General features: G+C 57.8%; 44 protein-coding genes and 9 pseudogenes (1 of these 53 running past the window's edge). 22 read left to right on the top strand and 31 right to left on the bottom strand.

Features of this window, described 5'->3' with window-relative positions; translation table 11 throughout:
* Nucleotides 1–2837, bottom strand: the 5' portion of a protein-coding gene (locus AKU94_RS11575) for a vitamin B12-dependent ribonucleotide reductase (protein WP_050527421.1). It extends 841 nt beyond the left edge of the window; the window shows 2837 of its 3678 coding nt (coding positions 1–2837); the start codon lies at nucleotides 2835–2837; the stop codon falls past the left edge of the window.
* A gap of 576 nt (nucleotides 2838–3413) precedes the next feature.
* Between AKU94_RS11575 and AKU94_RS11570 the strand changes: the two genes are divergently transcribed.
* The 5 genes from AKU94_RS11570 (at nucleotide 3414) to rarD (ending at nucleotide 7830) form a co-directional block, all read left to right on the top strand.
* Nucleotides 3414–4094, top strand: coding sequence for a DUF533 domain-containing protein (locus AKU94_RS11570; RefSeq protein ID WP_050527420.1), 681 nt, complete (start codon nucleotides 3414–3416; stop codon nucleotides 4092–4094).
* A 75-nt stretch (nucleotides 4095–4169) separates the two neighbouring features.
* Entirely contained in the window at nucleotides 4170–4586 is a 417-nt protein-coding gene (locus tag AKU94_RS11565; RefSeq protein WP_050527419.1) for a Fur family transcriptional regulator, read from the top strand.
* Complete coding sequence (locus AKU94_RS11560; RefSeq protein ID WP_050527418.1) at nucleotides 4583–5500, top strand: DMT family transporter; 918 nt, start codon at nucleotides 4583–4585, stop codon at nucleotides 5498–5500. The genes AKU94_RS11565 and AKU94_RS11560 overlap by 4 nt, the downstream gene beginning before the upstream one ends.
* Before the next feature lie 34 nt (nucleotides 5501–5534).
* On the top strand, nucleotides 5535–6812 hold the full coding sequence (eno, locus tag AKU94_RS11555) for a phosphopyruvate hydratase (RefSeq protein WP_050527417.1): 1278 nt from the start codon (nucleotides 5535–5537) through the stop codon (nucleotides 6810–6812).
* Between the two features lie 109 nt (nucleotides 6813–6921).
* Nucleotides 6922–7830: an EamA family transporter RarD gene (gene rarD, locus AKU94_RS11550; protein ID WP_050527416.1), complete on the top strand. Its 909-nt coding sequence runs from the start codon at nucleotides 6922–6924 to the stop codon at nucleotides 7828–7830.
* Here the strand turns inward: rarD and AKU94_RS11545 are convergent.
* Complete coding sequence (locus AKU94_RS11545; RefSeq protein WP_050527415.1) at nucleotides 7827–8921, bottom strand: anhydro-N-acetylmuramic acid kinase; 1095 nt, start codon at nucleotides 8919–8921, stop codon at nucleotides 7827–7829. The genes rarD and AKU94_RS11545 overlap by 4 nt on opposite strands.
* A gap of 77 nt (nucleotides 8922–8998) precedes the next feature.
* On the opposite strand from AKU94_RS11545, the gene tyrS reads away from it, so the two are divergent.
* Nucleotides 8999–10249: a tyrosine--tRNA ligase gene (gene tyrS, locus AKU94_RS11540; RefSeq protein ID WP_050527414.1), complete on the top strand. Its 1251-nt coding sequence runs from the start codon at nucleotides 8999–9001 to the stop codon at nucleotides 10247–10249.
* 85 nt (nucleotides 10250–10334) lie between these two features.
* Here the strand turns inward: tyrS and AKU94_RS11535 are convergent, their stop codons facing one another.
* Together AKU94_RS11535 and AKU94_RS11530 are read right to left on the bottom strand one after the other, a co-directional pair.
* Nucleotides 10335–10946, bottom strand: coding sequence for a peptidylprolyl isomerase (locus AKU94_RS11535; RefSeq protein ID WP_050527413.1), 612 nt, complete (start codon nucleotides 10944–10946; stop codon nucleotides 10335–10337).
* Nucleotides 10939–11445, bottom strand: a complete 507-nt coding sequence (locus tag AKU94_RS11530; RefSeq protein WP_050527412.1) for a peptidylprolyl isomerase — start codon at nucleotides 11443–11445, stop codon at nucleotides 10939–10941. The genes AKU94_RS11535 and AKU94_RS11530 overlap by 8 nt, the downstream gene beginning before the upstream one ends.
* A gap of 124 nt (nucleotides 11446–11569) precedes the next feature.
* Between AKU94_RS11530 and AKU94_RS11525 the strand changes: the two genes are divergently transcribed.
* The 7 genes and pseudogenes from AKU94_RS11525 to AKU94_RS19265 all read left to right on the top strand — a co-directional run bounded on the left by AKU94_RS11525 (nucleotide 11570) and on the right by AKU94_RS19265 (nucleotide 19019).
* Entirely contained in the window at nucleotides 11570–12763 is a 1194-nt protein-coding gene (locus AKU94_RS11525; RefSeq protein ID WP_050527434.1) for a phosphoglycerate kinase, read from the top strand.
* A gap of 132 nt (nucleotides 12764–12895) precedes the next feature.
* On the top strand, nucleotides 12896–13789 hold the full coding sequence (locus AKU94_RS11520) for a fructose bisphosphate aldolase (protein ID WP_050527433.1): 894 nt from the start codon (nucleotides 12896–12898) through the stop codon (nucleotides 13787–13789).
* Between the two features lie 112 nt (nucleotides 13790–13901).
* A complete protein-coding gene (locus tag AKU94_RS11515; protein ID WP_050527411.1) occupies nucleotides 13902–14204 on the top strand; it encodes an FtsB family cell division protein in 303 nt (100 codons plus the stop codon).
* Nucleotides 14205–14335: 131 nt separating this feature from the next.
* Complete coding sequence (pdhA, locus tag AKU94_RS11510; protein ID WP_050527410.1) at nucleotides 14336–15325, top strand: pyruvate dehydrogenase (acetyl-transferring) E1 component subunit alpha; 990 nt, start codon at nucleotides 14336–14338, stop codon at nucleotides 15323–15325.
* Between the two features lie 15 nt (nucleotides 15326–15340).
* The gene (locus AKU94_RS11505) at nucleotides 15341–16711 is read left to right on the top strand and encodes a pyruvate dehydrogenase complex E1 component subunit beta (RefSeq protein ID WP_050527409.1); all 1371 of its coding nucleotides are present in this window, start codon (nucleotides 15341–15343) and stop codon (nucleotides 16709–16711) included.
* Nucleotides 16712–16723: 12 nt separating this feature from the next.
* Nucleotides 16724–17998 carry a pyruvate dehydrogenase complex dihydrolipoamide acetyltransferase gene (locus AKU94_RS11500; protein WP_050527408.1) on the top strand — a complete coding sequence of 425 codons (1275 nt, stop codon included), beginning with the start codon at nucleotides 16724–16726 and terminating at the stop codon, nucleotides 17996–17998.
* A 259-nt stretch (nucleotides 17999–18257) separates the two neighbouring features.
* Nucleotides 18258–19019 (top strand): annotated as a pseudogene (locus AKU94_RS19265) (IS5 family transposase).
* A gap of 354 nt (nucleotides 19020–19373) precedes the next feature.
* Here AKU94_RS19265 and cysE read toward each other — a convergent pair.
* The 21 genes and pseudogenes from cysE to AKU94_RS20915 form a co-directional block, all read right to left on the bottom strand.
* A complete protein-coding gene (cysE, locus tag AKU94_RS11490) occupies nucleotides 19374–20183 on the bottom strand; it encodes a serine O-acetyltransferase (protein WP_050527407.1) in 810 nt (269 codons plus the stop codon).
* A 186-nt stretch (nucleotides 20184–20369) separates the two neighbouring features.
* Nucleotides 20370–21302 (bottom strand): annotated as a pseudogene (locus AKU94_RS19260) (IS5 family transposase).
* A gap of 208 nt (nucleotides 21303–21510) precedes the next feature.
* Nucleotides 21511–25406: pseudogene (locus tag AKU94_RS11475) on the bottom strand (baseplate multidomain protein megatron).
* A gap of 13 nt (nucleotides 25407–25419) precedes the next feature.
* Nucleotides 25420–25854, bottom strand: a complete 435-nt coding sequence (locus AKU94_RS11470) for an NlpC/P60 family protein (protein WP_050527404.1) — start codon at nucleotides 25852–25854, stop codon at nucleotides 25420–25422.
* A pseudogene (locus AKU94_RS11465) lies at nucleotides 25851–26740 on the bottom strand (DUF2163 domain-containing protein). Before AKU94_RS11465 ends, AKU94_RS11470 begins: the two are co-directional and overlap by 4 nt.
* Nucleotides 26737–27369: a DUF2460 domain-containing protein gene (locus AKU94_RS11460; protein WP_050527403.1), complete on the bottom strand. Its 633-nt coding sequence runs from the start codon at nucleotides 27367–27369 to the stop codon at nucleotides 26737–26739. The pseudogene AKU94_RS11465 and the gene AKU94_RS11460 overlap by 4 nt, the downstream one beginning before the upstream one ends.
* A gap of 9 nt (nucleotides 27370–27378) precedes the next feature.
* Nucleotides 27379–28032, bottom strand: coding sequence for a phage tail tape measure protein (locus tag AKU94_RS11455; protein ID WP_050527402.1), 654 nt, complete (start codon nucleotides 28030–28032; stop codon nucleotides 27379–27381).
* Nucleotides 28025–28228 carry a rcc01693 family protein gene (locus tag AKU94_RS11450; protein WP_050527401.1) on the bottom strand — a complete coding sequence of 68 codons (204 nt, stop codon included), beginning with the start codon at nucleotides 28226–28228 and terminating at the stop codon, nucleotides 28025–28027. Before AKU94_RS11450 ends, AKU94_RS11455 begins: the two co-directional genes overlap by 8 nt.
* A complete protein-coding gene (locus tag AKU94_RS11445; RefSeq protein ID WP_050527400.1) occupies nucleotides 28225–28545 on the bottom strand; it encodes a gene transfer agent family protein in 321 nt (106 codons plus the stop codon). Before AKU94_RS11445 ends, AKU94_RS11450 begins: the two co-directional genes overlap by 4 nt.
* On the bottom strand, nucleotides 28545–28958 hold the full coding sequence (locus AKU94_RS11440) for a phage major tail protein, TP901-1 family (protein ID WP_050527399.1): 414 nt from the start codon (nucleotides 28956–28958) through the stop codon (nucleotides 28545–28547). Before AKU94_RS11440 ends, AKU94_RS11445 begins: the two co-directional genes overlap by 1 nt.
* 45 nt (nucleotides 28959–29003) lie before the next feature.
* Nucleotides 29004–29402, bottom strand: a complete 399-nt coding sequence (locus tag AKU94_RS11435) for a DUF3168 domain-containing protein (protein ID WP_050527398.1) — start codon at nucleotides 29400–29402, stop codon at nucleotides 29004–29006.
* The gene (locus tag AKU94_RS11430; RefSeq protein ID WP_050527397.1) at nucleotides 29399–29737 is read right to left on the bottom strand and encodes a head-tail adaptor protein; all 339 of its coding nucleotides are present in this window, start codon (nucleotides 29735–29737) and stop codon (nucleotides 29399–29401) included. Before AKU94_RS11430 ends, AKU94_RS11435 begins: the two co-directional genes overlap by 4 nt.
* A complete protein-coding gene (locus tag AKU94_RS11425) occupies nucleotides 29734–30336 on the bottom strand; it encodes a head-tail connector protein (RefSeq protein WP_050527396.1) in 603 nt (200 codons plus the stop codon). The genes AKU94_RS11430 and AKU94_RS11425 overlap by 4 nt, the downstream gene beginning before the upstream one ends.
* Before the next feature lie 155 nt (nucleotides 30337–30491).
* A complete protein-coding gene (locus tag AKU94_RS11420; RefSeq protein ID WP_050527432.1) occupies nucleotides 30492–31688 on the bottom strand; it encodes a phage major capsid protein in 1197 nt (398 codons plus the stop codon).
* A 39-nt stretch (nucleotides 31689–31727) separates the two neighbouring features.
* A complete protein-coding gene (locus tag AKU94_RS11415; protein ID WP_157056526.1) occupies nucleotides 31728–32288 on the bottom strand; it encodes an HK97 family phage prohead protease in 561 nt (186 codons plus the stop codon).
* Nucleotides 32289–32292: 4 nt separating this feature from the next.
* Entirely contained in the window at nucleotides 32293–32541 is a 249-nt protein-coding gene (locus AKU94_RS11410; protein ID WP_050527395.1) for a GTA head formation protein, RCAP_rcc01685 family, read from the bottom strand.
* Entirely contained in the window at nucleotides 32538–33713 is a 1176-nt protein-coding gene (locus tag AKU94_RS11405) for a phage portal protein (RefSeq protein WP_050527394.1), read from the bottom strand. Before AKU94_RS11405 ends, AKU94_RS11410 begins: the two co-directional genes overlap by 4 nt.
* Nucleotides 33714–33802: 89 nt before the next feature.
* The gene (locus AKU94_RS11400; protein ID WP_198144899.1) at nucleotides 33803–35158 is read right to left on the bottom strand and encodes a DNA-packaging protein; all 1356 of its coding nucleotides are present in this window, start codon (nucleotides 35156–35158) and stop codon (nucleotides 33803–33805) included.
* 456 nt (nucleotides 35159–35614) lie between these two features.
* A pseudogene (gene mltG, locus AKU94_RS11390) lies at nucleotides 35615–36792 on the bottom strand (endolytic transglycosylase MltG).
* Complete coding sequence (gene fabF / locus AKU94_RS11385) at nucleotides 36792–38054, bottom strand: beta-ketoacyl-ACP synthase II (RefSeq protein WP_050527392.1); 1263 nt, start codon at nucleotides 38052–38054, stop codon at nucleotides 36792–36794. The pseudogene mltG and the gene fabF overlap by 1 nt, the downstream one beginning before the upstream one ends.
* Before the next feature lie 303 nt (nucleotides 38055–38357).
* Entirely contained in the window at nucleotides 38358–38696 is a 339-nt protein-coding gene (locus tag AKU94_RS20915) for a transposase (protein WP_408633695.1), read from the bottom strand.
* A 75-nt stretch (nucleotides 38697–38771) separates the two neighbouring features.
* Here AKU94_RS20915 and AKU94_RS11380 point away from each other — a divergent pair, with 75 nt between their 5' ends.
* Entirely contained in the window at nucleotides 38772–39881 is a 1110-nt protein-coding gene (locus tag AKU94_RS11380) for a polyheme membrane-associated cytochrome C (protein WP_198144898.1), read from the top strand.
* Here the strand turns inward: AKU94_RS11380 and AKU94_RS11375 are convergent.
* Nucleotides 39878–40234, bottom strand: coding sequence for an FAD:protein FMN transferase (locus tag AKU94_RS11375; RefSeq protein ID WP_083445045.1), 357 nt, complete (start codon nucleotides 40232–40234; stop codon nucleotides 39878–39880). The genes AKU94_RS11380 and AKU94_RS11375 overlap by 4 nt on opposite strands.
* A gap of 354 nt (nucleotides 40235–40588) precedes the next feature.
* On the opposite strand from AKU94_RS11375, the gene AKU94_RS11370 reads away from it, so the two are divergent.
* The gene (locus AKU94_RS11370; protein ID WP_050527390.1) at nucleotides 40589–41119 is read left to right on the top strand and encodes an SDR family NAD(P)-dependent oxidoreductase; all 531 of its coding nucleotides are present in this window, start codon (nucleotides 40589–40591) and stop codon (nucleotides 41117–41119) included.
* 132 nt (nucleotides 41120–41251) lie between these two features.
* Here AKU94_RS11370 and AKU94_RS11365 read toward each other — a convergent pair whose 3' ends face one another.
* The 4 genes and pseudogenes from AKU94_RS11365 to AKU94_RS11355 form a co-directional block, all read right to left on the bottom strand.
* The gene (locus tag AKU94_RS11365; protein WP_050527428.1) at nucleotides 41252–41902 is read right to left on the bottom strand and encodes a DUF924 family protein; all 651 of its coding nucleotides are present in this window, start codon (nucleotides 41900–41902) and stop codon (nucleotides 41252–41254) included.
* A gap of 40 nt (nucleotides 41903–41942) precedes the next feature.
* Nucleotides 41943–43817: a heavy metal translocating P-type ATPase gene (locus tag AKU94_RS11360; protein WP_050527427.1), complete on the bottom strand. Its 1875-nt coding sequence runs from the start codon at nucleotides 43815–43817 to the stop codon at nucleotides 41943–41945.
* Nucleotides 43818–45285: 1468 nt separating this feature from the next.
* Nucleotides 45286–45582: pseudogene (locus AKU94_RS19255) on the bottom strand (ATP-binding protein); the annotation flags it as partial.
* A gap of 38 nt (nucleotides 45583–45620) precedes the next feature.
* Nucleotides 45621–50651 carry a RecQ family ATP-dependent DNA helicase gene (locus tag AKU94_RS11355; RefSeq protein WP_050527426.1) on the bottom strand — a complete coding sequence of 1677 codons (5031 nt, stop codon included), beginning with the start codon at nucleotides 50649–50651 and terminating at the stop codon, nucleotides 45621–45623.
* A 700-nt stretch (nucleotides 50652–51351) separates the two neighbouring features.
* Between AKU94_RS11355 and AKU94_RS11350 the strand changes: the two genes are divergently transcribed.
* The 5 genes from AKU94_RS11350 to AKU94_RS11335 all read left to right on the top strand — a co-directional run bounded on the left by AKU94_RS11350 (nucleotide 51352) and on the right by AKU94_RS11335 (nucleotide 55661).
* The gene (locus AKU94_RS11350) at nucleotides 51352–52413 is read left to right on the top strand and encodes a methionine ABC transporter ATP-binding protein (protein WP_050527425.1); all 1062 of its coding nucleotides are present in this window, start codon (nucleotides 51352–51354) and stop codon (nucleotides 52411–52413) included.
* A complete protein-coding gene (locus AKU94_RS11345; RefSeq protein ID WP_050527389.1) occupies nucleotides 52403–53077 on the top strand; it encodes a methionine ABC transporter permease in 675 nt (224 codons plus the stop codon). Before AKU94_RS11350 ends, AKU94_RS11345 begins: the two co-directional genes overlap by 11 nt.
* A 46-nt stretch (nucleotides 53078–53123) precedes the next feature.
* Nucleotides 53124–53900 carry a MetQ/NlpA family ABC transporter substrate-binding protein gene (locus AKU94_RS11340; RefSeq protein WP_050527424.1) on the top strand — a complete coding sequence of 259 codons (777 nt, stop codon included), beginning with the start codon at nucleotides 53124–53126 and terminating at the stop codon, nucleotides 53898–53900.
* An 882-nt stretch (nucleotides 53901–54782) separates the two neighbouring features.
* Entirely contained in the window at nucleotides 54783–54911 is a 129-nt protein-coding gene (locus AKU94_RS20665; protein WP_408633694.1) for a hypothetical protein, read from the top strand.
* Between the two features lie 240 nt (nucleotides 54912–55151).
* The gene (locus tag AKU94_RS11335) at nucleotides 55152–55661 is read left to right on the top strand and encodes an MgtC/SapB family protein (protein WP_050527388.1); all 510 of its coding nucleotides are present in this window, start codon (nucleotides 55152–55154) and stop codon (nucleotides 55659–55661) included.
* A gap of 125 nt (nucleotides 55662–55786) precedes the next feature.
* On the opposite strand, the pseudogene AKU94_RS20990 reads toward AKU94_RS11335, so the two are convergent.
* Nucleotides 55787–56078, bottom strand: a pseudogene (locus AKU94_RS20990) (IS6 family transposase); the annotation flags it as partial.
* Nucleotides 56079–56160: 82 nt separating this feature from the next.
* Here AKU94_RS20990 and AKU94_RS20910 point away from each other — a divergent pair.
* Nucleotides 56161–56256, top strand: a pseudogene (locus AKU94_RS20910) (IS66-like element accessory protein TnpA); the annotation flags it as partial.
* A gap of 2 nt (nucleotides 56257–56258) precedes the next feature.
* Nucleotides 56259–57554: pseudogene (istA, locus tag AKU94_RS11330) on the top strand (IS21 family transposase); the annotation flags it as partial.
* Nucleotides 57555–57671 lie beyond the last annotated feature (117 nt).

The following is a 57671-nucleotide window of genomic DNA, read 5'->3' as shown; positions in this document are numbered from 1 at the left end:
ACGATCGCTTTTTCCTGATCGGAACCGGAAGCGAGGATTTCTTCGGCCTCGTCATCATCCTCGACCAAAGCCGATGCCAAAGGCTGTGACAATTTCGATCCGTCACGGTAAAGCGCGTTGGCCTTGATGCCCAGCGAATGCGACAGCTCATAGGCGGCCAGTGTTTCACCGATGCTGGCAGTGTTGGGCATGTTGATCGTCTTGGAGATCGCCCCCGAGATAAACGACTGCGCCGCTGCCATCATATGGATATGGCTTGCAACCGACAAATAACGCTTGCCTTTACGGCCACAGGCATTGGCGCAATCAAATACCCCATAATGATCCGCCTTGAGGAAAGGCGCACCTTCCAGTGTCATAGTGCCGCAAATATGTTCATTCGCCTGCTCGATCTGGGCCTTGGTGAAGCCGAGATGGCGCAGAAGATCAAAGGTCGGATCGGCCAGCTTTTCGGCCGGAATGCCCAAGGTGCCCTTGCAGAATTCCTCGCCCAACGTCCATTGGTTGAACACAAAGCGGATATCAAAGGCCGAGGCAAGCGCGCCTTCGATCTTCTCAATCTCGCGCGGGCCAAAGCCGTGACCGACCAGCGAGGTATGATTGATGCCGGGGCAATTACCAAGCGAGCCATGGCCCACCGCATAGGCGATGATCTCGGCGATCTGGGCAGAACCATAGCCCAGCTTTTCCAAGGCGGCAGGCACGGATTGGTTGATGATCTTGAAATAACCGCCACCGGCCAGCTTTTTGAACTTTACCAGCGCGAAGTCAGGCTCAATCCCGGTGGTATCGCAATCCATCACCAGCCCGATCGTGCCCGTGGGGGCGACAACGGTGGTTTGGGCGTTGCGAAAACCATGCGCCTCACCCAAGGCAAGCGCCTCATCCCATGCGCCCATCGCCAGGGAGGCCAATGTATCATCGGGGCAATTGGCATGGTCAAGGGCGACCGGATCGACGTTCAGCCCGTCATAGGAACCCGTGGCATGGGCCGCCGTGCGGTGGTTGCGGATGACCCGCAGCATGTGGTCACGGTTGCGGGCAAAGCCCGGAAAGGCGCCCAACTCACCCGCCATCTCGGCCGAGGTTGCATAGGAAACGCCCGTCATCAGCGCCGAAAGCGCACCACATAGCGCGCGGCCCTCGTCGGAGTCGTACCCATAGCCCATATTCATCAACAGCCCACCGATATTGGCAAAGCCAAGCCCGAGCGTGCGAAAATCATAGGACCGCTGTGCGATTTCCTTGGACGGGAACTGCGCCATCATCACCGAGATTTCCAGCGTCACCGTCCACAGACGCGAGGCATGGATATAGGCGTTGCTGTCAAACCGGTCATCCTTGTAAAAGGTCAGCAGGTTCATCGAGGCAAGGTTACAGGCCGTATCGTCAAGGAACATATATTCCGAGCAGGGGTTAGAACCTCTGATCGCGCCGTCCTCGGGGCAAGTATGCCAGGCGTTGACCGTGTCGTGAAACTGGATCCCCGGATCGGCACAGGCCCATGCGGCATGGCCGACCTGATCCCACAAATCTCGCGCCTTGACCGTCTTGGAAACGCTGCCATCCGTGCGGTTGATCAGATTCCAATCGCCATCCTCCTTGATCGCCTGCAAGAACGCATCGGTCACGCGGATAGAGTTGTTGGAGTTCTGGCCAGAAACGCTTGAATAGGCCTCGGAATCCCAATCGGTATCATAGGTCGGGAATTCAATGCTGTCGTGGCCCTGCTTGGCGTAATCCAGAACCCGTTTGATATAGGTTTCCGGAATCGCCACTTTCTTGGCGTCTTTGATCGCGGCTTTCAGGCCGGGATTGTCCTTGGGTTCATAGGCCGCTTCAACCGCGCCGTCCCACGCTTTGATCGTGGCAAAAATTGCGTTCAGCTTTTGCTCGTGCATCTTGGAGCCGGCAACGATGCTTGCAACTTTTTGCTCTTCGATCACTTTCCAGTTGATAAAATCCTCGATGTCGGGGTGGTCGGCATCTACGATCACCATCTTGGCCGCGCGCCGCGTGGTGCCGCCCGATTTGATCGCCCCCGCGGCACGGTCCCCGATTTTCAAAAAGCCCATGAGCCCCGAGGATTTGCCTCCGCCCGAGAGCTTCTCCCCTGCCCCGCGCAGGCTGGAGAAGTTGGTGCCGGTGCCGGAGCCGTATTTGAACAGACGTGCCTCACGCACCCACAGATCCATGATGCCGCCATCGCCGACCAGATCATCGGCAACCGACTGGATAAAGCAGGCATGGGGCTGCGGATGCTCATAGGCGCTGCCGGATTTGGTCAGCTTGCCGGTGGCGTAATCCACATAGTAATGGCCCTGGCTTGGCCCGTCGATGCCATAAGCCCAATGCAGGCCTGTGTTGAACCATTGCGGGCTGTTTGGCGCGGCCATCTGGTTGGCCAGCATATAGCGCATCTCATCATAATAGGCGCGCGCATCGGCCTCAACGGTGAAATAACCACCCTTCCAGCCCCAATAGGTCCAAGCGCCTGCCAGACGGTCAAACACTTGTTTGGCCGAGGTTTCGCCCACAAAGCGTTGATCTTCTGGCAGTTTCGCCAGCGCATCCTCATCCGGGACGGAACGGTACAAAAATGCGGGCACGCCTTTTTCACGAACGGTTTTAAGCCGGGCCGGAACGCCCGCCTTGCGGAAATACTTCTGGGCAAGAACGTCAGAGGCAACCTGGCTCCAGCTTGCCGGAACCTCTACGGCGTCATTATGGAACACGATCGTGCCGTCCGGGTTTCTGATCTCGGACACCGTGGTGGTGAAATCCATTGCGCCGTAAGCGCCTGTGGCCTCTGTCGTGAACTTCCGCTCGATCTTCATTTTGCCCGTCTCCGACTTGTTACAGGCGTTCTCGCGCCCGGTTTTTATGTCCCATAATTCGTCTACACCCGCGCCGCCTCGCAAAACGGCCTACAAAAACCCGAAAGGGCGATGCTCGCTTATAGGTTGTAGTTCGAATTTTAGCGTTACCACATATAGTGCCTTAGCGTGGTGTCTCAGCAAAGTGTCGTATTTCCCAATAGGGATCAACGGATAAATCCCCTCTATCCACAGATATTTCCCAGCCTGTGAATAGAATTTTGCAAGCCCCAAGTTTTACAGGGTTTTTTGCCAAGCTTAGTTAATTTTTGGCGCGCACCCCGGCCCGTCAGACCGCCCATCCACCTTCATCATTTACCACAAATAGTTAATTTTTTCAAGAAAAACGTTAACAAACCACTAAATGTAGTCCCCGCGCACGAATCGCCCAAGGCAAAAAAAATCCGCAGCCGCCTGCCGACTGACGGCGCGGGTTACGGCCGCTCTTTGCCTGTACAATGCCATACGGGTTGCAATTCAACCAAAGCGCAGCACATGCTTCGACATGTACCCGTATTTAAACAGGAGCACCCCCATATGAGTTTGTTTTCAACACTTGCCAAAGTTGCCGTCGGTGTCGCGATCGCCAAAGGGGCAAGCCATGTGTCGCGCAACGGCATGCCCAAGCTGGGCAGCGGCGGAATCGGGGGCATGCTTGAGAGCCTCGGAGGCACCTCTCGTGCGAATGCGGATGCGCGCGCGCCCCACAGCACGGGCCTGAGTGGATTGCTGGCACAGGCGGGCCCTATGTTGGGTGGCCTTTTGGGCAGTCAGGCCGCACAAAGTACGGACGCCGATGCCGGGCTGAACCCCGCGTTCAATCCGGCAATCCTTGGACAGAACAACGCGACGCCAAGCCGTGATCAGGAACTTGCCGCCGCCCTGCTGTTGCGGGCGATGGTTCAGGCAACCATGGCCGATGGCACACTGGATGACGCCGAGAGAGAGCGGTTGATGGAGCACCTGGAAGACGCCAGTCAGGCCGAGCGCGCCTATGTCACCAGCCTGTTTGAGCAAGAGCCCGATGTTGGTGCCCTTGCCGCCGACGTGCCCCACGGGATGGAGGAACAGGTTTATCTGGTCTCTCTTATGGCCATTGATCTCGATAGTCAGGCCGAAGCGCAATATCTGCACGGGCTTGCGCAGGCGCTTGGGCTTGCCCAACCTGTAGTAAATGATATTCACAAGCAAGCGGGCGTTCCACCGCTCTATGCCTGAACGCCCTAAATAGAGGTGGAGCCTGCGGCCAAAACTGCCTAGATGGGCCACAAAAATGACGTGTAGGGCGCGAATATGGCCAAAGACATCATCGCTCGTTGTGAGGCCAAGGGCCTGCGCATGACCGAGCAACGCCGCATCGTGGCCCGCGTGATCGGCGAGGCCGTGGATCATCCTGATGTAGAGGAGCTTTATACGCGGGCCTCTGCCATTGATCCGCGCATCTCACTGGCCACGGTTTACCGCAGTGTCAAACTGTTTGAAGAGGCCGGCATTCTGGAGCGTCTGGAATTCGGTGATGGCCGCGCGCGTTATGAAGATGCCGAGCGCGACCACCATGACCATCTGATCGACATGCATTCAGGCGAAGTCATCGAATTCGTCGATCCCGAAATCGAAGCCCTGCAAGAGCGTATTGCCGCACGGCTTGGCTACCACCTCAAAGGGCACCGGCTGGAACTATACGGCGTGCCAGTAAAGCCGAAATCATGAGCGATTCAGACAACACCCGCGCCAGCCTTTTGATGCTTGGCTCCATGGCCGCTTTTGCCTTTGAGGATCTGTTCCTCAAACGCTCTGCGACCGCGCTCAATCCCGGACAGGTTCTGGTGATGATCGGGACAGTTGGGGCTGTCTTTTTCTGGCTGGCTGCCGCCTCCAAGGGGCAAAGGATCCTGACCCGGCGCGCCTTTGCACCTGCGGCCTTGCTGCGCTCGGTCTGCGAGGGGTTGGCAAGCCTGCTTTACGTCACGGCCCTGTCACTGATCCCGCTTTCGACCAATGCGGCCCTGCTGCAGGCCTCGCCGCTGGTGGTGACGATGGGGGCGGCGCTGTTCCTGCGTGAGCCGGTGGGCTGGCGGCGCTGGTCTGCGATTCTGGTCGGGTTTATCGGGGTGCTAATCGTCTTGCGCCCCGGCACCGAAGGGTTCCAGATCGCGGGGCTTTTGACCGTCGCCAGCGTGATCGCCCTTGCCGCACGTGACCTTTCCACCCGGATGATGCCCGCCGACATCGGCACATTCCAGCTGACAACCTGGGCCTATATCTCGATTGTTCCGGCGGGGATCTTGTTGATGGTGATAGCTGGCGCCGCGCCGGTGCTCACAATTCCGGCCACCCAGTGGCCTGATCTTATCGGCGCGCTGATCACCGGGCTTGTCGGCTATTGGGCGGTGACGGCGGCGATGCGCGTAGGAGAGGTGTCTTTCGTCGCCCCCTTCCGTTATTCGCGGCTGGTCTTTGCCGTCATACTCGCCACGCTGTTTCTGGGCGAGCGGCCTGATATCTGGATGATCGCAGGCTCCGCCCTTATCATCGGCTCGGGCCTTTACACCTTTGCCCGAGAGCGCAACCTGCGCCGCCGTGCCCGCCTTCAAACTCTTTCCAAAGTGCCCGTCACACGCTAAACAACATCACCCTATCATTAGCCCCGGAGGCCCCATGTCCACAATCGTAGATATCCATGCCCGCGAAATCCTCGACAGCCGGGGCAACCCCACTGTCGAGGTTGACGTCCATCTTGAAAGTGGCGTGATGGGCCGCGCAGCCGTGCCCTCGGGTGCTTCTACCGGCGCACATGAGGCGGTCGAGATGCGCGATGGCGATAAATCGCGCTATATGGGCAAGGGCGTTCTGAATGCCGTTGCCGCCGTCAACGGTGAAATCGCCGAAGAGCTGGTCGGTTTCGACGCGATGGAACAGGTCGGCATCGACCGCACCATGATCGAGATGGACGGCACGCCGAACAAATCCCGTCTTGGCGCAAATGCGATCCTTGGTGTGTCACTGGCGGTGGCCAAGGCTGCGGCCGAAATTTCGGGCCAGCCGCTGTTCCGTTATGTCGGCGGCACCTCTGCGCGTATGCTGCCCGTACCGATGATGAACATCATCAATGGCGGCGAACATGCGGATAATCCGATTGATATTCAGGAGTTCATGATCATGCCTGTCGCCGCGGAAAACATCCGCGACGCGGTGCGCATGGGCTCCGAAGTGTTCCACACCTTGAAAAAAGAGCTTTCCACTGCGGGTCTTTCCACCGGAATCGGCGATGAGGGCGGCTTCGCACCAAATCTTAGCTCTACCCGTGACGCCCTTGATTTCATTCTGAAATCCATCAAAAAGGCTGGCTACCGTCCGGGTGAGGATATCATGCTTGCGCTCGACTGCGCCTCTACCGAATATTTCAAGGGCGGCAAGTATGAGATGAAGGGCGAGGGCAAGACCCTTACCTCTGCCGAGAATGTCGATTACCTTGCGGCCCTTTGCGATGCCTATCCGATCATCTCGATCGAGGACGGCATGGCTGAGGATGACTGGGACGGCTGGAAGCTGTTGACCGAGCGTTTGGGCGATAAGGTCCAGTTGGTGGGCGACGATCTGTTCGTGACCAACCCACGGCGTCTGGCGCAGGGGATTGCGCAGGGCTGCGGGAACTCCATGCTGGTCAAAGTCAACCAGATCGGCACATTGACTGAAACACTCGAAGCGGTCGAGATGGCACATCGTGCGCGCTTTACCAATGTCATGTCGCACCGTTCGGGCGAGACCGAGGATGCAACCATTGCTGACCTCGCGGTTGCCACCAATTGCGGCCAGATCAAAACCGGGTCGCTGGCGCGCTCCGACCGGTTGGCGAAATACAACCAATTGATCCGTATCGAGGAAATGCTGGGCGAAACGGCTGAATTTGCAGGACGTTCGATCCTCAAGGCCTAAGACCCTGCCCCCGCCGGGTTCCATCGGCGGGGGCCACCTTTTGCGCCCCAAATGTAGCGGGTACAAAATTACGCTGGCACTAACGCTTAGGCGGCGCTAATGCGGTTGTATGACACAGCTGGCCACAAAAAATACTGATACTTTGCGCGGCTTTCTTTGCGCGCTGGCTGCCTATTTTATGTGGGGTTTTTTGCCGCTTTACATGAAGGCGCTTGCCCATGTGCCGCCACAAGAGGTTATCGCCCACCGCGTGTTGTGGTCGCTACCTATTGCCGCCGTGGTGTTGCTCTATCAAGGGCGCACGGCAGAGCTGCGGCTTGCCTTGCGTACCCCTTCGACCCTGATCATGGGGGCGGTGGCGGCCGCGTTGATCTCGCTCAACTGGGGATTTTACGTTTGGGCGATCGGCGCGGGCCATGCGCTGGATGCGGCCCTTGGCTATTACATCAACCCGCTGTTCAGCATCCTTCTTGGTGCGATTTTGTTGCAGGAACGCATTGCCCCGATGCAACGGGCGGCGGTGGTGCTGGCTGCTCTGGCGGTTGTGGTGCTGACTGTCGATCTGGGTCGGCTACCGGTTGTCGCGGTCGTCTTGATGTTAACATGGGGTTTTTACGCCTATCTGAAAAAGCAGCTTCCTATTGGCCCGAACCAGGGATTTACACTGGAGGTGCTGTTGCTGGCGCCTTTTGCGCTTGGCTATTTGATCTATCTACAAGTTCAGGGCAGCGGTCACTTCTTGATGGGCAATCAGTGGGATACTGGACTTTTGTTGGGCTGCGGTCTGGTCACAGCCGTGCCCTTAATGTTTTATGCCAATGGTGCCAAGGGCTTACGGCTGTCCACTATTGGCATTTTGCAGTATATCGCACCAACGATGATCATGCTGACGGCCGTGTTCATTTTTAAAGAGCCCTTTGGCGTCGCGCGTATGATCGCCTTTCCGATGATCTGGGCGGCGCTGGTGCTTTATACACTATCGATGTTCAGGGACCGCGCCCGTAAACCTGCGCTCTAAGGTCGGCTGATCTGCCCGCCCCCGATTGTTGCGCGCACGCCTGTCGTATCGGGACCGGAGGTGGGCAAGCCCATCGCTACCCGCACCGCCAGATAGGCAAAGGCTTGCGCCTCAAGCATATCGCCGTCCAAGCCGACGGCCTCTACCGGCAGAACCTCACAGTCCATCAGTTCGGCCAGCGATTCCATCATCACCGCATTGTGCCGCCCGCCCCCCGTTACCAGCAAGCGGGATACCGGTGTGGGGAAATGTTCGGCACCTTTGGCCACAGCAGTGGCGGCGACAGCGGTAAGTGTGGCCGCTGCGTCGGCGTCAGACAGCCCCATAACAGCCTCTGACAGAATATCGAAATCGTCTCGGTCCAAAGACTTGGGTGGCATTTTAAAAAAATACGGATGTGCAAGAAAGGACTCCAGAATCTCGACATCCGGCACACCTTTCGCCGCCAAGGCACCGCCCTTGTCATAGGCCATACCCAAGCGCGTCTGCATCAGGTCATTGATCGGCGCATTGGCAGGCCCCGTGTCAAAGGCAAGACAGGCCCCTGCCTCATTTGGTGCGCCGTGCCGCGGGTCCACCCATGTCAGATTGCCCACACCGCCAAGGTTCAAAAATGCCAAAGGCGCATCGGCCCCAATATATTTCGCACAGGCAAAATGGAAAAACGGGGCCAGTGGCGCGCCCTGCCCGCCCATCTCGACATCGGCGGTACGGAAATCCCAAACCACCGGCAGGCCCAGAACCTGCGCCAGAACCGCACCCGATCCGGTCTGATGCGTGCCGCGCCCGCCGGGATCATGCGCCAGGGTTTGCCCGTGGAAGCCTACGATCTCGGCGCCGTCAAACAGCCCCAGAACAGCGGCATGGGCGGCCTCAACCACCTCGGCCACGGCCTCTACGCCCGAATCATCCTGCCACAGCCCGAAGCCTGCGCGTATCGCCTCACGCTGTTCGGGGGTGTATTCGCGGTAGGCGGTATGGCCGAATTCCAGCACGTCATGCCCATCCGTCAGCACCATCGCCGCATCCACCCCGTCAAGCGAGGTGCCAGACATCGCCCCCAATGCCCAAACCGGCCCTGCCTTTATCATCCAAGCCCCCTTTGACGCCACGCCGCAGCCCCGCTATACGCGCATGATCTTAAATTCCTATAAAGCACGAGTGACCCATGACCTACCATGCAAAATCGGATTTCATGCGCGTGATGATGGAGCGCGGCTTTCTGGCCGATTGCACCGACTATCAAGCATTGGACGAAGCTTTGGTGAAGGGCGTCGTGCCAACCTATATCGGCTATGATGCCACGGCGAAATCGCTGCATGTCGGGCATCTGTTGAACATCATGATGCTGCGCTGGCTGCAAAAGACCGGCCACAAACCGATCACCCTTATGGGCGGTGGTACGACCAAAGTGGGCGACCCCAGTTTCCGCGCCGATGAGCGCCCGCTTTTGTCGCCCGAACAGATTGGTGAGAACATCGACGGCATGCAGCAGGTGTTTGCGAAATACCTGCGCTATGGCGACGGGCCGAGTGATGCGATCATGCTCAACAATGCCGAATGGCTGGATGATTTGAACTACCTCGATTTCCTGCGTGATATCGGGCGGCACTTCTCTATCAACCGGATGCTGTCGTTTGAGAGCGTGAAATCCAGGCTGGACCGCGAGCAAAGCCTGTCCTTCCTTGAGTTCAACTATATGATCCTGCAAGCCTATGATTTCCTTGAGCTTAACCGCCGTTATGGCTGCGTGTTGCAGATGGGCGGATCGGACCAATGGGGCAATATCATCAACGGGATCGACCTGACCCGGCGGGTGCTGGATACGCAGATTTTCGGGCTGACCTCACCTTTGCTGACCACCTCTGACGGGCGCAAAATGGGCAAAAGCCAGGGCGGGGCGATGTGGCTGAATGCCGATATGCTGAGCCCTTATGAGTTCTGGCAGTTCTGGCGCAATACCACCGATGCCGATGTCGGCCGGTTCCTGAAGCTTTATACCGAGCTGCCGGTTGAGGAATGTGACCGTCTTGCAGCACTTGAAGGCTCCGCGATCAACGCGGCCAAAGTGATTCTGGCCAATGAGGTGACGACCCTTTGTCACGGGGCCGAGGCGGCGGCCAATGCCGAGGCCACCGCGCGCGAGGTCTTTGAGAAAGGCGGCACCGGCGAAGATTTGCCCACTTTTGCAGTGAGCGCGCAGGAACTGGCCAATGGGTTTTCGGTGTCATCGCTCTTTGTGAAATCGGGTCTGTCGAAATCGGGCAAGGAGGCCAAACGTCTGATCGCCGAGGGCGGCGCGCGGCTGAATGATGAGGCGGTGACCGAGGCGGGTCAAATGATCACGGCCGCCGATCTGGCCGAGCCGATCAAGCTGACCGCGGGGCGTAAACGTCATGCGCTGATTGTGATGGAATAAAAAAATGGGCCGGGGGAGACCCCGACCCGTTACGCCCATCAAAGATGGTATGGCCCATTCCCGGATATCGGGAATGGGCCGTTTTTTATTTCTGAACGGTTACGGAAACCATCTTGTCGGGGTTTGAAACCTCGCCATTGCTTCCGGCGCCGCGCTTGATGTTATCAACCACATCCATGCCCTCGATCACACGGCCCACGACGGTATATTGCCCATTCAGGAAAGGCCCCGGCGCGAACATGATAAAGAACTGGCTGTTGGCGGAATCGGGGTTCTGGCTACGGGCCATACCGACGATGCCGCGCTCAAAACTCTCATCCGAGAATTCTGCCGGAATATCGGGCAGATCGGATCCGCCCATCCCCGCGCGTGCGGTGTCACCGCTTGCCTTGCCGTATTGAACGTCCCCCGTCTGGGCCATGAAGCCGTTGATTACACGGTGAAAGACAACATCGTCATAGGCGCCTTGTTCGGCCAGAGACGTGATCTGGGCCACATGTTTGGGTGCCAGATCGGGCAGCATGTCGATGACCACCGTGCCTTTTGCCTCGCCGTCGATCTCGATCACGAGGTTCGGGCCGGGGCCGTCGGCAGCCTGTGCCATTGCGGGCGTTGCGGTTTGGGAAAGCGTCCAGCCCCCCAAGACCGCCAGCCCGACAGCAAAGAAACTGCCCGCGATCAACGTGTCCTTACGCATCAGCGGCAACCTTGACCGAAATCATGCGGTCAGGGGATTCCGGTGGCTCGCCACGGACGATCGCATCCACATGCTCCATCCCGGAAATCACGCGGCCGTAAACCGTGTATTGCCCGTTGAGGAAATCATTGTCCTTGAAGTTGATGAAAAACTGGCTGTTGGCCGAGTTCGGGTTCGACGAACGTGCAGCACCCAAAGTGCCACGCGCATGGGGCAGCTTGGAGAACTCTGCCGGAAGGTCGGGCTTGTCGGAACCGCCCGTCCCTGCGCGGCGCAGGTTGAAGCCGTCTTCCATATCGCCATGTTCCACATCGCCGGTCTGGGCCATGAAGCCGTCGATCACGCGGTGAAAGCAAACGTTGTCATAAGCGCCTTCGCGGGCAAGCTCTTTCATGCGTTCGCTATGTTTCGGGGCGACGTCTGCGAGCAGCTCGATCACGACGGTCCCGTTCTTGAGTTCCATCAGGATCGTGTTTTCGGGGTCTTTGATATCGGCCATTTGGCGCTCCTGTTGCTTTTATGTGGCGCAACTTAATCATCCATGGCCGTGATGAAAAGGGCTAACCATTGACGCCGCTGCAGGGATAGGGTGGAAAGGGGCAACAGAACGCATGGAGGCCGAGATGGCTTGGAAATCACTGGATGATATGGACCTGAACGGCAAAGTTGCGCTGGTGCGGGTGGATTTGAACGTGCCCATGTCCGGGGGCGAGGTAACGGATGCCACCCGGATCGAGCGGATTATCCCGACGGTTAGGGATATTCTGGCCAAGGGCGGCAAGCCTGTGCTGCTGGCGCATTTCGGTCGACCCAAGGGCACGGTAGTACCCGAGATGAGCCTTGAACAGGTGGTCCCTGCCCTACAGGCCGCTTTGGGTGATGTTAAGGTGAGCTTTGCCAGTGACTGCATCGGCGGGCCTGCGAAAACGGCTGTGGCCGCGATGGGGGGCAATGAGGTTGTCTTGTTGGAAAACACCCGTTTCCATGCGGGCGAAGAGAAAAACGACGCGATGCTGGCCGCGGGCATGGCCGCCTTGGGCGACGTCTATGTCAATGACGCGTTTTCGGCCGCACACCGCGCCCATGCCAGCACCGAGGCCATCGCCCGGCTTTTGCCCAATTGCGCCGGCCGCTTGATGCAGGCAGAACTGACCGCGCTGGAGGCGGCTTTGGGTTCCCCTGCCCATCCGGTGGCGGCCGTTGTCGGCGGGGCCAAGGTTTCGACCAAACTGGATCTGTTGGGTAACCTTGTGACCAAGGTCGACCATCTGATCATCGGTGGCGGGATGGCCAATACCTTCCTTGTGGCGCAAGGGATCGAGGTCGGGAAATCGCTTGCCGAACGTGACATGACCGAAACCGCGGTTGAAATTCTGGACAAGGCCAAGCAGTCCGGCTGCACCATTCATCTGCCAAGCGATATTGTGGTCGCGCGTGAGTTCAAGGAAGGCGCCGCCTCTGAGGTTTTGCCTGCCAGCGCCTGCCCCGAGGATGCAATGATCCTTGATGCCGGTCCCGAAAGCGTCGCCCATATCGCCGAGGTTTTCACCAATTCGCGGACCCTGATCTGGAACGGCCCGCTTGGCGCCTTTGAAATCTCGCCCTTTGACGCGGCCACCAATGCCGCCGCGCAAAAGGCCGGGGACCTGACGCGCGATGGAAGCCTTGTCTCGGTTGCGGGGGGCGGTGATACGGTGGCCGCGCTGAACAAAGCGGGGGTCGCGGATCAATTCACCTATATCTCCAGCGCGGGGGGCGCGTTTCTGGAATGGATGGAGGGCAAAGATCTACCCGGCGTTGCCGTGCTTAAGGGTTGACGCAACCGTAAGGTGATTTCTCTGGCCTTTCGCGAGTCGTTAGCGCCAACAGAATTGAATGCATGCGCGCTTGGGGCTATGCCCCGTTTCAATCGGGCCTCGGCCCTTTCGTGTACAGATAAGGATTTGACGATGGCGAAGACCAAAATGGCCGAACAAATGACCAAAGGCGCAGGCTTTATCGCGGCGTTGGATCAAAGCGGCGGCTCAACCCCCAAGGCGCTGCGGCTTTATGGCGTCGAGGAAAGCGCCTATAGTTCCGATGCCGAAATGTTCGATATGGTCCATGCAATGCGGGCCCGGATCATGCAGTCGCCAGCCTTCAATGGTGACAAGGTTATCGGCGCGATTTTGTTTGAACAGACCATGGACCGCGATGTGGACGGCATGCCCACCGCGCAATATCTTTGGGAAAAAAGGGGCGTTGTACCCTTTTTGAAGATCGACAAAGGGCTTGAGGATGAGGTCGACGGCGTGCAGCTGTTGAAACCCATCCCCGGTCTGTCTGATCTTTTGGCGCGTGCGGCCAAGGCAGGCATTTTCGGCACCAAGGAACGCTCGGTCATCAATGCGGCTAATCCAAAAGGGATTGAGGCAGCCGTCGCCCAACAATTCGCCCTTGGCGCAGAGGTTGCCGCCGCAGGTCTGATGCCGATACTGGAGCCTGAGGTCACCATCACCATCACCGATAAGGTCGAAGCTGAGGATCTGTTGCGCGATGCGATCTTGCGCCATCTCGATGCCCTGCCTGCCGGTCAGCAGGTCATGCTCAAGCTGTCCTTGCCAACAAAGCCAAACCATTACAAAGCCTTGGTGGGCCACCCCGCAGTGATGAAGGTTGTGGCACTTTCGGGCGGCTATTCACGCGATGAGGCGAACCAGATGCTGTCCCAAAACACAGGCATCATCGCCAGCTTCAGCCGTGCCCTTTCGGAAGGGTTGAACGCAGGCCAGACGGATGCAGAATTCGACGCAACGCTTGCCAAGGCGATCGATGCAATCCATGCCGCCTCTGTCGCGGGCTGATATCTGGCCAATAAAATAATCAGGAGTTTCCCTTCGGGGGGATTCCTTTTGTGATTCGTCTGTGCCATTATCAATACCACCCCCGAACAACAGGGGGAGTTGAGGCAAAATCATGACCCCCCAGAAAACACGCCCCGCAATCACGTCCCTTCTTTTGATGATGGCTGCCGTCACGCTTGGTGGATATTTCACCTTTGCCGCCGTTCAGGGCGATTACGGCGTGTTTCGTCAGGTGCAGCTGCGCGCCGAGGAACGCAGCCTGATTGAGCAACGAGACAAGCTACGCGCCGAGTTGGAGCGGATGCAGAATCTTACGCTCCGGCTGTCGGACAGCTATCTTGATCTGGACCTTCTGGATGAGCAGGCCCGCGATGTGCTGGGCTATATGCGCGCCGATGAGATCGTTATCCGCTAACACTCTTTGAAACCTGCCTTTCCTGGCGGCCCCCCGGTCGCTGGATCGCTGCACGTTTTTCCTTGTTTTTCCGTATTGCCCTCGATAGTTTAATAGTGAACTACTTACATTGTTGGGGGGGAGTGCGACCTATGGCCGTACCGAAGAAAGCCGCGAAACCGAACACATCCAAAGAAGAGCTGATGGGCTTTTACAGGGAAATGTTGTTGATACGCCGGTTTGAAGAAAAAGCCGGGCAGCTTTACGGGATGGGGTTGATTGGCGGTTTTTGCCACCTCTACATCGGACAAGAGGCCGTTGTCGTGGGGATTGAGGCCGCAGCCAAAGAGGGCGACAAGCGCATCACCTCCTACCGCGACCACGGTCACATGCTTGCCTGCGGGATGGACCCCAAGGGTGTAATGGCTGAATTGACAGGGCGTGAGGGCGGCTATTCCAAGGGGAAAGGTGGCTCTATGCATATGTTCTCCAAGGAAAAACATTTTTACGGCGGTCACGGGATTGTTGGCGCACAGGTGCCGCTGGGGGCCGGATTGGCCTTTGCCGATAAATACATGGGCAATGACAATGTTTCCTTCACCTATTTCGGGGATGGTGCGGCGAACCAGGGTCAGGTCTATGAGACCTATAACATGGCAGAGCTGTGGAACCTTCCGGTGGTGTTTGTCATTGAAAACAACCAATACGCGATGGGCACCAGCATGAAACGGTCCACCAAGTCGCCCTCACTTTGGGAGCGTGGTGCTGCTTATGGCATCAAGGGAGAGGCTGTGGACGGTATGGATGTTCTGGCCGTCAAAGCTGCCGCTGAAAAAGCTGTGGCTGTGTGCCGCGCGGGCGACGGCCCTTATATTCTGGAAATGAATACCTATCGTTACCGCGGGCATTCCATGTCTGATCCGGCGAAATACCGCACCCGCGAAGAGGTGCAAAAGATGCGCGATGAAAAAGACGCCATCGAACATGTGCGCGACCTGTTGGTTCAGGGGGGGCACGCCACCGATGACGACCTCAAGGCCATCGACAAGGACATCAAGGCGATCGTCAATGAGAGTGCCGAATTCGCCAAAGAAAGCCCCGAGCCCGCGTTGGACGAGCTCTGGACAGATATTTACGCCTGAGGGGGATACACACATATGGCAACGCAAATCCTAATGCCGGCCCTTTCACCGACGATGGAAGAGGGTACTTTGGCCAAATGGTTGGTCAAAGAGGGCGACACCGTTAAATCCGGCGATATCATGGCCGAAATTGAAACCGACAAGGCGACGATGGAGTTCGAGGCGGTCGACGAGGGTATCGTCGGCAAGCTTCTGGTCGCCGAGGGCACCGCAGGCGTGAAGGTGAATACACCCATCGCCGTGCTGGTCGAAGAAGGCGAAAGCGCCGATGACGTTGAGGCCGCACCCGCCGCCGAATCCACGCCAGCCGCTGAAGAAAAAACACAAAGCGCCACCGTCGCCGAGCCATCAGCACCGGTAGAGGTGAAATCCAACGCCTCGCCCGATTGGCCCGAAGGCACGCCGATGAAAACCATGACCGTGCGCGAAGCCTTGCGTGAGGCCATGGCCGAAGAGATGCGCAGCAATGAGCGCGTCTATCTGATGGGCGAAGAGGTTGGTGAATACCAAGGCGCTTACAAGATCTCGCAAGGGTTGCTGGATGAATTTGGCCCCAAACGTGTGGTCGATACGCCGATCACCGAGCACGGCTTTACCGGTATCGCGGTCGGCTCTGCCTTTGCCGGTCTGAACCCGATTGTGGAATTCATGACCTTCAACTTTGCGATGCAGGCGATTGACCAGATCCTGAACTCTGCCGCCAAGACGCTTTATATGTCTGGCGGGCAGATGGGCTGCCCGATTGTGTTCCGGGGTGCCAATGGTGCCGCCGCCCGCGTCGGTGCACAACACAGCCAGTGCTATGCCGCTTGGTATGCCGCGGTTCCCGGGTTGAAAGTGGTCATGCCCTATTCGGCCGCTGACGCAAAAGGTTTGCTGAAACAGGCGATCCGCGATCCGAACCCGGTGATCTTCCTTGAAAACGAGATCATGTATGGCAAATCCTTTGAGGTCCCTGATCTGGAAGATTTCACAATTCCGTTCGGCAAGGCGCGTATCTGGCGCGAAGGCTCGGATGTGACCATCGTTTCCTTTGGCATCGGCATGACCTATGCATTGGAGGCGGCTGACAAGCTGGCCGAGGATGGGATCTCGGCCGAGGTGATCGACTTGCGCACCCTGCGCCCGATTGATTACGGCACGGTTCTGGCCTCGGTTCAGAAAACCAATCGCTGCGTCACGGTTGAGGAAGGCTGGCCCGTGGGCGCCATCGGCAACCATCTGTCCGCGACGATCATGGAAAAGGCTTTCGATTACCTCGATGCGCCGGTGATCAACTGCACGGGCAAGGATGTGCCGATGCCCTATGCGGCGAACCTTGAAAAACATGCGCTGATCACGACCGCGGAAGTGGTCGAGGCCGTCAAATCTGTCTGCTACCGGTAAGGAGAAACGCAAATGGCGACTGAAATCTTAATGCCCGCGCTTTCCCCCACGATGGAAGAAGGCACATTGGCAAAATGGTTGGTAAAAGAAGGCGATACCGTCAAATCCGGCGATATCATGGCCGAGATTGAAACCGACAAAGCGACGATGGAATTTGAAGCGGTCGATGAAGGTATCGTCGGAAAAATTCTGGTTGCCGAGGGCAGCGCCGGGGTGAAAGTGAACACCCCTATCGCGGTTCTGCTGGAAGAGGGCGAAGACGCCTCTGCCATCAAGACCGCACCCGCCGAGGCAGCGGCGCCAAAAGCCGAAGCGGCAGCCGCCTCTAAAGACACGGCGACGGCCGCCCCTGCGGCGTCCAAATCGACTGGTGCACGCATCTTTGCCTCACCTCTGGCACGGCGTATTGCGGTGGAAAAGGGTATCGACCTGACGCAAATCACCGGATCCGGCCCTCACGGCCGGATTGTAAAAGCGGATGTCGAGGGCGCGAAACCGGCTGCAGCGCCGGTCGCGGCACCCCCTGCCCCAGCGGCCTCTGCGGCACCGGCAAGTGGTGCCACAGCCGATACGGTAAAGAAGATGTTTGCCGATCGCGAATACGAGGAGGTGACGCTGGACGGTATGCGCCGGACCATCGCGGCCCGCCTGACCGAGGCCAAGCAAACCATTCCGCATTTCTATCTGCGCCGTGATGTGCAGTTGGATGCGCTGATGGCCTTCCGTGCCACTCTCAACAAACAATTGGAAGGGCGCGGGATCAAGCTGTCGGTCAATGATTTCATCATCAAAGCCTGCGCCAACGCGTTGCAAGCCGTGCCGGACTGCAATGCTGTTTGGGCCGGTGACCGGATCTTGAAACTGAAACCTTCGGACGTGGCGGTTGCTGTTGCCATCGAGGGAGGCTTGTTCACACCGGTCTTGCGCGACGCACATCAAAAGTCCCTCTCCACCCTCTCCGCCGAGATGAAGGATCTGGCCTCCCGCGCGAAAACCAAGAAGTTGGCACCGCATGAGTATCAAGGCGGCAGCTTTGCGATTTCAAACCTCGGAATGATGGGAGTCGACAATTTTGATGCGGTGATCAACCCGCCGCACGGATCAATTCTGGCCGTGGGCGCGGGCGTAAAAAAACCGGTGGTAAACGGCGATGGAGAAATTGCTGTGGCAACTGTTATGTCGATGACGCTTTCGGTCGATCACAGGGTGATTGATGGGGCTTTGGGGGCTCAATTCCTGCAAGCGGTGATAGACAACCTGGAAAACCCAATGTCGATGTTGGCTTGAACTGCTAGTGTAGATATTTCCGGAAGAAGATTAATGGACCATTCCGGGTTTTGGGACATGAAAGTGACGCCTGCCGAGGAGGCTCTCGGCAGGCGTCACTTATTCAGGTTTTCCTGATAAAAATCTGACAATCCAGAGGATGAAACGAGGGCGTGTTTACGTTTAAGGATTCCCAAATCGGTTGCTGAATGAGTCAAGGTTGCAAACATGGGAGGCAACCTTGATCCGCACGGCTTTAACCGACGCCAAATAGGAAAATATATTTCCGCTCTGTCTTGGCCGGAAATGTGATCCCGGTCGTACTGGGCCAGTCCTTCGTCTTTTTTGTTGAGGCGGTTCTTTGGATCGTACGAACGGGATGCCACTGGCGCGGTCTAGCGTCAGCGTTCGGGAGATAGAACACTGTTTTCAAGCGATTTCGCATATGGGTTATGGCAGTTTCATTCTGGCGTATTTTCAGAGTTTTAGACGAAAAATCCGACTTTGAATACGCGGTGGTCGACGGCACAATTGTCTAGGTTCACCGTCACGGGCAAGGCGTAAAAGGGGGGCTCAAAGCCAGGCCATTCGTTGCCCGACAGGCGATTTCATCGCTGAGAGGGGGGCGTTCTCGTGGGGCATAACCAGTATGATTATGGCGCTAACGGATGCCTTAGGCAATCTGATCGACTTTTGGTTGCTGCCCCCTTCTCGGGCAACGGGACAAGCGCATGATCTGCGCGGCACTGCTGCTTTGATCGAAGGGCTAACGTGTGGCCAGTTCTTTGCCGATCGGGCATTCAACGCAAACTGGCTACGTGATGCGCTGGCCCAAGCCGGAATCGAGGCGATCATTCCGCCAAAATCCAACCGACGGTTCCCGGCCAACTTCGACCGCGTTACCAACAAATGGCGGCACTTGATCGAGAATTTCTTTGGAAAGCTCAAGGAATAATGGGGAATCGCAACGCGCTGCTGCAAAACTGACGCCAGCTTCAACGCATTCATCTCAATCGCGGCCACCGTGATCCGATTGGAGTGAACGTCAATATGCCCTAGTGGACCGGCAACTAGCCTTTTTGCGACTTAGTGTTCCGGTCCTTTTCGAGCAATCTTTGCCGTGACGGTGGTGCCAGTTCGCCATGGGTCAGCATGTTACTACTATGCTGCTCTCATTTTGCGTCACTCGCGCCAACCGCAAGAGCAAATATGAAGCTACGAGTAAATCAAAGATCCCTTGCCCGCCTGATGCGCGATGAAAGGCATACAATTGCCGTCACATAAGGGCAAGAGTCTGCATTTCGCCAGTCCGCGCCCAAGCCAAGATCCAAATCACAACTTACGTACTCGAACAACGAGACAGGCCGCGTAGGAATTCAGCGTCCGGATACTTGGGTCAATCGCCGCTATCAAACACTTGGTTCATCATGATAGAGGGCTGATCGCATCCAGCTTCCCCCACCACTTGCGCAGGGACGCCTGCTACTGTCATGCAAGGGGGGATGTCTTTTAGGACAACCGAACCAGCGGCAATCCGCGAACAGTGTCCAATCTTGATATTCCCCAAGACCTTAGCTCCTGCCCCGATCAGCACGCCATCTCCGATCTTAGGATGGCGATCACCATCCACTTTCCCGGTCCCGCCCAAGGTAACCGAGTGCAGCATGGAGACATTATCGCCGATCACTGCAGTTTCACCGATAACGATGGAATGAGCATGATCGATCATGATCCCACAGCCAAGCTTAGCATTGGGGTGGATATCGACACCGAACACCTCAGACACGCGCATTTGAACAAATAACGCCAAATCATGCCGCCCCTGACCCCATAGCCAATGGCCGATACGATAAGCTTGCACCGCCTGAAACCCCTTGAGGAACAAAAGCGGCTGCAACAAACGGTTACATGCAGGATCACGCTCATACACTGCTGCGATATCAGCCCGCGCAATCTGGCCCAGTGTCGGATCCGCGGTGAAGGCTGCATCTGCAATTTCGCGCAATATCTGCTCGCTCATCTCTCCCGATGCCAATTTCAGGGCAAAGCGAAACGCCAATGCACGCTCTAACGAAGCATGATGCAACACGCTGGAGTGGATCAACCCGCCCATGAGCGGCTCGGTCGCAACAGCCTGTAGAGCCTCGTCACAAATGCGCTGCCACACGGGGTCAAGCGTTGTGATCTCTTGTTTTTGCTCGTGCATGACTGCCTCTTAGTTGTTCACTGGCCCTGACTATAGGGCGTATTCGGACCTGTGGTCCATCACTGGAGACATCACTTAAACATGATTCAACAAAGTTTCCAGTCAGTCAGCCGCCCTTTTACACCAGTGCGGAACTCTGTTGCACAATTCAGTTGCTTGACGGGATCCCCCTATCCCCAAGCGGGTTTAAGCCACGGCTTTCGCAACAGGGACACCAAGCGCAGTGTAGCCATTCAGGACCGCGATGCGCACCTGAGCTTCAGCACCCTGACTGTCAAAGTCCCGCGCCATCAGCCGCTGACCCAGAAGTTTCAAGCAGTGCGTTTTGATTTCGACGCTGCTCCGGCGGTGGTAACCGCTCCAGTTTCGCTAGGGTGCCCGGCCCAGATATTTCGATGCGCGGAGCGTGTCGTTCCTGGCAATGGCGCCAGCGCTACTTGACTTCCATGGCTGGGCATTTCTACGCGGCATGATAACCGTAGCCGCTTCACGATCGGCGATTGCATTATGGTATCTTCGCGTGTCAGATGATCCATCAGCAGTTGCGCTACCAATCTCCTGATCTTGGGGGATTTGATTGAGCAGTTCAGGCAGCATTGGCGCATCTCCTGTGTTGCTATCGGTGATCTCGACGGCTCTGATTTCCAATATCTTTTCGTCGATACCGTTGTTGATCTTGCGCCAAACGCGCCGTTTTGGTACCAGCGTGCTTGCGCGCGTTCCTCTCGCCTTCACCCTCGACCTTGATGCCGGTGCTGTCGATCAGGAAATGCAAAGGGCCGGTCAAACTGCGATATGGGATGTTGACTGCAAGCGTCCTCAGGCGGCAGGACAAAGTGCTGAAATCAGGCACCGCCCAGCCCAATCCCGTCAGTTGCAGCAGGCTTTCGGCAAAGCCCGTCGTCTGACGAAGCGCCATCCCGAACAGCATTTTCATGGTCAGACAGGTCTGAATCGCGGCGTCGCTGAATATCTGCGATTTGCCCCTCTTGCCGGAAGGCTTAGCATCCCAGCTCATCTCGGGATCGAACCAGATTGTAAGGCACCCGCGGTGCTTCAGCGCCTCATTATATTCAGCCTAGTTCGTCCTCTTGTAGGGGGTGATGTCGGTTTGCTCATGCCGCCAGCTACCACACTGAATTTGTGCAACAGAACCCCTGTACGGCCTAGGGTGCGCAGCATTGCCTGATCAATATTTGCAAGTCGAATGCCGTCTCAACCATAAAAATCCCGACACCCATAGAGGGCGACCAAAGCCGCCCTCTATGTTCATGCCCCCTAAGTTCATGACAGTGCGGGTTCTTGCACCACAAAAAGTCCGGCGCTGTCACGCCGACAGGGCTAGCGTTGCAAATGGACCGGGCCCGAACCGGTCCGATATTTGCGCCACCATCAACGTTCCGCCAGGTGCGGCGTCAGCCTCAAATTGCGCAAGGGAGTAAGTCCAGCTTGGCTGTATAACCACCTGCTCGCGAACAATAATACCACCAACCATAACGCGGATTAGGTATTGTTCCTGGGTTTCTCCTAATGGAACCTCAAAGGATTCCCAGCTATCGCCATCAATCCGGGTTCGCCGCACCCAAGTGATTTCACGGTCCCCCCCTGGCAACAGCTTTGCGCGCAAATGAACGGGTGAATATGGTCTCAACCCGACACCAGTGAATGCTTCGATGCGGTGAATAACATTCGGATCGTCGACCCCACGCGCCAGCGTCCCGATACGGTAATGCCGCGCCAAGCCCCGCTCGGACGGTAAAAGGTCAAGCTGCGTCAAAGCGTCATCAAGCAGGATGACCATACTTCCTACCGGCCAGACCCCGGGCATTATGCCATCAGTGCCAAGCTGCCCTCGCAGGCGCTGACTTATCTCATATATCCCAGGCTCGATCAGTGCGACGTCCTGGAACTGAATGTTTCCCAGTTGCCCGGACTTCCATCGCCGATCGCAAGGGCATTTCTTCCAGACAAAACTGCAAGACTGTCGGCTGAAGATAGCGCACCATTGCTCAGTTTAATGCGCAAGGGCGCACCACAGTCCCATAATCCCGAAGGGGCGGCGGCCAGCTCTGTTTGCGTAACGCCTAGGACTGCGGGCTGCGAAATAATCTGGTTAAGCCCATATCCCGCATCGGATGCCGCGCTCCATACCGCCACGGATTGCGGCCAAGGACGGGCTGCTACCGCGATATGGGGCGCGTATGGCACTTCTTCTCCTGTCATCAATGGCAGATCGAGAAATACAGGATAGACAGGGGTTGGCGGCACAAATGTATTGACCTGACGACGATCCTCAAATGTGTTTGAGGGCGTATAAACTGAGCGCTCTATACGAATTGCTTCAACCAAAGCAAATTCCGATAGGTCGACCCTGTCAATTCGATATGCTTGGCCATCGAGGTCGACAATATCACCAGCTCCCAGTTTGGCCAAAGAGCGCGGCAGCGCAAACCGCGCCGTGTCGCGTGCCACCCGCGCTTCTGAAAGCCAACGTTCGGCGATGCTTCGTCCCTCATTATCCGTTAACGCAAGGGACAATTCACTTTGCGATACGCCAAAGCTCTCTTCATCGGGAAAGATGGCCTCTACCTGGCGGTTCCCGAAATCAGCTTCCGCCTCAATGAAATTCAGCCGCACGCGCCCCGCGGTTTCTGCATCAGGGGTGCGCAGGGTTTCAATGATCCCGTCAAGCGAAGAGGTTTCAACCAGCTGTTCTGGATCAACAGAAACTGCAGGTTTGTTGCCCCGCATCTGAAATAACAGCACGCCGTCGCGCTCAATGGCTTCAAAGCCATACGCCAACATCAAAGGTTGCAAAGCGGCCCGGGCTGAGCCAACCCCATCGGGCGTATAGCCGCGCACAACGCCGAATAATTCCGAAACATCAAAATCATATATGCCAGAGCGTTCACATATTTCCGCCACAACGATGTCCAACGGCAGATTGGCGCTCCGTCCTGTCAGCCAATGACCACGCCCGTAGTTTTCACCATCTGACCAAAGCCCCCCATTATTTGGAAACTGCGGAAACGGCCGTGCATCCCATGCCCAGGCATGGGCGCGCGACATATCCACCATCGGCTCCTCATAGATGGCAGATATCGGATTGCTTGCCGGATCTGCCCACTCCAGCGCCATTGCCCGAAGATATTGCATCTGGATCGTATCGTCTCGCCGCCCGTTAGAATATTTGGGCAGGCTCGATTCCGATGATTTCGGGTCCAGAAACTTATTGGGCTGATTGGTTCCGTTGTCGATAGCCGCACACCCGTATTCGGTGAAACGGATCGGTTTTGATTGCGGAATCCATTCGGTAGAAACCAGTGAACGCTCGCCATCAATGCGATTATGATGTGGATTCAGCCACCAATTCTTGAGGTCTTTATACCGGTAGATCCAAGGTTCATCATAAGCCCCGTCCGTGATCGGCAAGCGCCGTTGCGCAAGCTCCCCCTCGATACTGTCATAATACCAATCATAACCCTCACCCCCCATCACATTGCTGCGCAAGTAATCCAGGTCATAGACCGCAGAGTATGCCGCGTCTGCCTGATCATCATCATCACGCCAATCCGATAGCGGCATGTAATTATCGATGCCGATGAAATCGATATTTTCATCTGCCCAGAGCGGGTCAAGATGAAAATACACATTCCCATCGGTCTGATAGCCAAAGTATTCCGACCAATCCGCCGCATAGGTAATCTTGGTGTCCGAACCCAATATGGCGCGCACATCTGCTGCCAATTGGCGCATGGCTTCGACAGCCGGAAAGCTATCCCCTTGCCCGCGAATTTGGGTCAATCCCCGCATTTCGGAGCCGATGCAAAAGGATTCAACCCCTCCCGCAGCCGCGCAAAGATGAGCGTAATGCAGGATAAACCGACGATAGTGCCACGCGCTCGGCCCACTATAGGATATGACATCACCATTGACCGTGAAATCGCTTGCCTGTGCCGCACCGAAAAAATCCGCGACTTCTGCTTCGGCTGCCAAAGTCCGATCTGGCCCCCCGCTGCGGCCCGGCGCCTTTGAAAGCGTAATGCGGCCGCGCCACGGCAGAACCGGTTGGGACATTGCATCAGAGTAAGGATCCGGCAGGGTATTTCCCGAGAGTTGATCCATCAGAACAAAAGGATAGAACATCACCTCCTGCCCGCCATCGCGCACAGCTTTAATCGCCTCGATGACAGATGCATCCGAAGGTGTGCCGCCATAGATGGAGCGGTCAGACTCTTTGACAATCTCTTGCGCCTGACTGCGTCCAATGCCACCAGCGCGCCACGCCATTTTTTCTGCGTCCTGCGTGTTCTGCTCTACCTTTGGCTGAATCAAGCACTCTCCACAGCGCAGATCCCCGCCAAACCACGATACAATCAAAGATACAGATCTGACATTTGGCAGTTCTCCCCGCATTTGCTGCAAGGAGGTCGCAAAATCCGCCTTACCGGAAGGCGAGTTCACATTGGCGCTACGGCTTAGGCCGGGGCCATCGTTGTAGTGCAGCGCAGTTGTAGCCAAAGCATATTCGCCCGTCCCGGGCATCATTGCCACGGCCTGAATTGCACGGGAAAGGTCAGTTGTCGTTTGCGCATATTGCCCTTGAGCCGGACGCACGACTTCAAAGGTGAACTGAGGCACACGGTTGCCAAAACGAGAAATATCAAGGTCTTCAACCACCACATAGGCAATCCCGCGATAGCCAGGTGCATTGCCCAAGCCCTCCACCGCCTCAATTTTCGGATCGGGCAACTGGTCCTCTGTCCCGCGATAAATACGCAGATTGAGACTGTCGGGGTCGATCTCTATCCCGTCAGCCCATATCCGGCCAACCGTAGAGATCTGGCCTTCGCAAAGGGCAACCGCAAAGCTGACAGTATAAGAATAACTGGTCACGGTTTGCTGCGGCGCACCCTTCCCGCCGCTACGATTGCTCGATGAGGTTTCTTGAAACTGCGTAGCCCAGATAACTTGCCCTGCGACGCGCATACGTCCGTAGACCTGCGGGACGGATGCACCTTCCGACGCTCCGGTCAAACGAAAGCGCTCGATCCGCCCTGTTTCCACAGCTTCTGAACCCGAGCCCATCAAACGCTGGTCAATCACCCGGCCCAAGGTTGCCCCAACCGCCCGGCCAATGACCGCACCAGACAGGCCCAAAACTGTGCCCCCAAAACCCGCCCCGGCGGCGGCCCCAACAGCTGACAGAAGAATCGTCGCCATTTACAGCACTCCTTTATGGAAATTCAAAACGCGCAGCGATGCGCCGGACCCACGGCTCTGACAGCGGGCTTTCGATAACGCCATGCCCCGTGTAGGCATGGATAAACTTCGTTTGAGGCGCCACAGCGCCGACAATGCCCAAGTGTTTGGCAACGCTTCCCTTTCGCATCCGAAACAGCAAAACATCACCCGGTGCAAGATCCCCCAAAGGCTTGCGCCGCAGCCAACGACAGGCCGCACGCATCAACACCTCTTCACGGCTCGGCTCGGACCAGTCCGGGGTATAGGCAGGCACCACCTCTGGCTCCGGCCCTTGCACCTCACGCCAGATCCCTCTCAACAGGCCGAGGCAATCAGTGCCTGCATCCTTACTACTGGCCTGATGAATATACGGCGTGCCAATCCAAGCCTGCGCTTCTGCGACAATACGCGATTGTAATGGAGTCATCGCACCAAACTCCCGCCGGTATTCGCTTGTGTCGAAACGGGATAGGAGGTCAGCCAATCCTCGCCGGGAATATCTGGGAACCCACGGAAATTCACAAAGTTGGCGAACTTCAATCGACAGGTTGCGCCGCGTTTGTCACAGCCCGCCTCAAGCCGGATCATATCTCCTTCAAGCAACGGCAGGGGTATCTGCTGCCATGTCTCGATCACCCGCTGACCATCTTCCAGACAATCATTCTTGATAATCGAGACCAATCCTTTTGCAGCACCCGACAAGACGGTCAGACGCCCTTTTTCAAACCAGCACTCGCTATGTTCTGACAAGCCAGAGAAGCGGAATATGCGGTTTTGCGTCACCCTCTCCAGCGGGATTTCTTCCGAGAACCCTGGCTGTGTCAGGTCAAAGCCGCATTTAACATCCCCCAAAACTGCAGAACAGCTACGCTGGAATGCGCGCCCCTGAGGCTGGTTAAGAGCTTCGGTCAAGCCACGCAACTCGGCATGAAACGCACCGCCGGCACGTGACAGCTCTCCGATTGTACCCCGAAAGGTCAGCGCACGGTGATCAGTATTTGCCCAATTCACCTGCCAGCCGGTCAAGGACGCACCGTCAAAACGACCGGCCAGAATATCCGATTCTGTTACCGCCAGATAGACAGGGCACCCGTTGCTTCGGTGTTGTCCACCGACAGGCCCGTGGTCTGTTGCAGCGCGAGCGCCGTCAGCCCGGAATTGGCCTTATAGACCTGCCCGCCAAAGACAATATCACAGTCATGATCCGTAAACCCGAACCACGTCCCGTCTTTGCGTTCGATCCCCCAGGCATGGCAAACCGTGGTCGTACCACTTTCGAGATGTGCTAAAAGCCCCTCTTTTCCCGTTGTCATACCCGAACCTCCACCACTGGAACGGATGGCATATCGCCCGCCCGAAAGGATGACACCGCGGTTTGAATTGCATCTGTGTCAAATCGTACCGGCACGTCAAACTCAAAGCCTGCTGTAATGCGAACCCCTTCATCCGGAGGCGTTGGGAAACTGATAATTCCCTTCGCAACATCAACAAAAAACTCGATCGTCTCGATCTTCGGGTCACCAGAAATCGCAAGCAAAACACTGCCCAACACCGGTTTAACGACAGGTCGGGCATAACTTTGCCCGCCCGAGACATATGTCTTTGTCAACTGAAAAACCCGCCGCGTGCCATCACCAATACCGATTGGTTGGTCCATCGCCGACGGCTCCTTGGAGGGCAGACAAGATTTGTAGTCAGACCAATCCTTCCATCGAAAACCATAAAGCCGACCCTGCCGAGCCTCGTAAAAGGAGATCAGTGACTCCACATCATCAAGACTGCGCAGGCTAACCCCCGCGTCATAGCGGCGGCGCGAATGAGCCCACAAACTGTTGCGTTCTTCAAAGCCGTTGGCCAGCGTAACAATCTCTGTGCGCCGCTCGGGCCCGCCGACAGAGCCAAAGCTCAGGTTTGCCGGAAACCGTATCTCATGAAAAGCCATGTTTTGCCCCTACCTGTTCCGTTGCCCGCGCGCCAATGCACGGCTGGCCTGCGCTGCGATCTGGCTTTGACTACGCTGGAAGCCGCTGACATCCGGGCTGGAAATATTCATCACCACCGTGATCGGCTGGGCGCTTCCTCCGGCCTGCACGCCCAAACGACCATCAGCCCCGCGCGCCAGCGGCATGATCGCCTCTGGCCCCGCCTCACCCATCAACCCCATGCCACCGCGCATCGGGAAATTGGTGGGTGACGACACAACACCGCCTTTGGCAAAAGGCATCACGCGGCCTTGGGTAAAGGCGCCACCGTCAGCAAAGGGCATGATCCCGCCCAAAGCCGAATTCAGCCCGTTCGCAACCAAGCCGCCCAAGGCGCTTTGCACCGGTTTCATCGCAACCGAATAGACCGTATCCATCATGGTTTCGGCCACGCCTTTCAGCGCATCCGACAGCTTCAAGCCGTCAAATACCACGCCATCAAACGCCCGCCGCAATTCGCCACCGATGCTGTTGGACAGGGTATTCACTTCCCGCCCCGTAAATACCAAGCTGTCGCGCATTCGCGACAATTCGCCGTCAAACGCCGAGACCATGCTACCGGTCCCGTCAAGCGTTAGCTCAAGTGCTGCGATCTGGTCTTCCAGGTCTTCGATATCAGCCATGTTCCGTTCCCTTTTTCACGTCAGGAAAGGCGCGCGCCAAGTCCTCCAGGCGCGCGCGGCTCAAGGGCGCGGTACTGGCCGCAGCCCCAAGCTTTATCCGCAACTCAACAGGGGTCAGCCGCCAAAAGTCCTGCGGCTGCATCCCCAAGCCGTGCAACCCCACTTGCATCAGCCCCGCCCAATCGATGCCTGTCATGCCTCGCCCGGCACCGAAAACGCCCGCGCCAATAGCGCCGCCGCCATCCGCGCCGCCTCTACCGGCCCGCCTCCGATTTCAACCGTACGCAGATCTGCCGCCGTTCCTTGCCAGCCGCCGCCACGCAGGCCCGCCACCAACAACGCCAGCACATCACGCGTTGAAAACCGCCCGGCTTCAAAGCGCTCGACCAATTCGATCAAGGACCCGGCTTCCAGAACCGCCTCCAGCTCGGCCAATGCACCCAGTGTTAGCTTGGCCACATGGCGTTTGCCATCCAGCAGCACCGCGACTTCTCCTGCCCATGGGTTCTCCATCAGAGTGCCGTGAAGGTTAGCGCGCCGGCGGAGGCCATCGTCATCTCATAGGTCGCCTCGCCATTATGGCTGCCCGAATATTCGATCGACGACAGTTGGAACGGTCCTTCAACCACACCAAAATCCGGTATAATTACTTGAAAACGTGGGATTTCGCCGTCGAAGAAGATCTGACGCGCGCGCTCATCTGTGCCCGCATCGCGAAACACGCCGGAGCCGGAAATCGAAGACGTCTTTACACCCGCACCGGCCAAAAGCTCACGCCATCCGCCCTGACTTTCCAGACTGGTCACATCAACCGTTTCGGCATTGAAGCTGATCCGGGTCGCCCGCAGGCCCGCGATTGTCTCGAAACTACCGTCCCCATCCATATCCAGCTTGATCAACAGATCCTTGCCACTTTGCACAGCCATTGCTTATCTCCATTTCAAAAAGTCGCGCCCCAATGGGGCCAAGATTCAATCCTCGACCCGCGCCCGAAAGCTCAGATCAATCCGCCGCGCGCCGCCCTCATCAAGACGTATCGCCTTGGCCCGCCGAAAGTGCATGCTCACCAATCGTCCACGTGTCAGCGTCAATGGCGCGTCCACCAAGGCGTCCGACACCGCAACGGCAACCGTTTTCGCCGCCGAGAACCCGGTATCGCTGCTGATCACGGCAACCGTCAGTCTGTGTTCGGCCCCTCCGCCAGTTTTATCGGATTGGTCATAGACGTCTTCCGGCCCGATCAGCACGAATGTACCCGCGCCGCCCCCCGAAGGCACCGCATCAACAATGGATACGCCTGCCAGGCGCGGGTCCGTGCTTAAACGGCCGTAAATCGCGGTCTGAAGTGCTGCCGCCGATCCATAGCTCATGCCAGTATCTCCTCTTCTACGAAACAGACGAGGTACTGTCCGCTGTCGTCGCGCTCGGTCACCGCGTGGATCCAGAAAACCCGCATATTGTCGCGAAACCTTTGGCCAACCGTTGGCCGCGATGGTGCCCCTTGCGGCGCCCCTCTTACGGTTATGCGGTAGGGAACCGTGGACAGGACCACTTCCTCACCCGCGGCATCGCGCCCCGTACCGGGCAGGACAGAGGCCCAAAGCGTGCCCAAGGGCTCCCATGTCAGGGTAAATCCACCCATCCCATCCGAGACCTCTACCGGGCCTTCCAGCACCAGAGAGCGGGTTAGATGAATTGCTGTCATGCCCCAGCCCCTCCCAATACGCGGACTGTGCGCCAACGCTCGATCAATGTGATTACGCCCAGCGGCAGCCCGCCTTCGGACCGCAAGCCGCCCTCATGGCGGCGCTCATAATATTCGGCCGCAAGCAACAACACCGCCTGCCCCAAATCAGCGGGAACATCGTTCCAGGCCGGGCCAAACCCAGCGACGAATTCGATTTCCACGCGGCCCGCGGTCGGGATGGATGGCAGCATGTACCCTCTTGCCCGCAGTTTTGGCCGGTGCATATCCTGCACCAAACGGTATTGCTCTGCAGGTACAACCTCGGCCAGCTCATCACGGTCCAACACCGCAACCTGGGTGATGTTGGATACCGGTGCCACCGGCAAAGCCTGCTCACCTCCCGCACGCCAGTCATCAAGGCTCCACTTATATTCACGAGAGATCAGTATCTTCCCGATCCGACCTTCAATCGCAGCCATAGCTGCCCGCAAATAGCTCTCAATCAAACCGTCCTGCATCCCGTCATCGGCAAACCCGGTGCCAAGCCGCAAATGGTGTTTCAACGCCGTCACCGGCAACGCCGCTGAGGGAACCGCTGTTTGCTCGATCAACATCATCTTGTTTCTCCGAAAATTTTGCCGCAAAAAAGTCTGGGTACGCACCCCGCATCGCTCGGGCGGAGGGAGCAGCTAGACAACCCGGGTCAGGGTCGAACCCCAAGCGCGTACCCAAGACCCAGCCCCGCAAGGGCTGGGCCATTCGCAGATACCGCTTAGGAGACTGCGAATTTCAGCAGCTTGATTGCTGCAAAGTCGGAAACATCACCGCCCACGCGCTTGGTCGCATAGAACAACACATGCGGTTTGGCGCTGAAGGGGTCCCGCATGACGCGCAGGTCAGGGCGTTCGGCGATGGTATAGCCGCTAGCAAAGTCACCAAAAGCGATGCCATAAGCATTGGCGGCGATGTCCGGCATGTCTTCGGCGATCAGCACCGGATAACCCATCAGGCGTGCAGGCTCACCCGCAGCCAGACCGTCAGACCAAAGGAAACGACCATCGGCATCCTTCATCTTGCGCACAGCACCGGCTGTCTTGGAGTTCATTACAAAGGTCGCATTGGCACGGTAAGTCGCATCAAGCGCATAGACCAGATCGACAATCGCATCCGCCGGGCTGGAACCGAAGAAATCACCTGCCTCACCGGTCGCGATGTAACCCAGATTGCCCCAAGTCCACGAACCATCCGCAACCTTAGCATGGTTCAAAAAGCCGCGCGGTTTGTCCACACCGTCGCCAGCAACAAAGGACGCCGCCTCGGCACGCATGAACTTATCTGCGATGCGCCCGGCAAGCCAACCTTCGACGTCAAAGGCGCTGTCGTCCAGCAAACGCTGGCTCGCCTTTGGCAATGCAGAAAGCTCATGCAGCGGGATCGAGATGCGTTCGATCGCGGGGGTGCCGGATTCGACCACCGGGCTGGTTTCTGTCGCCCAACCCGAGCCCACATCGGTATGGTCGATCAGCACGTCAAACGAGGTCGCCTCAACCTGCACCACATTGGCAACGGCGCGGATCGAAGACGTCGATTTCAGGCTGGAACGAATGGTCTCTGCGGTCTGTGGATCAACCAGAAAGCCGCCTTCAGCATTCACAGCCGTGTTCAGCGCTTTGCCTTCCAGAACAAGGCCACGCAGACCGTCATCATCGCCCGAACGCAAGTAGGCATCAAAAGCCTTCTTATGGGGCACATCGACCTCAGCTTGAGCTGAGAGGGCGGGACGTCCGTAGGTCATCGTTTTGCGATCAAGCATGGTCATACGCTCTTCCTGTTGTTGCAACGCTGTCTTCATCTCAGCCTGAAAGCCGCTGAATTCTTTTAAAAATCCGGTCATGGCGGATTTCACTTCCGCACCCGGATGCAGGGCCTCAGGGACAACTTCCCCGGCCCGAGCCTTTGTCTCGGTCATCATCGTTTCCTTCTTGGGTTTCAGTCGTGAAAAGCCGTCCTAACGGGCGGCCAACTCCCGGCGCGCATCTTCAAAGATCTGCGCCACGCCGCGCCAGGTATCGGCAAGCTCATCGTTTTTTGCCGCTACCCGCGCCTCTGGCAGCATCGGAAAGGTCACAAGCGACACTTCCCAAAGCTCCAACTCCGACAAGAGCCTTTGGCCCTTGCCATCCTTCTCGGCCCGCAAAGTGCGGTAACCGATGGAAAGCCCGTCAATCGCGCCTGCCGCAAGCAAAGCCGCCGCCTCGCGTCCCTTGTCAACTTCGGGCAGGATGCGCCCCTTGACGTAGAGCCCTACGCCATCCTCGCGCACCTCGTCCCAAATGCCGATTGGCTGCGCCGGATCATGCTGCCACAGCATCTTGACCCGCCGCTCGGCTTTCGCCAGCGCCTTCAGGCTGGTGGCATAGGCGCCCTTTTGCACCACGTCCCCGCCCTGATCCTTCCGACCAAAGAGGCTCGCGTAGCCTTCGATCACAAGACCATTCGTCACCGTCAAGCCTTCTTCCGGGGCGTAGTATTTGCGCTCCGGTGCGCCATGTTTGTCCATATATCCCATTTGCCTACCTCATCGCCGCTTTCAGCACCGCCTCGGCCCCCTGCGCCAGCAGAAAGGCCGTAACCCCGTAAACCCCCAGCCAAAGCCGCTTTTCCAAGCGGTCCAGACTACCCTCGATCTGGCCAAGCCGGTATTCCAGCCCGACCCAGCGTTCCTCGGCCACCCGTTCGTTCGCCTCAATCCGCGCCGTGGCCGCATCAAAACTGTCGTAAAGGTATCTAGAGCCACCGCTATCCTTGCCGCGCAGGCTCATTCATCCTCTGCCAAGGCTGGCAGCCCCAGAATTGCCCGCTTTTCCGCCGTGGTCAGGAAATCTGCCGCCCCGACCCGCGCCCATTGCTGGTCACGTTCCGATGCCAAAGCATGCACCTGATCAAGATCGGCTTTGAACTCGATCTCCTCACCGGTGAACCCCGAGAGCCAATGCGACAAGGAGGCCGTCACCTTGGACACCAAGGGCAAAACCGTTAGCCGGAAAAAGGCACGGTTTGCCTCTTGGTAATTGGCATAGGTCGCATCGCCGGGGATGCCCAAAAGCATCGGCGGTACCCCAAAGGCAATCGCGATTTCACGCGCGGCGGCCTCTTTGGTTTTCTGGAACTCCATATCCGAGGGGCTGAACCCCATCGGCTTCCAGTCTAGTCCGCCCTCCAGCAACATCGGGCGCCCCGCATTTCGTGCGCCCTGATGATGCGATGCCATCTCGTTCAGCAAGCGATCATATTGGTCATTCGACAGCTGTGATTGCCCGTCGATGCCCTTATAGACGATCGCCCCGCTTGGCCGTGCCGCATTGTCCAGCAACGCCTTGGACCAATGAGAGGCCGAGACATGCACATCCAGTGCCACCGCCGCCGCCTGCATCGGCGAAAACCCGTAGTGGTCATCATGCGGATGAAAGTTGCGGATATGGCAAATCGGGGCCAAACCGCCGGTCATATCAAAACGGTGTTTGCGTGCGCCTACGGTATAGTCATAGGCGACCGGCCAACCATCCGTACCCGGGATCAAACTCATCCGGTCCGAGCGCAAAATATGCAGTTCCCCCGGGAGCAAAGTTGCGCCCTGCACCGCCTCGACATAGGCGTTGCCCGACAACAACAGCTGCCCGTAAAGCGCCTCCATCAATTCCGCACGGCCCTGCATCTGGTTCGGGCGCTTCATCAGCGCCAACAGCGGATGCATCTCATAACGACGGTCGCAATCTTGCAAAACCAAGGGCATCGCCGCCGCGGTTTCGGCAATCAACTTGACCGCACGAAACCCGATAGGGTTGCCGAGAAAGCCCGTCTTGGTCAGGCTCACGACATCGCGCGGGCTCCATGCCACACGGCCAGAGCCGGAGTAGTTGATCACCGGCCCCGCGGCCGATGCCTTTTGCTCTGGCACCGAAACATCACTGCGTTTCAGGAAATCGAAAACCATCTGGATCAGCTCCTTTGTCTTTGTCTCGGGGGGCGAAGCGCTGCCCCCTCGGCTTGAAACCAAATCTGATCTAATTTGATTAAATTGTGTTAAAGTGTGCGAACGGTGGGCCGCTGGTAGTTTGCGCCCGCGTCAATGATCAGGTCGGTCAAGGCCCAAACCAGCGCATCCACGCGGTCAGGGCTGCCCTTGCCCTGAAAGCCGGTGCTGGTCATCAGGCACATCTGATCCTCCAGCTTGCCCAGATTGGGCAGATGGCTGACGCGCCCCTGCTCATAAAGCGCCGCCACCGGCTCGGCACGCACGGCTTTGCCGCGTGTGGCCCGCACGGCGCGGTAGGCCAGCAAGGGGTCGATCTGGCGCAAAACACTTTCCACCATATCCCCGCCCTGATTGACCTCTGCCACAACCCGGTCAGCCTGATAGCGTTCCTTGGCCGCAATCGCCGCCCGTGCCCATGTGTCGGGGGATGCCGCCTTCACACTCGCATCCTCCAGCACAAAGGCACGCCATGTCTGCGGCGGCCCTTCGGTGACGGCCCCCACAACCAAGATCCCGCATTCGTCCGATCCCGCATGGCCCGTCACTGGTGGATCAACCGCCACCACAATGCGCGACAAGGCCGGCGCACGTTCCACCCGGCCTCGTTCCAGCTGTGTCAGGCTCCACATCGCACCCTCGGCCTCTTCGAGCAAAAGACCTTCCAGCTCTTGCCGTCCTTGGCTCGTGCCCGCGTAGCGCCGCTCCACCTCTTCCAAAAACGAAGCCGCCAGATTGGCGCGGTTGGCCTGTGTCGGTGCATGGGTGGAAACCGTCGAAGGGTTCTTTAGCACCGCCTTCAGCACCTCGACATTCCGCGGTGTTGTCGTCACAACCTGCTGCGGATGCTCCCCCAACCGCAGCGAGAATTGCAACATATCCCAGGTGTTCTGCGCATTTGGCCATTTCGCCAGCTCATCCACCCAGGCCGCATCAAATTGCGGCCCTCGCAGCTTTTCGGGGTTATGCGCCGAATAAACGGTTGCCGTGGCCCCGTTCGGCCAAAGCAGGCGCGCCCGGCTCGCCTCCCATTTCGGGCGGCGGTCAGGGGGCGAACATGCCATGATACCGCTATCGCCAAAGATCATGACATCGCGCACCTGATCCACGCTTTCCCCGACAAGTGCCACACGCTGGGCGCGCCCCGGATCAAGGGGTTGCGACCCTTCGACCATACTGCGCACCCATTCAGCACCGGCGCGGGTTTTCCCCGCGCCGCGCCCTCCCATGATCACCCAGCTTTTCCAGGCACCCTCTGGTGCAAGCTGATGTGGCAAAGCCCAGAACTCGAACATCCAAGGCAGGGCAAGCAACGCATTGTCGCTTAGCCCTTCCAGAAATTCAGCCACCACCTCCGGCGTTTCGGAGGCGAGCCAGCCTGCTCCCGATTTCAGCGCGCGCGGCATCGAGGTCGAGGAGTTCCTCCCCGATGATCCCGGCTGTATCATTGCGGATTTTGTCAATTTTGCTCCTTTCGTCCATCGCCAGCTGAAACGCGGACTTTAAATCCCGCACTGCCTGCAGAGCCGCTTTCGCGTCTGCCGGGGCACATGATTTTGCCGCTTTGATTGCGCGCGCCAGTTCAACCCCGGCGTCGCGATACATTTCTTCTGTTGCCGCCAACAATTCTGTCAGCTGCCCGTCCCCAGTCAGAAAATTTATTGTCATGTAGTCCTGCACCCGCCTCATGCCTGCCCGCACGAGAGAAATGAAAAAGCGGCACCGGGGTCACCCCCGAGCCGCTTGCCCACTTCTTCTAGCATGCCTGAATAGGTACAGCAGACCGTACGCAAAGTCAAGCTATTTTCGTTCTATATCAACCGGTTACCCGAACGCAGCCTTAATGTTACGTTAAGTATAGCTCAATTACCCTGCACCCCTGTGGCACCTTCCTGGCCACGCTGCGCCTCGATCTGACGCCATTTGGCGACATTGGCGTTATGCTCCTCCAGCGTCACACAAAGGCGTGACCGCCCGTACCATCGGCCACGAAAAAGATAAACGGCGTGTCATCAGGGTTAAGTGCAGCCTCAATGCTCAGCCGTCCGGGGTTTGCGATCGGGCCGGGTGGAAGCCCCTCAATCACATAGGTATTATAGGGCGTTTCACGGCGCAGCTCCGACTGCCGCAAGCCGCGCCCCAGGATCCCTTCGCCATTGGTCACACCGTAAATAACCGTCGGATCGGTTTGCAACTTCATCCCCTTGCGCAAACGGTTGACAAATACGCTTGCCACCTGCCGACGTTCCTCGGCAATACCGGTCTCCTTTTCGACAATAGAGGCCATAACCAGCGCCTCTTCCGGGCTGGCATAGGGTAGATCCGGCGCGCGCTCGGCCCAAAGAGCGGCCAGAATCTTCTCCTGCCGCTCTTGCATCACGGCCAGAAGCTCTGAACGGTCGCCACCACGTGTCACATCATAGCTGTCGGGCGCAAGGCTACCCTCAGCGGGAACCTCATCCACGGTGCCTTCCATAAACTCGGCACGCCGCAGCATTTCCACCACCTGCCAAGACGTCACCCCCTCGGCCAGCGTCACCCGATAGCGCAGATCCAGATCCTCAACCGCCTCAAGATAGGGCTGCGGCGCCGCATCCACCCCCGGATCAAAAGAAGCAACCTCAACATAGCGGTTGGTCGCCGCGTCCAGCTCTCGCAAGACCACATCCGCAGACGCAATTCCGATCCGGAAATTGACCTCGCTGCCACAGGTCGATTGCCCACCGACCGTGATGATCTGCAACACCTCGCCCATAGACGCACCCGCAGGCAACAAATAGCTGCCAAACTTCAACCCGCTCCCCTGCCCCGAGTAATCCGCCCCGATCCGGAAAATCCGTGCATCCGAAATCACACCGCTGCTTTCCAGTGAGCGGCTGACCGAAGACAGCGTCGCCCCGCGCTCTACCCGAAAGCAGACCGCATCAGTCAATGGCCCGGGCCCGGTATATTCCCTGCGGCCCCAGGCCAAAAGCCCCGCGGCAATGACCAGAAGCAGGATAAAAAACGTCAATGCATTGGACGCGACTGCCTTCCACATCAGGCGGTCACCTTCCCCATAATCAGGCTGGCGTTGGTCCCGCCAAACCCGAAAGAGTTGGACAGCGCCACGTCAATCTTACGCTTGCGCGCCGCATTGGGCGCAAGGTCCAGCTTGGGTGTCACGGCCGGGTTGTCCAGATTGATCGTTGGCGGTGCCACCTGGTCGCGAATGGCAAGGATGCAAAAGATCGCCTCAACCGCGCCCGCAGCCCCCAGCAAATGCCCGATAGAGGATTTGGTCGACGACATCGTTGCTCCCTCGGCCGCATCGCCCATCAAGCGTTCCACAGCACCCAGCTCGATCGTGTCAGCCATTGTGCTGGTGCCATGCGCATTGATGTAATCAATATCGGCAGGCGTCAGCCCCGCACGTTTGATCGCCATATCCATGCTGCGATAGCCACCATCACCATCCTCACTTGGGGCAGTTATGTGATAGGCATCGCCCGAAAGCCCGTATCCCAGAACCTCGGCATAGATCTTGGCACCGCGCGCCTTGGCATGCTCGTACTCTTCCAACACAACCACGCCCGCACCTTCGCCCATCACAAACCCGTCACGGTCGGCGTCATAGGGGCGGCTGGCCTTGGCCGGGTCATCCGCACGTTTTGTCGACAGCGCTTTGCACGCGTTGAAACCGGCAATCCCGATCTCGGAAATCGGGCTTTCGGCGCCGCCTGCTATCATGACATCGGCATCATCAAAGGCAATCATCCGTGCCGCATCGCCAATCGCATGCGCACCGGTTGAGCAAGCCGTCACAACCGCATGGTTCGGCCCCTTGAAGCCAAAGCGAATCGAAACCTGCCCGGAGACCAGATTGATCAGCGACCCCGGAATAAAGAACGGGCTGACCCGTTTGGCCCCGCGCGCTTTGATCAACACAGCCGTATCGGCAATCGACGACAACCCGCCAATGCCCGATCCGATCATCACGCCAGTGCGGCATTTCTGATCCTCGGTTTCCGGCACCCAGCCCGAATCCCGAACCGCTTGCGTGGCCGCCGCCATCCCGTAAAGAATAAAGTCATCCACCTTGCGGCGATCCTTTGGCTCCATCCAGTCATCTGGGTTGAATGTCCCGTCGGTGCCATCCCCAAGCGGGATCTCGCAGGCGTATTGCGTAATCACACCCGCAGGATCAAACCGCGTGATAGGGCCTGCACCCGATTGGCCCGCGATCAACCGCGACCATGTCTCTTCTACACCGCATGCCAGCGGTGTAACCATACCCAGACCTGTGACTACCACTCTACGCATCAGTGTCTCCCCGTCAATTTATCAGATTTCGGGCACAGATACACCGCAAGCCACGCCCGCGCAACACAGACAGCGTTAACGGCAACTTTACGCCTGCCATCTCTGTCAAACTTTTCTGTGATTTCGACAAGGATCCCGAGAGGTGGTCCTGGATTCACGACCAGTTTGCAGCCTTGTTGAGACGGATCAGGACTTCATTTCAGGCTGCTAATCTTATTGGTTCGAGTTTTCTGGCATAGGCCGCCTTTGGGCGGGGGCAACAGGCCATACCTCGAATGGACCCTTACAAAGTTAATCATTCAGCTAATTGCGGGTCACAGACAGTATCTCGGAGCCCCCCTCAAGCGCATTCAGGCAAACGCATTCGTATTTGAAGGATCGCCTCATCCGTTTGATCATATAGTTGCCAAGCGTTGCTATTCGGCCAAAAGCGATGTCGCTTAATTGGTAGCGCCCCGACGTCAGGCCCATATAGGCGCGGACGGATCCAGAGCAATTGAAACGGTCCCGTGTGTCGATCGTTGCCAGAAACCTTGCGGCACTGACCGCTCCGAGATTGATGGGGACTTCTCGCCTCGCAGCGCGGCGTGTCTGACACGCGTGTGGTTTGGTACTTTGCCGAACGTCAATGATCTGGCGCAATGACGTCGGAATACCTTCCGCTCAACCTTCTCGAACACAAAATGCTCATAAGCGGCTTTCTCCGGGGGGATCACCATGCGTTGGTTAACCAGAACACGCGCGACTTGCATCATCATAAGCGGCCTGATCGCCGTTGGCTTTTCGGCCACGGCACAGGAACAGAAAAAGCCCGATCTGGGGAAAATCACTGAGGCGTGGCTGTCCTCGCCCCATGCTGACCGAGGCGCCGAGGCATTCAAGCACTGGAACGATGAAGACATCCGGATGGTGCCAAAGGAATGTTCGACCTGCCACACCAGTCGCGGGATCATCGACTATCTGGGCACGGATCTGCGCGCGGTGAACGTGATCGAGCAGCCGCAGCCGCTGGGATCTACGGTGGATTGCGTGACCTGCCACAACCCCAAATCCATGGCGCTGCAAAGCGTGGTGTTCCCCTCCGGCGCGCGTGTTGATGGGTTGGGAAAAGAGGCGATCTGCGCTACCTGCCATCAGGGTCGCGCCTCAGGTGCTGATGTTACGGCGGCAGTTGCGGGGCGCGAGGATGATGTGGTCGCGGGCGATCTGACCTTCATCAACGTTCATTACAAAGCGGCGGCGGCAACCCAGATGGGCAGCGTGGCTGCGGGCGGCTATCAGTATGATGGCCAAGCCTATGTCGGCACCTTTATCCATGTGAAAGAGGAACCATCGACCTGCCTGTCGTGCCACAGCCAGCACAGCCTGAAGGTGAAACCGATCGATACCTGCACCAACTGCCACAAGGGGGCGGCCAAATACTCCGATATTCGCAGCACCGAAGTTGACGTGACCGGGAAAGGCGACACGGGGCAGGGCATTGCCCATTCGATCACCACATTGCACGCCATGCTGGGGGCTGCGATCCAGAAATACGCCGTCGAGGTTGCAGGAGCGCCTGTTGCCTATGACCCGCACGCCTTCCCGTATTTCTTCATCGACACGGATGGCGACGGCGCAATCACTCCCGGCGAGGCAATCTTTCCGAACCGCTATCAAAGCTGGACACCGCGCCTGCTGAAAGCGGCCTACAACTACCAGTTCATCGCCAAAGATCCCGGTGCCTACACCCATAACCCGCATTACGCGATCCAGCTGCTGCAAGACAGCATGGCTGATCTGGGCAAAGCGGTAGAGGTTGATATGGCCGGGATGGTCCGACCCTAACCCGCGTCAAGGCTGATCTTTACCGTGACGCGCCCCCCGGTCCAGCTATCGGATCGGGGACATAGCATTTGAATTAGACCGTAATTCTCGATGCGCCGTGCGCTGTGCCAAGGCATGCGCGCTTGAATGAAAATATGCCCGACAGCCGAGCTGCGGATGCTGCCCGTATCATCGCGCAATAAAAACAACGCGTTGCGCCTGAATTGCCGCGCAAGTTTGGCACCGCCTTGCGCACCCAGAGCCATCAGCGCGGTCGCCCAAGCATCGGCCTCGGCACAGGTCTGTGCGATCACTGTGACCGCGGCAGCGGCTCCATCCCCAAGAACAGTGAACCCTACAGGTTCGCCATTCAGCGTTCAGACCGATTGAAATTCGCTTACGCAACAACATTGCCGGTTGGCAGCTTCGATAACCGCCACCTTAAAACCAACAGGCAGTGATCCGGCCCGAAGGCGCACGCCGGATTGGTTCACCCCCGCCCAGAAGGGTGCGCGCAACATTCAAGTCAGGCCCTGCGTTGCCGCTGCTTGCCCTGGCTCCTGCCGCTCTGCTTGGGAACGCTAACCGTTCGGGCAAATCCCTTTGGGCCCGCGAGGCGCGTGACTTGCGCCACGCATCTTGTAAAGCCGTCGATGCGCGTGATGCAAACCACGCCGCACATTCCCATATAAAAGCTGAGGCATAAGTGTTTTCAAAGGAGAGACGCCATGGATCTGCCTTTTGACGGCAAAACGATTATTGTAGCAGGTGGGGGATCGGGCATTGGCGGCCCCTCGGCGCCGACTGGCAGCTATGATGTCGAGGCGTGGCAAAAGGTGATCGACATCAACCTTTCCGGCGTGTTTTACGGTATGCGCTTTGCTATCCCCGAGATTGAAAAGGCGGGCGGCGGTGCTGTGGTCAATGTGGCCTCAATCCTCGGCTCGGTCGGTTTTGCTGGCTCCTCGCCCTATGTCAGCGCCAAGCATGGCGTTCTGGGCGCCACAAAAAATGCCGCCCTTGAGCACGCGGCGACCGGTGTGCGGGTCAATTCTGTCGGCCCCGGTTTTATCCATACTCCGCTGGTGAGCAATGCACTGGACGCGGCGACCCTGAAACACCTTGAAGGCCAGCACGCCCTGAACCGGCTTGGCCAACCCGAAGAAGTTGCGGCGCTGATCGTCTTTTTGCTGTCGGACCGCGCCAGCTTTATCACCGGGTCGTATCACCTGGTCGATGGCGGTTATACGGCGCGCTAGTTTTGGTGGCCCGCTCTTGCGGAGCGGGCCACGGGTTCAAAGTTTGATCACCATCGGGAACTGGCAATCTGTTTAGCCAGGCTTCAAAGCAACACATCAACGGCCTGACATCTGGCGGCGATCATCAGTGTTTTACCGAAAGGCCTTCATATGGGGGAACTGGCCTTTGGCAAGATATGCCTCCTCCTCGGCGGTCGATTTGCGGTTCAGCACGCCATTGCGATGTGGGTGCCGCCCGAAGGCCGCGATGATCTTTCGAACGTCGCCAGCTTGGCTGACCAAGCCGGAATATATCGGCGCAAGCGGGGTCGGGGCTGTGGCGGCAATGTCTTGGCGCAGGCCGATCAGCTGATCGAGACGCTGCAAATGGTCCGGCCCCTCACAATGGCCCAGGGGCAGGCCAAAGACGATCTGGAACCAGGGCGTCTCCAACCGGGAATAATCGCCGTTCGATAAACCGCGCATCACCAGCGATACCGCGTAAGGGTCTTGTGCAAAGGCGCGGGCATCGTTGCGCCAGACCGAGCGGGAAAACTGATCCAGCACGGCGATCAGCGCCACCAGCCTGCCGTGTGGGTCCTGCGCCCAGTCATCCAACGCCCCCTGTGCCGCCCTTTCGGTAATATCCGCAAACCGCGCTATGATTTCAGCATCCGCACCGCCCTGCATCCGCCAGCGCCAATGCGCATGATGGGCCTGTGGATCCACATCCAAACCGCGCCCCTCGGGAAACCAGAAATCGAGAACATTGTCCCAGTCCTCACGGACCCTTTCAGCAATCATAACAAAGCCCTCTTTGCAATGCGGGCAAAGGCCACCACCCTCATACAGCAGCCTCTTTTGGCCCGCGAACTGGCGCATCCCGCTTTGCCCTGCGCGCGGGGTTGGACAACAGGCGCAGCCCGTTCAGCACCACAAGCACCGTGCCGCCTTCGTGCCCGACGACCGCAAGCGGCAGCGGCAAGTCAAAGAACAGCCCGGCGATGACCAAAATCACCATGACCCCGATGGCAAAGATCAGGTTCTGGCGGATGATCCCAGCTGCGCGGCGGGCAAGGCGTTGGGCATCGGCAAGCTGGCGCATATCTTCCGACAGAAGCGCCACATCGGCGGCTTGCAAGGCCACCTCGGACCCCGCGGCCCCCATCGCAATGCCGATATCAGCGCGCGCAAGGGCTGCGGCATCATTCACACCGTCGCCTACAAAGGCCACTTTGCCCGTCTCGGCCAGCGTGGCAACCGCCCTCACCTTATCCTCGGGTAGCATTTCGGCATGGATCTCATCTGCGGCAAGGCCCAGTTCCGCCCCGATCCGCAGCGCCACGGCGCGCCTGTCGCCCGTCATCATCACGATCCGGCGCACGCCGCCCGCACGCAGGGCCGCAATCGCAGGGGCAGAGCTGGGCCGCGCCTCATCCGCCACACTGACCGCCCCCAGCACATCCGCGCCCCGCCCCAGATAGATCACTGTGTCACTGCCCTCGACCAAGGCTTGCAAGTGCGGCGCAGCAACCGACGCACCCATGTTTTCCGCCAGATAGGGGTTTCCGGCCCAGACCGGGCCCAGACCGTCCTGCCCTGTTATCCCGACCCCCGGCTGCGCGCTGACCTCGCGCACCTCTGCCGGGTCAAGTCCTCGTTTTGCGGCCTCTCGCCGGATTGCGCTGGCGATATGGTGCTCGGAATGTGCCTCCAGCCCGGCCAGAAGCGACAAAAACCCCGCCTCATCACCATCCAGCGCCACGATTTGCGTCACCGCCGCCTGCCCTGTGGTCAGTGTGCCGGTTTTATCAAAAGCAAAACTGTCCACAGCAGCAAGGGTTTCCAGCGCCGCCCCGCCCTTGAACAGAACGCCCATGCGCGCGGCGGCCGACAGCGCCGACAGAATCGCGGCAGGGACCGAGATGACAATCGCGCAAGGGCTGGCCGCAACCAGCAGTGTCGCCGCCTTGTAAAGGGCTGGCCGCCAATCGCCACCCAGCCAGAAGAACGCAACAAACGCCAGCACCGCTCCGATCAGCACCGCAATGGTATAACGTTGGCCAAACCACGCACTGAACCGTTCCGAGGGGGCCTTGGCCGCATGCGCCTCGGTCACCAGACGGATCATTCGGGCGATGGTGCTTTCGCCGACCGTGCGCGTCACGGTGACCTCCAACACCCCGTCGAGGTTCACCGTCGCTTCAAACACCGGCTGGCCCACGGCTTTGGAGACGGGCATGGACTCGCCGGTGATATTGGCCTCATCAAGACCGCCGCGTCCCAGACTGATCGTACCATCACTCGGCACCCGCGCACCGGGACGCAGCACGACGATATCGCCAACCTCCAGCATCGCTGCCGCGACCTCCTCAACCCCGCCGGTCACGGTTTTGCGCAAAGCGGTTTCTGGGCGCAGCGCCATCAGGGCCTCGATCGCGCTGCGCGCACGGCCCAGCGCGCGTTCCTCCAGTGTGCCCGCCACGCTGAACAGCGTCAACAAAACCGCGCCTTCCAGCGGTGCACCAACAGCCGCGGCTGCCACGGCGGCAACCACCATCAGCAGGTCGATATCCAGAACATGTTCATTCCAAAGCACCGAGAGTGCCCGCGATGCCGCAGGAAGCCCCCCCGCAAGATAAACAGTTGCCAGCGCCGGAAGGGTGACAATTCCCAGCCCATCAACCGGCAGCCACGCCCCGGCCATACCCAAAAGCATGCCCAGAACCGTCAGCAACGACGGAATGACATCAAGATCACGCAGCAGCGGTTTCGACGGGACTTGTTTTTCGGGCTCGGTCACATTCGTACCCCGCAGACGACCAAACGTAGATCACCAGAAACGAACTGAGCCTGCGCAAGCGCCACCATATCAACAATCGCTTTCATAAAACTCCGCTTATGCTTTTGATTATACCACAATAGCGCCTCAGGCCGCTTTGGGCACTGACGATTTTGACGCATGGCCAGCATGGTCGGCTAAACCGGGAGTCAGTACCATGCGCCCCGCAGCAACCCCATCGCCCGCGCCCTTATCCTGTTGCACAAGCAGTCCACGATCTGCCAAAGCGCTGCGCTGTCGGCCGCCGTGCGGAGACGGTGGCGCCCATAAAGATGTTTCATGTCAGACTTTTGCACCCGTAGACAGATCTGAGCGTTTTAATAAGGGAAGGTTCCTGTAAGGCTAGCGCCAACTTACAATCTGACTTGTATGTTGGCGCTATACGCCAAAATGGAGCAGTATTTTTTGGACATTTTCCGCCCATAACCGGTACACAGCTGCGCATCGTAAAGGCTACGGTTCGATTTTGGGCTACCAAAGTCCTTCTGATCGGGCATCCTGGATAGGGTGTCATATATGACCTGAGGCACTATCGTCAGGATCGGCTGCAACTGGCCCCCGAGTGCAGCGCCGAACGAGAACTGTGGGCTGAAGCATATATGTTAAAGGAACCCCTTGGCAAAAGGAGGCGGGCCGTCACAACACCGTGAGATTGCCGTGAATGCGGTGGCGGGCCGCGGGGTAGCATTGCACTGGCTTGTCGGGCCTTTGGTAACAGCTAGACCGGTTATATCTATAGCCCTTTGCTCAGCGACAAGAATGAGCGGATAGCTGATCAGACAGCCCGCTTTCGACGCAAGTCGCAGAGACTGTTGAAAATTTGGTCATTGCGCACCACCCCGGTCAAAAGATCACACGACCAGCGCGGCGCATACTGCATGGCGGGGCACAGACCCTAGATACAGTCGCGCTGGGCTTTACTGCTGCGGAAATCAATGGCCAACTTCCCGCAGCACTGAAACGTCGGCTCTGCCGGTTCGTCGGCTTTTGTCCCTTTGACGGTTCGGCCCGATCATAACTTGGCCACAGCCTATATTGGCAAAGCTTTCCCAAACCAGCTGTCACCAAGCATGACCATCGAATGGTCTGACGAGCCGCAACGCGCCACAGCTTCGACGTGCTCCCCATAACGCCCTGCTCATGATGGTACAGAACTAATAAGGTTGGCGCTTTCACAACCATCGCAGCACGCGAAATAACGCCCAACAATGTGACGGCAACCAGTAAGATGAGGAAAAAGAGACGACGCGCCATCGGATCCATCAATGGCAAGCTGGCACAAATCTATGATTTCCGAACACCAATCGCAACACGCGATGCTGTTGTCTTACATGGCGTTCGGTCATTCGCTGACCCTCAGATTTGTGGTGATGATGACGCTGGTGCGTTCATAGCGTTTTGCTCGAGATGGTGGAACAGCATGGCACCACCAGAGGTGCTGAACGGCAGACATCCAGGTTGGTTTTTTACCCGGCAGCGCAAGCCTGCATGCGCAAGAGGGCAACACCAAGAGATCGGTTTTCACCAACATCTCTGCGATCTTTCCAGCCTTGTTCTGTGCGTTTTCCTGCGCCAGCGCATTGACCAGTTCGGCCGTCGAGTAACAGCGCACGCGCTTGTGGTGATGTTCGATAGCCTGAATACGCCAGATCCTGTCCACTTGGTGAGGAAGAGCTTACTTCAACTTCTTCCCCGCGTGCGAAAAACGAACTCGGGCAAGACCGTCTCCCACTCATCGTGCTTGATGTAGGCATGATAACGCTCATCGCTGTCGGATTTGCGCCAGCGTATTATTGCACCGACCTTGCCTGAAACCAAAACGGCCCCCGCAGGTGGCGCCCAACTTCCAGCCATACGGCCAAGCGGGCGGCGGTGGCGATCAAAGATGACCCATTTTCCTTTACGCGGCTCAAGCGTTACCGGATCGTCAACCATCGCGGCACTGATTGCCGAATGGGCGGGGTTCGCCCTGGGTAGTCGGCCCGCATAAGATAGATCAACCGAAGTCAAATCGGGCAGCTGATACTGGTCGGGGTCAGGAAGGTCGACACGTCGCGGCACCTCGACTTTGCGCAGTAGCTCACTTTCGCTGTCCGCCAACACAAAGTCATGTGAGCCACTTGTCACCACCGCGAGGCTACGACGCGCGCGCGTCATGGCGACGTAGAACAGGCGGCGTGGGGCTTCACCGTCTTCGCCCTGAGAAAGCGCCTTCCAGCCACCGTTCAGGATCAATACGTGATCGAACTCAAGCCCCTTAGAGCGATGCGCGGTAAGCAGAAGTAGCCCCCGCTGAACGCCACGGATTTCCTGCGCCCATTCCGCAAGCCATTCGATGGTATCAGGAACGGGAATGGCTTTTTTGCCCAATTCGCGGGCGAGATCTGCAACCCCTGTGGCAATAAGATCAACCCAGCGATTTGGTGGCTGCTCATTGAGGGTGTCAAGTATCTCCTGGATTGTAAGCAGGGCGGATTTACGCATACGCAGGCCTGCAACGAGGTGCTGCATCTCTCGTAGACGCCATATGCTTGGGAGCTTTTCGTTGGCCAATTCGACAGGCAACCCAAGCTTTTCGGCATAGGCGCGAACCGGACCCAGCCGCCGCCAGTCCCTGGATATAATCGCGCAACGTGCCCAGCTGAAGTCGGGGTCGAGCCGCGAGAGCCGAACCAGCTCATCCACCGCAGCCATCGCCTGCGCTACGTCATCGGCAGCTATATCAAGAAACTGCACCCGCCCTTGCCCCACCGGATCATAACGCACCATCACGCCGCCACCGGGGTCGAGGCTGCGCATCTTATCGACGGTAATATCATGTCCGACCTTCATGCGACCGCGCGCAGGTTCGATAACCTGATTGGCCGCATCGATGATATAGCGGGTTGAGCGGTAATTCTCTGTCAGAAACTTGGGTTTGGCGCGGTAATCTTCCTCGAACTGGCGGATGAACGAGATTGAGGCCCCCGCAAAGGCATAGATATTCTGGTCGTCGTCACCCACCGCAAATAGGCTGATCCGTTGGTCTGGGTCGTCAAGAGAGCGTCCGGCCACAGCGGCAATCAGGGCGTATTCCTCGGGGCCGATGTCTTGATATTCGTCCACCAAAATCCAGCGATACCCCTGAATAAGCGCTTCACGCTGTGCTTCTGCCTCAGATTTGCTCAGCCCCTCGCCGTTGATCTGGCGCACGGCTTCCATCACGATCCCGTCAAAATCTCGCTCCTCGTTCGCCCCGCCTGCGAAACTTGCCCCTACCAGCCGCATCGCAAGGGCATGGCAGGTAGAGACCGTGACACGTGCCGCATCTTCCCCAACCAAATGACGCAGACGGGCGCGGATTTCGGCCGCCGCGTGGCGGTTGTAGGTCAGCACAAGTATGCCGTATGGGTCTTCGCGCTTTACACGGAGCAGATAGGCGATACGATGCACCAGCACACGCGTCTTGCCCGAACCCGGCCCCGCCAACACCAGCACATTGGTCTCCTCACGATCATCCGCGACAATCTCTTGCTGCACCGGATTGCGCAAGTCATCAACGATCTGCTTCCAGGCCTTGCCTGTGGTCTGGCGTCGGATCTCGACGTTGCGTCCCGGCAGCCATCGCCGCAGAAATCGGTCTTGGTCCAAGGTGAAGTAATCTTCGGACAGGCGTACCGCCTCATCAATATGATCCAACCCTTTTTCGGCATATGCGGCCATCACATGGGTTTGCAGGGTCTGTTCGCGGTAATGCTCTTCAAGCGGAAAGAAATCCTTTTTGGTGAACCCTGTACGCCCCGATTTCAGGTAGATGGTCATGGCAGCGCGGAAAACGGTCAGCCCCTTGCCAAGCGTCATCACTTGCTGTTCATGCAGCCACAACAGCGCGCGCTCCATGAGCTTGGTCATATCCTTGACACCAAAGTCCTGAAAAGAGGCGTCCCCGGTCAGAGCCCCCAATAAATCACCAATGGTTGTTTCTACCTGAATATCTTTGCCACGGCTCCCTGTGGGGGCTTTGCCGATCAAAAACTCAAGAAGCCGCTCGGCCGCCATCCAACGCACCAAGGCAGTCTGATCCACAACACGCCATGAGCGTTGCAACACTACTTCGAGTGTCTTGCTCGACAGCCTGCGCAAGCGGATATTGCCGCGCCCGCCGTCGCCATCGCGCCCATCCCGCTCGATGCTTCGCAAAAGGCGGTCAAGGATATGCGGGCTTGCATCTTCATGCCCCTCGCCGCGCAAAAGCTGGCTGGCCGCGGCCATATCCAACTGGGCGCGATCACCGATATCGGCCTCAGGTGCCAACTCTCGCATCTGATCGATAAGGGCCTTTTCCAGTCGCATTGCCCGTGTCAGGCGTTGACGGGATTGGTTTTCCACCCCGATATGCACCGCAACCGTTATGGCAATATCGTTTCGCGCGATGCCGAGGGTTTCCAGATCGGCCATCGCCTTGCTGAGCGCACGGTGCGAAAGCCCGCTGACATCGGTCAGCTCATCCGTCGAGACGCCCTGATCTGCGGGCGCATTCATCACATGGCGCACGATGGTCAAAAGCTGATCACGCCGGGCTTGGGTAATCTCGGCACCTTTTAATCGGACCTCGGCTTCGGCCAGCGTGCGGACCAGAAGCGAGGACGCAAACACCTGCACACGATTTTCCTCGCGTGAGACGAGGGTCGCTTCTTCAAGCCATGAGATGGCCGTCTTGACGCGCGTGTCATCGCTGGCGCTATCGCGCACGAATTCGCGGTCTTTTTCCTCGCGCACAATCTCGCCCGGTGTTGCAACGACCTTGCCACTGTGACGCGTGTGCTCATCCATGCGGCGCAGCGCCTTGAGGATAGCGCCGATCTCGTGGCGTTCTAGGCGTGAGCGCGCGGTGAGTGAAAACTGCCGCTCGACATCGTCGGAATGATAGAGAAGCACACATTCGGCAGCCGCCCGGTCGCGCCCAGCCCGGCCTGCCTCTTGTAAATAGTTTTCCAGAGATCCCGGGATGTCGGCATGAATCACAAGACGGATATCTGGCTTGTCGATGCCCATTCCAAAGGCATTTGTGGCCGCAATTACGCGCAGGTCACCCACGCGAAAACGCTCTTGCACAGCCTGCTTGTCATCGGCTGTAAGGCCAGCATGGAAATGCTCGGCAGCAATTCCTTGGGTTTTCAAAAACTCCGCGACGCGCTCGGTTTCTTTGCGGGTCGCACAATAGACCACAGCACCCGACTTGCCATCCGTGGGCAGACGCTCGGACACCGCTGCCAGGATATCCCCAAGCTTGCTGCCCCGAGTGGTCGGCAGCACCGAAAACGTCAGATTGGTGCGCGTAGCGCCGCCGTCGAATAGCCCCAGCTCAATATCCAGACGCTCTCGAAAATGCTCGGTTATGTCACGAATGACCTCGGGCTTGGCAGTGGCCGTCAGGCACAGCATCGGCGCGGGTTTCGCGTCACCCGAAAATTCACGTATGAACCGTCCAATGTAGCGATAATCGGGGCGAAAGTCGTGCCCCCATTTCGAGACACAATGCGCCTCGTCCAGCACCCAAAACCCTATTTCGCGCTGCGCGAGGACCGAACGGATAGAGACGCTGCGCAGCTGTTCCGGCGAGATCAGCAAGATCGCCGCCTGACCCATCCGCACCCGTTCCAGCGCATCCTGACGTTCGGGCATGGAGAGCATGCCGTTGATGGTCACAGCAGACGAAATCCCCGCGCGCTCCATCCCCTGCACCTGATCGGCCATAAGCGCCACCAGTGGCGAAATCACCACCGTCAGCGCCCCAGCCTTGTCATATAGGCTAAGTGCGGGCACCTGGTAACAAACCGATTTGCCGGTCCCCGTGGGCAAGATGCCAAGCACATTTGCATGTTGCATGGCTTGCGCCACGATAACCTCTTGCAAAGGCCTGCCTTCGCTATCCACGGGATGAGGACGGTAGCCTTCGAAACCGAACCATTTCTGGAGCGCGCCAACAGGGTTGTTCATCTCGACACACCAATTGCATGCGCTATCGCCGCAATTGGTGTCGCGCAACGCGCGCACGATCAGGGCCGCGTCGGGGAAACTGGCGCGCACCCAAGGCGGCATCACAGACTCTCCGCCCGAGACAGAGATCCATGCAAGCGCATAGGCCATCGGCCAGCCCATCTTTGGATCTGTCAGTGTTTCAATAACCGGCGCCACCTGTGCGCCGCAGGCTTTGCCCGCAAGCATCCCGCTGATCGCCGATAACGCTGTGGCGCGATCCGGCTGTGGCGATTTGCGGATGCTTTTGAAAACCGCGTCAAACCCATCGGCGCGGTCTAGGCGGGTCGCCAGGTAATGATATGCCAGCAAAGCATCGGGCGACTGGGTGCCCAGTTCGGTCAGCGCATCGATCTGGTTTTGTAACACCTCGAAAACCAGTCGTGCATCTCGCTCGGGATCGTTCACATGCCCCGCCTGCAGACGCCCGTCGTGGTAGTGCTTCACAAGGTGGTGGTAAGGGTTGCGTGGAAAAGCCAGCGGATTAAGCCAAAGTGTGTCGATGGGTGCGGCCATTTTCGCGGCCAACCGCGGGCGCGCTGCCAGAAGATGCTCGATATCATGGCGCAGGATATTATGGCCGATGACATGCGGCCTTTTCGGAAGAGCTTTTTCGAGTTGGTCAAGTCCCTGTTTGATATTGCCCTTTGGCGCCACAATCGCGGGCCCGCCCCCGAACGACACCGCAGCCATGTCAAAGATATCGGCGGTCTTCGGGTTGACTTCCAGATCAACCGAAAGACACCGCTCAAGCAGTGGCCCCTTTTCCTCGGTTTTTGTTCTCAGGAAGTTCAGAAAAGCCATAAAGCCCAGTGCAATAGTATATTATGGGTCGACCCTAGAGCGCGCCATCCTCCGCCGCAACAAAACAAGTTCAGGTTTAAAATTGATTGACGAAGCAAGTTATTAAGGTTCCAGACTGTTGGCAGGTAAACGCGTTGCATCCGGGACAGGGTTTGACACGCGTGTCAGGGGGCATTCGCGGGTTATAGCCAGAACAAGACGGTTGCGGCGCTGGCCGTTTTCACAGGTTTGCCACGAAACCTCCGGGCTGGGATAGGCGGCTTTGCCCCTTAGCCCTGCAAACAGCGCGGCCTTTTAGGGCAGCATCGTGGTCAAGGGTTCGCCTCACCCATGATCAGCCAGTTTGCCGGCCTGTGTTTGTGGCGTATCTGCCGGGTCCAAAAGAATATCCACCCGACGTCCACAACGTCCGGCAAACTGCGGCCTCGCAGGTCGGGCGGGGTCGCAACACTGTTCCCCAAAACGCCCCTGTTTCGGTATCATTGGACGTGTCACGAACAATTCCAAAGCGAATGGCCTCTTGCATCTCCGGGGTGAAACCTGTCTACCGACCCCTAAATTGAGCTCTTATCAGCCGGATCGTGTCCTGATGTCAGACCCAAAAAAACAGGGGGCCTCTATCGTTTTTCAGGCGGTGGGCAAGGCGTTTGTCAAACCGGGCGGAGGTGTGGTCTCTGCGGTGGATGAAGCTTCGCTGACCGTTGAAGCTGGTGCAATCACCGGCATCATTGGCCGTTCGGGCGCAGGGAAGTCGACCATGCTGCGGATGGTCAACGGATTGGAACGGCCGACCGCGGGTAAAATTCTGGTTGGCGGGCAGGATGTCGGTGCCGCCCGCGGGGCTGCTTTGCGGGCCATCCGGCGTGACGTGGGTATGATCTTTCAGCACTTCAACCTTTTGGCCTCGCGTACGGTTGCCGGCAATATTGCGCTGCCGCTGGAGGTCGCGGGTGTTCCATCGGCAAAAATCAAGGCGCGGGTGGCGGATCTGATCCATCGCGTCGGCCTTGACGCGCAAAGCGACCGCTATCCGGCAGAGCTTTCGGGCGGTCAGAAACAGCGTGTCGGCATTGCGCGTGCTTTGGCGACAGAACCCAAAGTGCTGCTTTCGGATGAGGCAACCTCTGCTCTCGACCCCGAAACGACACAGACCGTGCTTCAACTATTAAAGGATATCAATCGCGATCTTGGGCTGACCATTCTGCTGATTACGCATGAAATGGCCGTGGTGCGCGATATTGCGAGCCACGTGGCCGTGATCGAAGGCGGCAAAATCGTTGAGGCCGGAAAAACCTATGACGTCTTTGCCGCACCACAGCACCCGACGACCCGGTCCTTCCTGTCCGGTGTGACCGGGGTCACCCTTCCGGCCTTTATCAAGGGCCGGATGCACGATGCCCGTCTGCCGGGGCCCTGCGAAGAGGTTGTCCATGTGACCTTTGCGGGCAAACATGCGACCGATCCGATGCTTGCGCTTTTGACCCGTGATCTGGGTATCGCCGTGAATATCCTCGCCGGTGCAATCGAGGAGATCGGCACAGAGCCCTTTGGCAATCTGTTGATCTCTTTTGATGCGGACAAGGGGGATCAGGCACGGGCTTATCTGGAACAGCACGGGCTTTTGACGGAGGTGCTTGGATATGTCGGCTAATCTGATCGGCCTGTTGATCGACGCGACCTGGCAAACCCTTTATATGGTTGCCGCCTCGACCGTTTTGGGCACGGTTTTGGGCCTGCCGCTGGGTGTGTTTTTGGCGACCTCCCAACGCGGGGAACTGTTGTCGCGGCCTTGGGTAAACAAGGTTCTGGGGCTTGTGGTCAATGCCACGCGCTCTGTCCCCTTTATCATCCTCGTCGTTGCGATTATCCCCTTCACGCGCATGATTGCAGGCACCTCAATCGGCACCACGGCCGCCATTGTGCCACTGACGCTCGCCGCTATTCCCTTCATTGCACGCCTGATTGAAAACGCCATTCGCGAGGTAGATAGCGGGCTGATCGAGGCGGCGCGGGCCATGGGGGCCACGCCGATGCAGATCATCCGCAAGGTGCTTATCCCCGAAGCCCTTCCCTCTATCACCCTTGGCCTTACCCTCGCGGTGGTCAGCCTGATCGGATATTCCGCGATGGTTGGCGCTGTGGGCGGCGAAGGGCTGGGCGATCTTGGTATCCGTTATGGGTATCAGCGGTTTATGCCCGATGTCATGGCCGTGGTGGTTGTCATCCTTGTTGTTCTTGTCCAACTCGTGCAATCCATCGGGGAATGGATCGCGGCAAAGGTTGACAAACGTGCCCCCAAGGGCCGCGGCCAATAGGCTCTCAACGCATTCCTTTTTTCTATCACTTATCAGGAGTAATATGATGCTGCGTCTTACCACCCTCACATCCGTTCTTGCACTTGCGGCAACCGCCCTTATGGCCGAGCAAATCAAGGTCGGTGTATCCCCCGGCGAACACGCCGAAATCATGGACGAAGTGGCCAAAGTTGCCGCGCCCATGGGGCTTGATATCGATGTGGTGGAGTTTTCCGACTATGTGATCCCGAACACCGCGCTTGCCGATGGTGATATTCAGGCCAATTCGTTTCAGCATGTGCCCTATCTGGACAACCAGATGAAGGACCGCGGGTTTGATCTGGTTGTCGTTGGCAACACGATCACCACGCCGATGGGTATCTATTCCGACAAGATCGACGATATCGCCAAACTTCAAGACGGCGCAAAAGTGGCAATTCCAAACGACCCGACCAATGGTGGCCGCGCGCTTTTGTTGTTGCAAGAGCTCGGCCTTTTGACCTTGGCCGAGGGTACGGGCCTGGTTCCCAGCCCGCTTGATATTGCGGACAATGCCAAAGGTCTCAAGTTTCTAGAACTTGATGCCGCGCAATTGCCCCGCACTCTGGCGGATGCGGATATCGCGATCATCAACACCAACTATGCGATTGCCTCTGGCCTAAGCCCCAAGGATGATGCCATTGCCATGGAAAAGGCCGACAGCCCTTATGTAAACGTCATTGTGGTGCGCAAGGGTGATGAAAACCTTCCTTGGGTCAAGACTCTCGTGGACGCCTATCACACGGATGAGATCAAAGCGTTCATTGATGATGCCTATAAGGGCGCTGTAATCACGTCCTGGTAAAAGACTGCGACACTTATCGGCCTTCTTGCCATTAAGTTTGCGGCGGCCCGCCCCCTGATTTTACGGGCGGGCCAAATTTGAATGGCAAGAGACCGCATTTTCGCGCAAATCGGCTGATGGCATTTCGTGACGCGGCAACTGAAAAGAGGTTTGCTTCTGGATCCTGAGCAAATACGAAACGCTGCAAGTGACTGGCGGAATCGAACTTATTCTTGGCCTTCTGTGGTCTGCGCGTAGGCTGATGGGAGCTCTCGGCTCTATTGTTCACGCCCTTGTGTGACCAATGCGCGACACCGGGTATGATCTGCCGCTTCGCAGCCCCGTGCTGCACTTAACACTATCAAACCGGCACCAAATCACGGCAGGTCCAGTTCAGCAACTTGAAGGCTGAAGCGCGTTCGCCACGTGCAAAGGCCCCGCGGCTCCTGACGAACACGTTCATCGAGTGCGCCGAATCCAAGCGGGCCGATCCCGATGAACGCAGTTTTGGTCACAGGAGTTGTCCTGCCCCCCAGCCCCTTCAAAATACCTGGCAATTTCTTGTTCAATTTCCAGCCACAGAAACCATTTCGCGACGGGGCTTATACTGTTGGGCAATCGCGTTCGCTCCGGATGAAGGTCGCACAGTGTGGGAAATCAACGTAAATTTGGATACCTATACTTCACGATATCGTTTTGGCAACTTCGTGAAACTGGCCACCAAGTTAATTGACGTCACAGGTGTTTTGGCGCTCTGGATACGGATCACCTGTCCGAACACTATCAGCAATTTTCGGCCGCCCCGACAAAGCTATGGGAACCAAGCGCAATCTTGGATGGTTTCAATGTCAGGAGGGCATAGCGGACAACACACAGTAAACCAACCTTGTTTCATCATCTGACGTGAATGGAACTGAAATATACGGGAACGGCGGCTTTCATGTGGGATCTATCGATCATCTTATGATCACTGAACAATCCGGAAAATTGGCTTATGCGGCTGTGGTTTTGGCGGTTTCTGGGGTTGGGTGAGGATCATCACTCTGTGGCATGGAGCAAGCTGCACTATGACACTGCCAAAGGCGGTACAGACGGGCACGCTGACCTTGACTGGGAAAACGCTCCCACGAGTAACAACGTACCCAAGATTACTGGACGTCAGTGATTAGCCGCAACAACTTGCGATCCCCATCGGGGCCCGCATTTTTCAAACGGCGGACTTCTAAAATCTGCCTTTCCAAAACCTGAACATTTATGAACGGTCGATATTCTATGTGGGATGATTTACTAAACGAGTTCTCTCTGTCACCCGAAATACCGCTGACAATCGTTGTTGCGCGTACTTTGGCAACGGTTGTATTCTGTGGCCTCATCGGATTGGAACGTGAAACCGCACGTCGCCCCGCAGGGTTACGCACCCACATGCTGATTGGCCTCGCCGCCTGTGTTTATTGTCTTTTGACACTAGCACTACTAGGGCGGGCCGATGAATTTGGCGATGCGGTCCAAATGGACCCCCTTCGCATTATCGAAGCGGTGACAAGCGGCGTTGCCTTTCTGGCCGCCGGTCTGATCGTGTTTACCCAAGGCAAGGTAAGGGGTCTCACGACCGGGGCAAGCATGTGGGTGGCCGCGGCAGTAGGCGTGGCCTGCGGCCTTGGAGAGTGGACAATTGCGGGCATGACAGTCTCGTTAGCTTTGATCATCATCGGTCTGGTACGCAAACTGGAAAAGAAAGCCGGCACATATGACACAAGCGAAAATCCCGAGATCAATGATTGAAACACACACGGTTCGCAAAACAATTCATACCAGCGCCATCACGAGAACGCGAACAGGTAGAGCTGGCTGCAAGGTCGGGTCTGACAAACTCAAATCTATCCCGGTTCGCCCAAATCCGCTGTGCGTCAGGCCCAGCTCGGCTGCCTCCACGCAACGAGAGAGTCGGCGCGGTTGGTCTTGAAATTTTCGCGTGAGTGAAGGTGGCACTCCTGGTTGAAATGATTGAAAACTTCGCATGCTGCGGCCCCCCTGCATGGCGCGTTCTCTTCGTCAGAATGGCAGGTGTGAGTTCTCAGCCCGATTATTCAGCCGACAACCAGTTTCTTAATTGTCCGTATTGCCAATGACCTTCATAGAAGCGCCACAGGATAGAAGCTCGCCTGTCAACAAGACATTAGGACGGCCGTACCGTTGCATCGCAAGCAAAGTTTAGGCCCCACCTTCTGTTGACCTGTGTATTCTGCGAGTCCGTGTGTCATGGATTTGAGGGGGTTTCCCCATGGAGACTATGAACGAGTTTCTCGTTGATGCGGCGCACGGACCCAAGGGGCAGCGACGTTGGCCTGACGAACTCAAGGCGCGGATTGTTGCAGAGACATTGGTTGCCGGTGCGACGGTAAAGGGCGTGGCCGAGCCATTCGCGAGATCGCGCGTCGGACGGGCGTGTCTCGCAACACGATCAAGAAGTATTTGCGGGAAGGGATTGTTGAACCTGCGTTTCAGGCGCCGGATCGTCCCAGCAAACTGGACCCTTATGCCAAGCATCTTACAGCATGGCTGACGACTGATCAGCGCAAATCACGCAAGGAGCGCCGAACGGCGAACGGCGAAGCTGATGCATGCCGATCTTGTAAAGCTTGGGTATGACGGTTCCTACGAGCGTGTTGCGGCTTTCGTGCGGGACTGGAAGGGTGAACGGCAGCGTGCGCATCACACGACAGATCGCGGGACTTTCGTGCCGCTGGTGTTCGCGCCGGGCGAGGCTTTCCAGTTCGACTGGAGTGAGGACTGGGCCTATGTCGGCGGTGAGCGCATCAAGCTGTAGGTCGCCCATATCAAGCTGTCGCATAGCCGCGCATTCTTGGTGCGGGCCTATCTGCTGCAAACACATGAGATGCTGTTTGATGCCCACTGGCACGGGTTCCGCGTTTTTGAGGGCGTCCCCGGGCGTGGCATCTACGACAACATGAAGACAGCCGTCGACCGGGTTGGCGTCGGTAAACGGCGCGATGTAAATGCGCGGTTTCTGGCCATGACCAGCCACTACGTCTTCGATCCCGAGTTCTGCAATCCGGCGGCGGGCTGGGAGAAGGGTCAGGTTGAGAAGAGCGTGCGTGATGCCCCCTCTCGCGCATGCGAGCATGCGCGAGAGGGGGCCTGATCACTTTCGATCGCAATCGCTATTCCGTGCCCGCCAGCTTTGCGAACCGGCCGGTGAGCCTGCGCATCTACCCCGACCGGTTGGTGAGTGTCGCCGAGGGGCATGTGATCTGCACACATCAGCGGATCATTGAGCGATCCCACCGCCAGCCTGGGCGCATCATCTATGATTGGTGCCATTATCTGGCTGTCGTTCAGCGCAAACCCGGGGCGCTGCGCAATGGCGCGCCCTTCGTCGAAATGCCCGAACCCTTCCGCTTGCTGCAAGCGAAGATGCTGCGGCAGCCCGGTGGAGATCGGGAGATGGTCGATATCTTGTCACTGGTCTTGCATCACGATGAACAGGCGGTGCTCTGCGCGGTAGAATTGGCATTGGAGGCTGGCGTGCCGACCAAGACCCATGTGCTGAACCTGCTGCATCGCCTGTTGGATGGTAAGCTGACTGACCAGCCAGACGTGGACCCTCCAGCTGCCTTGCCGCCGAGTAAGGAGCCAGAGGCCAATGTCGCACGGCTCATGATGGGTTGCGGGTCCAGAAAGGAGCGCGCGATGCGTCATGATCCCGCTGGAGCTGCCATCGTCATCATGCTGCGCAGCCTGAAGATGCGTCACGCCGAAGGCGTTCTTGCA

Source organism: Pseudorhodobacter aquimaris (assembly GCF_001202025.1).
Classification (GTDB): Bacteria; Pseudomonadota; Alphaproteobacteria; order Rhodobacterales; family Rhodobacteraceae; genus Pseudorhodobacter; species Pseudorhodobacter aquimaris.
Note: the sequence above shows the minus strand (reverse complement) of the source record. Positions and strands in the feature narration are given on the sequence as shown.

Coding starts and splice junctions, on each gene's coding strand:
- AKU94_RS11570 (WP_050527420.1), top strand. CDS start 3,414: ATGAGTTTGTTTTCAACACTTGCCAAAGTTGCCGTCGGTGTCGCGATC.
- AKU94_RS11565 (WP_050527419.1), top strand. CDS start 4,170: ATGGCCAAAGACATCATCGCTCGTTGTGAGGCCAAGGGCCTGCGCATG.
- AKU94_RS11560 (WP_050527418.1), top strand. CDS start 4,583: ATGAGCGATTCAGACAACACCCGCGCCAGCCTTTTGATGCTTGGCTCC.
- eno (WP_050527417.1), top strand. CDS start 5,535: ATGTCCACAATCGTAGATATCCATGCCCGCGAAATCCTCGACAGCCGG.
- rarD (WP_050527416.1), top strand. CDS start 6,922: ATGACACAGCTGGCCACAAAAAATACTGATACTTTGCGCGGCTTTCTT.
- AKU94_RS11545 (WP_050527415.1), bottom strand. CDS start 8,921: ATGATAAAGGCAGGGCCGGTTTGGGCATTGGGGGCGATGTCTGGCACC.
- tyrS (WP_050527414.1), top strand. CDS start 8,999: ATGACCTACCATGCAAAATCGGATTTCATGCGCGTGATGATGGAGCGC.
- AKU94_RS11535 (WP_050527413.1), bottom strand. CDS start 10,946: ATGCGTAAGGACACGTTGATCGCGGGCAGTTTCTTTGCTGTCGGGCTG.
- AKU94_RS11530 (WP_050527412.1), bottom strand. CDS start 11,445: ATGGCCGATATCAAAGACCCCGAAAACACGATCCTGATGGAACTCAAG.
- AKU94_RS11525 (WP_050527434.1), top strand. CDS start 11,570: ATGGCTTGGAAATCACTGGATGATATGGACCTGAACGGCAAAGTTGCG.
- AKU94_RS11520 (WP_050527433.1), top strand. CDS start 12,896: ATGGCGAAGACCAAAATGGCCGAACAAATGACCAAAGGCGCAGGCTTT.
- AKU94_RS11515 (WP_050527411.1), top strand. CDS start 13,902: ATGACCCCCCAGAAAACACGCCCCGCAATCACGTCCCTTCTTTTGATG.
- pdhA (WP_050527410.1), top strand. CDS start 14,336: ATGGCCGTACCGAAGAAAGCCGCGAAACCGAACACATCCAAAGAAGAG.
- AKU94_RS11505 (WP_050527409.1), top strand. CDS start 15,341: ATGGCAACGCAAATCCTAATGCCGGCCCTTTCACCGACGATGGAAGAG.
- AKU94_RS11500 (WP_050527408.1), top strand. CDS start 16,724: ATGGCGACTGAAATCTTAATGCCCGCGCTTTCCCCCACGATGGAAGAA.
- cysE (WP_050527407.1), bottom strand. CDS start 20,183: ATGCACGAGCAAAAACAAGAGATCACAACGCTTGACCCCGTGTGGCAG.
- AKU94_RS11470 (WP_050527404.1), bottom strand. CDS start 25,854: ATGACTCCATTACAATCGCGTATTGTCGCAGAAGCGCAGGCTTGGATT.
- AKU94_RS11460 (WP_050527403.1), bottom strand. CDS start 27,369: ATGGCTTTTCATGAGATACGGTTTCCGGCAAACCTGAGCTTTGGCTCT.
- AKU94_RS11455 (WP_050527402.1), bottom strand. CDS start 28,032: ATGGCTGATATCGAAGACCTGGAAGACCAGATCGCAGCACTTGAGCTA.
- AKU94_RS11450 (WP_050527401.1), bottom strand. CDS start 28,228: ATGACAGGCATCGATTGGGCGGGGCTGATGCAAGTGGGGTTGCACGGC.
- AKU94_RS11445 (WP_050527400.1), bottom strand. CDS start 28,545: ATGGAGAACCCATGGGCAGGAGAAGTCGCGGTGCTGCTGGATGGCAAA.
- AKU94_RS11440 (WP_050527399.1), bottom strand. CDS start 28,958: ATGGCTGTGCAAAGTGGCAAGGATCTGTTGATCAAGCTGGATATGGAT.
- AKU94_RS11435 (WP_050527398.1), bottom strand. CDS start 29,402: ATGAGCTATGGATCGGCGGCAGCACTTCAGACCGCGATTTACGGCCGT.
- AKU94_RS11430 (WP_050527397.1), bottom strand. CDS start 29,737: ATGACAGCAATTCATCTAACCCGCTCTCTGGTGCTGGAAGGCCCGGTA.
- AKU94_RS11425 (WP_050527396.1), bottom strand. CDS start 30,336: ATGATGTTGATCGAGCAAACAGCGGTTCCCTCAGCGGCGTTGCCGGTG.
- AKU94_RS11420 (WP_050527432.1), bottom strand. CDS start 31,688: ATGACCGAGACAAAGGCTCGGGCCGGGGAAGTTGTCCCTGAGGCCCTG.
- AKU94_RS11415 (WP_157056526.1), bottom strand. CDS start 32,288: ATGGGATATATGGACAAACATGGCGCACCGGAGCGCAAATACTACGCC.
- AKU94_RS11410 (WP_050527395.1), bottom strand. CDS start 32,541: ATGAGCCTGCGCGGCAAGGATAGCGGTGGCTCTAGATACCTTTACGAC.
- AKU94_RS11405 (WP_050527394.1), bottom strand. CDS start 33,713: ATGGTTTTCGATTTCCTGAAACGCAGTGATGTTTCGGTGCCAGAGCAA.
- AKU94_RS11400 (WP_198144899.1), bottom strand. CDS start 35,158: ATGCCGCGCGCGCTGAAATCGGGAGCAGGCTGGCTCGCCTCCGAAACG.
- fabF (WP_050527392.1), bottom strand. CDS start 38,054: ATGCGTAGAGTGGTAGTCACAGGTCTGGGTATGGTTACACCGCTGGCA.
- AKU94_RS11380 (WP_198144898.1), top strand. CDS start 38,772: ATGCGTTGGTTAACCAGAACACGCGCGACTTGCATCATCATAAGCGGC.
- AKU94_RS11370 (WP_050527390.1), top strand. CDS start 40,589: ATGGATCTGCCTTTTGACGGCAAAACGATTATTGTAGCAGGTGGGGGA.
- AKU94_RS11365 (WP_050527428.1), bottom strand. CDS start 41,902: ATGATTGCTGAAAGGGTCCGTGAGGACTGGGACAATGTTCTCGATTTC.
- AKU94_RS11360 (WP_050527427.1), bottom strand. CDS start 43,817: ATGCTTTTGGGTATGGCCGGGGCGTGGCTGCCGGTTGATGGGCTGGGA.
- AKU94_RS11355 (WP_050527426.1), bottom strand. CDS start 50,651: ATGGCTGCGGTGTCGTTCGGGGGCGGGCCCGCGATTGTGGCGCCAAAG.
- AKU94_RS11350 (WP_050527425.1), top strand. CDS start 51,352: ATGTCAGACCCAAAAAAACAGGGGGCCTCTATCGTTTTTCAGGCGGTG.
- AKU94_RS11345 (WP_050527389.1), top strand. CDS start 52,403: ATGTCGGCTAATCTGATCGGCCTGTTGATCGACGCGACCTGGCAAACC.
- AKU94_RS11340 (WP_050527424.1), top strand. CDS start 53,124: ATGCTGCGTCTTACCACCCTCACATCCGTTCTTGCACTTGCGGCAACC.
- AKU94_RS11335 (WP_050527388.1), top strand. CDS start 55,152: ATGTGGGATGATTTACTAAACGAGTTCTCTCTGTCACCCGAAATACCG.